Below are 57,671 nucleotides of genomic sequence, written 5' to 3' on the forward strand. Positions count from 1 at the left end.
TTTCAACGTACTTTAATTAAATCTTTAAAAATTTGGTACGACTGAGTGGATTCGAACCACCGACCCCTCCCATGTCAAGGTAGTGCTCTAACCAGCTGAGCTAAGGACGCACACTTTGGTTGCTAGCCTATCTGGTGAGATGGCTGACAACGGCGGCTATGTTATTGTGCCGCAGTGGCAATGGCAAGTGTTTTTGTTGTTTCAATTGACGTTTGGCTGAATTTTAGCCGGCCTGGGCGAAGTTAACCGCAACTGGGCCGGTTTTGGTCGTTTCTTTGGCGGTGCAGCTGCCCGCTTTTATGCCAGCTTGTGATAAGTTTGCCGCACTCGTAAAAAAAGCTGTCGTATTTACCTGATAAGGTTTCTGAGGGGTTTATGTTGAATACCATTCGCGGCGTCAGCCGCATCGCCGGTTGTTTATTGTTGGCGTTTGCCAGTGTGGCGTGCGTTAACCACGTTAGTAACACCTCAACCGCCACTGCACCCGCTTCTGCCGTTATTCAGCCAAGTACGGTAGCTACCTCAGGGTTAAAGCCGTTGGCGCTGACCGATATTATGAAGTTTCGGGAAATTAAAGCGCGCCAACTTAGCGAAAATCAGCAGTTTATGGTGTATACCGCTGCGCCTGATTTTGGCGACAGCAGCGGCTATGTGGTGAACCTGATTAATAATCAGCAAATTAGTGTGGAACGGGGCGACAATGGCGAGCTTAATGCCGATGGCAGTTTTGCGTTGTTCCGCCAGCGCGCCCCGTTGTTAGCGCGGGAGCAGGCAGCAGATAAAAAAGCGCGTGAGGCGCTGGCGCAAAATGCGGTGCTGGTAAACACTAGCACGGGTGAGCAGCAGGTTATGGCTAATGTTGAGCGCTTTGCTTTTACTGGCGATGGCCATTATGCGTTGTTACTGCAGCGTAAAAGTGACCCCAAAGCCACTAGCCAACAGTTACAGGCATTACACCTGACCAGCGGTAAGTTACACACTCTGGCCGAGGTTACTGATTTTAGCGTAGCGGACAAAGGCGGTTTGGTCGCATTTATCAGCCAGCAGCCACAGCAGCAAGACCCTAAGCCAGCTGAGCGCCAAACTGATAGCAAGCAAGCAGATAAAAAACAAGACACTCAGCCAGCGTTACAGCAACTGCAGGTATGGGATAGTGCTAAGGCAGCTACCTATACCGTGCTGGCTTATGCAGAGCACAAACTACAACACATTAAGTTTAACCCAGATGGCAACCAGTTAGTGGTCTTGGCGGGGCCTGATGACACGCAGTTAACAGCTACCAGGCAGGCTGAAGCCGCGCAGCAGCTATGGCTTTGGTCACAGGGAGATGACAGCGCGCAGCCGCTTAATACTCAGCGCACAGGTTGGCTGCTAAGCGAGCAGTATGTGCCGCGTTGGAGCGAAGATGGCAAGCGGCTATTTATCGGTCACCGGCCTGATATGGGTAATACGCCAGAGAACACTGAACCGCCGCAAAGCGAAGCTGAGCTGTATAACGTGGAGCGTTTACTGGCCGACCGGCGCTTACAGGTATGGCATGGCGATGATGCGCGGATTAACAGCCAGCAAAAAGCCGAATATAAACAGGCACTAAAACGTACTGCCCCTGCGGTAATATGGCTTGATACCCGGAAGATGGTGGCGTTAAGTGATGATATTGAAGATCAGCTACGCGTTACTGAACATACAGAAGCGCAACTGATAAGTAATGGCCGGCCATACTTACAACAACTTAGCTGGAATGGCCGTTTGCATGATATCTGGCATGTTAATTTGCGCAGCGGCAAGCGCCAGCAGGTGTTTACGGCGAATCGCAGCCACGAGTCGGCACATTTATCGCCCACAGGCCGTTATGTCGTGTATCTGCAAGATGAGCAGTATCAGTTATTTGACAGCGAAACCGGCACAACCGCAACCTTGGCTGCCGATGCGCCGGTGTCCTGGGTCGATGAGCAAAACGATCGGCCAGTAGCCGCCGAAAGTTATGGGGTTGTCGGCTGGTTGGCCGATGAGTCAGCAGTGCTGGTTTACGACCGGTTTGATATCTGGGCCCTGAGCCGTAGTGACGGCATGCACAAGTTGACGGACGGTCGCGCAGCATCAGAGCAATACCGCTTGCAGCAAAAAGATGATGCGCTGGCAATCGACCCGGCAGCCGCCCAATTACTGCGGATGTATAACGAAGATTCCAAGCAATATGGTTTTGCCCGGCTTACCATATCCGCTGATGCCACCAGCGGCGCGCTTACCGTATTACTGCAAGGCAAAAAACGCTATGACGTTGTTGAAACACTGGATGATTTCAGTGACGCTAAGCCATATTACTTGTTTACCGAACAGAGCTTTCGCCAGTTTCCTGATTTATGGCTGGCCACTGCAGATTTCAGCGAGCGGCGCCAGCTGACCCATGTTAATCCGCAACAGGCTGAGTTTATCTGGGGTGATAGTCATTTAATTGAATGGACCAGCACCAGCGGCGAGCCGTTGCAGGGGGTACTGCTAACCCCGGATGGCTATGATCCGGCCAGAAAGTACCCGGTAGTGGTGTACTACTATGAAAAATTCTCGCAGCGCTTGCATCATTATAACCAAATGAAGGTTAATCACCGGCCTAACTTCCCGTATTACCTGGGGCAGGATTATCTGGTGTTTCTGCCCGACATTCACTTTCGCCCCGCAGCGCCCGGCCCCAGTGCCACTGAATCCCTGGTGCCCGGCCTGCAGAAATTAATTGATATGGGGGTTGCCGATCCCCAGGCTATTGGCTTACATGGCCATAGCTGGTCCGGTTATCAGACCGCGTTTGTGGTGACTGAAACCGATATGTTTGCCGCGGCAGTATCAGGTGCGCCGGTGGCAAACATGACCAGTGCCTATAGCGGAATTCGCTGGCAGAGTGGCTTGGCCCGCCAGTTTCAGTATGAAACCGGCCAAAGCCGGCTGGGCATGTCAATGTATGATGATTTAAAGCCATATATTGATAATTCACCGGTGTTCTTTGCCGATAAAATTAACACCCCGATGTTGATCCAGTTTGGTGACGATGATGGCGCGGTACCCTGGGAGCAGGGTATTGAATACTATCTGGCGCTGCGCCGCCTCGGTAAAGACGTGGTGATGCTGCAGTATGAAGATGAGCCACATCATCTGCAGCGCTATGCCAATAAGCTGGATTACAGCATTAAAATGCGCGAGTTTTTTGATCACTATTTAAAAGGCGCACCGCCACCACAGTGGTGGGTTGACGGCATGCCGTATCAGCAATATAAAAAATAACGGACACTCTCCCGCACTGTGGGTGAATGCTTGCTAAGGGCACGCTAATAGCGTGCTAAGCACCTGGGGTAAGATTAACCGGGCACTGCTTGTTTAACTGCTGCCACCAGTTCACGTGCAGTATTAACTGTTGCTGCAGTTGTGCTGCAGGTTGCTGGTAACGTTGTTTCAGCGCCGGGAAAAGCGGAGTATCGCGATATAACTGGGCAATCAGTGGCCAGCTTTCATCATTAAAACGGCGCAGCTCTGCCAGGTGAGCCTGCACGTTTGCAATAAAGAACTTACTGAATACGGTGCTTAAAATCGTCAATTGCTGGGTGTTACGTCCGTTCTGACATAAGCTTGCGGGGGCAATGGCAAGCAATTGCGGATTAACCTGCTCGAACCAGGCGGCACTGAAACGCAGGCTGTTTTGTAAGCGGGCTAAAAAGTCATGCTGATGCAATATCGCCAGGCTTTGTTCGATATCAACCTCTGCAGCGTGTTGCCAGGCCTTAGCGTGGATATGTTGCTGGAGATTAAGCAGATTTTTCAGTGCGCCAGTGCTTTCAATAAAGCCGTTGGTCTGAGCAGGTATTAAGCGTTTACTGCTGCTATGCCATTGCTGGCGCAGCGTATCATCGGTGAGCAGCATATTATGATAAGCCAGCACAGCGCTCTGCTCTTTTTGAGCACGCCAGTCGCTGATTTGTTGCTGTAAGGTCTCGCTTAGTTGCTGCTCTTGGCAGTGTTGCAGCCGGGCGAGTAACCGCAACTCATAATTAAGCTGTTTACTGGGTTGAAATACCCGGCCTAAACCGCTGTTGCGCTCACCGACTAGCTGATCCAGGCCACATTCCCGGCTGGCCCAGGCATCCGTTAAGTCCATTCGGATGTCAGGCAGCGGCTGTTTCAGTTCACTGGGGCGCGGTAAGGTGTCAGGTGATACAGCCTGAACGCTGATATTTTCAAGCTGCAGCACCCGGTTTAAGCGCTGCTGATAGTCGGTTAGTGTTGCTTTACTATCGGGCTCAGCACAGCCGCTAAGGGCTAGCAGTACCCCCATCAGTATCGATACCGGCATGCCGTATTTCATGATCGATCCTTTTAATATGTTTGCGTAATATCACGGCCAGCATAATGGCTGCGGTACTCAGGCCAATAATAATACCTATCCAGAAACCATGGGCACCCATAGGCGCAACCAGCCAGTCAGTTAAGCCTAATACGGCGCCCAGGCCAAATCCGATTGGCCAGTAAGCAAACAGGGTAATGTAAAACACCGGCTTGGTAATTTTCATGCCGCGCAGCGCACAGGCTGATACCACCTGAATGGCGTCGGACAGTTGATAAAAGCAGGCCAGAATTAACAGCGAGCTAGCCATTGCTATTACCTCTGGGTTAGTGGAGTACAAGGACGCCACATATGTGCGCATAAAGTAGGTAAAACTGGCGATAAAAAATGACATAAATACGGCCATACATAACGCGGTCATAATGGCTTTTTTCAACTCTTTATTATTTTGCTGGCCGACTAAATGCCCCACCCGGATGGTGGTAGCCAAACCAAAACTAAGCGGTAGCATAAACACCAATGCGCTGTAGTTATTGGCTACCTGATGGCCGGCAACAACTATTGGCCCTAAATGCACAATGGCCAGTGGAATACAGGCGAACAGCGTTACTTCGAAAAAGATAGAAAAGGCGATAGGGGTGCCCAGGCAGACGATGGTCCAGATGTCCTTCAGGTTAGCACTTAACTGTTTTGGCCAGTTACGATATGGCCGGGTGGTGCGGCTGTACCAGCCGTAAATCAGCATAGCGCCAAACATTGCCAGAAACACCAGGCTGGTGGCGATACCGCAACCTGCACCGCCTAGCGCCGGCATACCTAATTTGCCGTAAATAAAAATATAATTGGCCGGAATATTGACCAGAATACCGACAAAACTGATCCACATACTGGCTTTGGTATTACCTATGCCTTCAAATAAGTTTCGAATAACAATATAACCAGCGGCAGGAAATAACCCCCAACTGACGTAGTACAGGTATTGCAGGGTTTTATCGCGAAGAACAGGCTCCATATTCAGCATGTTGATGGGAATATCGGCAAATAACATCAGGATGAACAATAAGCCAGCGAGCAGCATTCCCAGGTACAGGCTTTGCAAGGTAAAATGACTAACCGGTTCGGTTTGCTTGCTGCCATAATACTGGGCAACAATAGGGGTTAGCGCCAACAGTAAGCCCTGCAGGGTTAGTACCACAGGCAGCCATAAACCAGAAGCCACTGCCAGCGCCGCCATGTCGGTGGCACTGAAGCGCCCGGCCATCACGGTGTCGACAAAATACATCATGGTCTGGGTTAACTGGGCCAGCATAATGGGACCGGTCAGTTTTAACAGCGTTTTGGCTTCAAAGCGGGAAAAAGGTACCATGCGCCATCTTTCAGGTTGGTAGGCAATGGCGCGCAATTTAACACAACTGAGGTTTTATGTTTACCGGAATAGTTCAAACAACCGCGCAAGTGCGCGAAATTCGCGACGAAGGGCTGTTACGCCGCCTGACATTAACCGTACCGCCCGCTAATTTGCAAGCATTAGAGCGTGGCGCCAGTATTGCCATTAACGGTGTGTGTTTAACGGCTACCGAGTTTGACAGCAATGCCGGCTGGGTATGTTTTGATGTGATTGCCGAAACGCTGGACAAAACCAATCTGGGTAAGCTTGTCGTGGGTAGCAGGGTAAACCTGGAGCGGTCTTTAAGCTTTGGCAGTGAACTGGGTGGACATATTGTGTCTGGCCATATTCAAACTACGGCAACCTTAACCGAAGTAAAACGGGAGCAACATAAAGTCAGTATGCAGTTACAACTGGATCCGGGTTTTTTGCCTTATATACTGGCGAAAGGTTTTATTGCGGTAGAAGGCTGCAGTTTAACGGTAGGTGAGGTTACTGACCGTGGTTTTAGTTTGTATTTGATTCCGGAAACCCTGGCTGTGACCACTTTAGGTGACAAGCAAGAGGGCGATGTGGTTAATATTGAGCTGGATCAGCAAACCCTGACCATTATTAAAACGGTTGAACGGGTCATGGCGCAGCGCTTTAATAGCGACGTCACTAAAACGGGCAATGCTCAGTAATACTGCTCGTCATCGGCATCGACAAATACCTGGACCCGGTGGTGCTGAATGTCTTTATGAACCTTTAAATGGATAGGATTGCAGCAATTGCTGCAATCCTCGATGTAATCCTGATCCTCATCGGTAACCTCTATATCAACATGCACCGGATGGCCACAAAACGGGCAACTGATGGTTCTGGTTAAAATACTCATACTGCCTCCATACTTTCAGGCTTTCTGCGCTGTGCCAAGGCTGCGGCCGCCGTCAACCGCGATAATCTGGCCACTGATATAAGGTGACTGCACTAAAAACAGTACCGTGCTGGCAATATCATCCGGGCTGCCGATGCGTTGTAGCGGTATCTGTTGCAAAATAGCCGCTTTGTCTGCCTCATCTAACGCCTGACTTGGCCACAAAATGGCGCCCGGTGCGATACCATTGACTCTTATTGTAGGCGCTAATTCCCGTGCCAGCGATTTTGTCATCATTAATAATGCCGCTTTAGCCATGCAGTAAATACTGTGGTCCTGCAATGGTTGACTGGCATGAATATCAACCATATTGATAATACAGCCTTTATTTGCTGACAGGCTAGGTGCCAATGCCTGAGCTAAAAAGTAGGGCGCTTTAACATTACTGCCAAATAAATCATCCCAATGATCCAGGGTGGCACCCGACAGCGGCGTGGGATAAAAGCTCGAGGCATTATTGACCAGAACATCCAGCCGGTTAAAGCAGTGCAGCGCATCGCTGGCCAATTGGGTTAATTGGTCATTGTCTAACAGATCGGCGTGCAATGTGCTGGCGCTGTTTGGCCGTTGCCGGTTAAGGCTGGCGGCCAGGTTACTGGCGTCAGATGCTGATTGGTTATAATGAATAATGACCCGGTAGCCTGCCTGATGCAGCTGACAGACAATGTGTTTGCCTAAACGTTTGGCACTGCCGGTAACCAGGGCTACCGGGGAGTCTGAGTGGGGCATAAAGCTGTCCTAGTAAAATTGCTGTTTAATCATCTCCTGTGCTTGTACCAGAAAAGTACCGCGAAACAAATATGCATGATTCAGTATATGGTACAAATTATACAGTTCTTTGCGTTGTTCAAAGCCGTCCGGCAGTTTATTAAACTGCTGGTAACTCTGATAAAAAGCTTCAGGAAAGCGGCCAAACAGCCCTGTGAACGCGACATCGGTTTCCTGATCGCCGTAATAACAGGCCGGGTCGTAAATGACTGGCGAGCCAGAGAGAAAACCAACATTGCCGCGCCATAAGTCACCGTGCAGCAAACTTGGCGCCGGTTGATGATGGGTTAAACGCTGACGGCACTGTTCGACCAGATAGTCGATGTTACCAAAACCAAAGCCCTGCTCCAGCAGTAATTGCAATTGCCAGCCCAGGCGCTGCTCTGAAAAAAAGCTGCTCCAGTTGCTTTGCCACTTGTTAGGCTGAGGGGTACGGCCAATAACATTGTCCCAGTCAAAACCAAACATGGCTTGCTCATGTTGTTGGTGCAGTAAGGCTAATTGCTTACCTAATTGCTGCCAGCCGCTGCCGCTTTCTTTTACCAGAGGCAGATATTCCAGCACTAAAAAGGCTTTATCAAGGGTCTGGCCGTAGCAGATTACTTCGGGAACCCGGATACAATGATGCTGGCGCAAGGTCCGTAGGCCTAATGCTTCAGTTTCAAAATGCTCTAACTGCTCACGCTGATTAATTTTCACGAAAAAGTGGCGCTCGTTACCGCTGATTTTAAACGCCAGATTAATATCTCCACCGGTAAGCTGGGTTTTATCTTCAACCTTAAAGTCAGTATCCAGCTCAGTATTTATGCTATCTGCAATCGCCTGCCACATCGTTTTCTCCCTGTTCCGTGCTAAATTAATTATGGCTGATAAACTGGAAAGATCACTGATCTTTAATTACCTTTGATGACGTAAATCAACTAATGTTATATCGAACCTGCTAAAGTGAATATTATCCCTTCCGCCTGGAGTAGTGATGGCTATGGTAACCCCCCGTTTTCGAGTGCAAGCTTATGCGATTATCAGCGTGGTCAATGTCGCGCTTTTTGTCTTGGCTTTACTGTTGGCCAATTGGCATAACAGCTGGCTACCGGCGCTGTTAATTGGTTTACCCAGTGCCGTGTTACCCATCTTTTTTTATCGGCTGCTGGGCGACCATCCGCTGGCCAGACTGAGTTTCGGTATCAGTTTTATGTTTTTTGCAGCGCTGCATATTCATCAGGCAGCAGGCATGCTAGAGGTCCATTTCGGTATTTTTGTGCTACTGGCGGTGTTAATCGCTTTTCGGGATTATTGGGTCATTTTAGCGGCCGCAGCCACAATTGCCGTTCATCACTTGTTGTTTATGTGGTTACAAATGCAAGGCGCCAGTGTGTTTCTGGTGCCAGAGCAAAGCTTATCGTTTGGCATCATTATGGTGCATGCCGCTTATGTGGTAGTTGAGGCTGCCGTGCTAATGGTTATTGCCAGACAAAGTTATCGTGAGGCCACCGTAGGCCAGAGCTTATTTAATGCAACAGAGCTGCTAACCAGTGATGGCAAGGTTGAGTTAATTCATCGTTGTGCAGATTTAAATTCGAGGGTGATAAATAATTTTAATGCGGTATTTGATACGCTGCAAAAAACGCTGTCGGCTATTGAGCACCAGTCAGCAACATTAAAACAAGAATCAGGTATTTTACGTGCTGAGGGCGATGCCCTGGCAATAAGCATGCGCAACGAAATGAATGAAGTAGAGCGCATAGCCGCTGCCACTGAACAAATGTCGCACAGCATCCAGGATGTGTTTAATTTATCGCAGCAGGTACTGCAATATGCAAAATCGGCAGAGCAGGCGGCCGATCAGGGCAAAGCTTCTGTAGGCAATACCATCAGCTCTGTGCAGCAATTAGCAAGGCAGCTTAGCGATACCGGACGTAAAGTAAATGATGTGGCTGATGCCACTATCGATATTCGCAAGGTGTTGGACGTCATTCAGTCGATTGCCGAGCAAACCAATTTGCTGGCGCTTAATGCGGCGATAGAAGCTGCCCGAGCGGGAGAACAAGGCCGCGGCTTTGCGGTGGTTGCGGATGAAGTCCGCACACTGGCATCCCGGACCCGGGGCGCTACCGATGAAATTAAACTCATGATTGAACGTCTGGTAGGTAATAGTGCTGAATCCGTTAGCGTGGTGAAGCGCAGCGTTGAACAACTGGAAGACACCCGTCAGCACGCTGAGCAAAGTGGCCAATTGTTACAGACTATCCTGGAGCAGGCCAGACAAGTGGCCGACTCTTCCAATACCATGGCTAACGCATTGCAACAGCAAAGTGCTTCCAGTAACGAGGTGGCACAAAGTATCCAGCAGCTGAATGAAATGACGTCAGAGCAAAATGAACTTGGCATCAAAGTGTTACAAAGTGCCGACAGTCTGGAGCGAATTACCGTTGCCCTTAGCAAAGAGTCGGCAAAATTTATCGTTTAATTAAAGCGCTGACTAACACTCAGCGCGTCGTGCTTATTTTACCGGTATTTGTTGCGTGGGTTTTGCTGGCAAGTGCCGGATTGTTCTACTTTGGCAACCAGAATTACGGGCCGTTCGCTGCTGATGCCCGCTGGCCACAACAGACCCCTGCTGAGTTTAACCTTATCGCGTTAAATATTACCGGCAACACGGGTATTCAGGTCGTCCATGTGCAGCAGCCACAATGCAGCTGCAATAGTAAAGCAAAACAGCACATCGCATTATTTGATAGTGATTATCAGGTACCCCTTAGCGCACAGCATCAGCGAAGTCTTACTGAGGTTGCCGCAGCCGGCTTCAACCTGCCAGCCAGCCCGGCGGTATTAATCTTTGACAATGGTACGCTAATTTATGCTGGTCCTTATGCCACCGGTCCGCTTTGCTCGGTGGCTGATAGCCTGATTGCCCCCATTTTACTCAAGCAAGTCACTTTACCGGGGCTATGGCTCAATGGCGAAGCCAAAGCCTGCCGTTGCTTATTTAACCCTGCCTCCTGAAGCCCGGCACTATAAATAAACATCGTTTCCATGTATCATGCCACTCGCTTCAGCTGTGTGTACCACAAACCTAAAGCAAAAACGTGTACCACGTTGTGTACCAAACAACCCTTGGTAAGGGGTGTCAACTGTCACGCAAGGCGCACGAAATAAGAGTTTATGTGTTTAATCAAGTGACCCTTGGTGTGGGCCACCACTGTAAAAGGAAATATCATGCCAGTTATTACTCTGCCTGATGGCAGCCAGCGCGCGTTTGATTCTGCTGTATCTGTTATGGATGTCGCCAAAGACATTGGTCCCGGTTTAGCCAAAGCCACCATTGCCGGTAAGGTAAATGGTAAGTTGGTGGATGCCTGTGACCCGATAACGACCGATGCCAGCCTGAGTATTATTACCAGCAAAGATCAGGATGGCCTGGAGATTATCCGCCACTCCTGCGCGCATTTATTAGGCCACGCCATTAAGCAAATGTGGCCCAATGTGAAAATGGCCATTGGCCCGGTCATTGAAAACGGCTTTTATTATGACGTTGATATCGATCAGCCGATCAGCAGCGACGATTTGGCCGAGTTAGAAGCACTAATGCTGAAACTGGCGAAAACCGAGTACGACGTTATTAAGCATAAGGTCAGCTGGCAGGAAGCGTTTGATACCTTTAAAGCCCGTGGTGAAAGCTACAAGCTGGAAATTCTGGAGCAGAACGTCAGTAAAGACGACCAGCCAGGCTTGTATCATCACGAAGAATACATTGATATGTGCCGTGGCCCGCATGTGCCGAATATGCGGTTTTGCCAGCACTTTAAAATAATGAAAGTGGCCGGCGCCTACTGGCGTGGCGACTCGAAAAATAAAATGTTGCAACGGGTGTATGGCACGGCCTGGGCTGATAAAAAGCAGCTGGCGTCCTACTTGTTGCAACTGGAAGAGGCAGAAAAACGCGACCACCGCAAAATCGGTAAAGCGCTGGGCTTATTTCACTGGCAGGAAGAAGCACCGGGTATGGTGTTCTGGCATAACGACGGCTGGACCATTTTCCGTGAGCTGGAAAGCTATGTCCGTGAAAAGTTGGGTGAGTATGACTACGATGAAGTAAAAGGTCCGTTAATGATGGACCGGGTACTGTGGGAGAAATCGGGTCATTGGGATAAATATGCTGAAAACATGTTTACCACCCAGTCTGAGCATCGTGAGTACGCTATTAAACCAATGAACTGTCCGGGCCATGTGCAGATTTTTAACCAGGGTTTAAAGTCGTACCGTGATTTACCGCTAAGAATGGCTGAGTTTGGTTGCTGTCACCGTAACGAGCCATCAGGTGGTTTGCACGGGTTAATGCGGGTACGCGGTTTTACCCAGGATGACGCTCATATTTTCTGTACCGAAGATCAGGTGCAGGCGGAAGTGACCAAATGTATCCAGATGGTGTTCGATGTCTACAGCACGTTTGGCTTTAAAGACGTAAAAGTAAAACTGTCGACCCGCCCGGCACAGCGTATTGGTTCTGATGAAAGTTGGGATAAAGCCGAGCAGGGCCTGATTGAAGCGCTGAAAAGCAATAATATCGACTACGACCTGCAGCCAGGCGAAGGCGCCTTTTATGGTCCTAAAATTGAATTTACTCTGCACGATTGTCTGAACAGAGCCTGGCAGTGCGGTACCATTCAGTTAGATTTCGCCTTACCTGGCCGTTTAGGGGCCACCTTTATTTCTGAAGGCGGCGAAAAACAAGTTCCGGTAATGATCCACCGGGCCATTCTGGGATCGCTGGAACGTTTTATTGGTATTTTGATTGAAGAATATGCGGGTCTTTTTCCAGCCTGGTTAGCCCCAATTCAGGTGGTGGTAATGAATATTACCGATAATCAGGCCGAATATGTGCAAAATTTAGTAAAAACTTTCAAATCTCACGGTATTAGAGCGATTAGTGACTTGAGAAATGAGAAGATAGGCTTTAAAATCCGCGAGCACACGCTTAAGCGTATTCCTTATCTTGTTGTCGTAGGCGATAAAGAAATGGAAGCGGGCGATATCGCCTTAAGAACGCGTAAAGGCGAAGACCTTGGAAAAATGTCAGTGGCGGCTTTTGTAGAGAAGCTGACCACAGAAATTAAAACCCGGGTATAAGCGATTAAGCGTATAAGAATAATTTTTCGGAGGAACATACTATTAAAGTAGGAAAGAAAACATTACCTGCAAACCGTCCTAACAGGATCAACGAAGAGATTAACCTGCCAGAAGTAAGGTTAATTGGTGTCGAAGGTGAGCAACTGGGTGTAGTAAGTATTGCTGAAGCCATAAAACTGGCCGAAGACAGTGGCAACGATTTAGTAGAGATCAGCCCGACAGCCGAACCACCAGTTTGTAAGTTGATGGACTACGGTAAGTTCCTGTTCGAAAAGAGTAAAGCTCTGAAAGAGCAGAAGAAGAAGCAAAAACAGATCCAGATTAAGGAAATAAAATTCCGGCCTGGAACTGACGAAGGCGATTACCAGGTAAAACTACGCAACCTGCGTCGCTTCATTGAAGAGGGTGACAAAGCTAAAGTAACGCTGCGCTATCGTGGTCGTGAAATGGCGCATCAGGAAATCGGTATTGAGATGCTTTCTCGAATTAAAGAGGACTTATCTGATATCGCTATCTGCGAATCTTTCCCTTCACGGGTGGAAGGTAGACAGATGATCATGATGCTGGCCCCAAATAAGAAGTAATAAGTGCCTTCAAGTTTATTAAGCTGCGGCTTGCCGCAGTTTTTTAACGCCTTATTATTCGTTGTAACTTAACAATGCGAGTTTAAATACTATGCCAAAGATGAAAACCAATAAAGGTGCCGCGAAGCGTTTCAAAAAAACGGCTTCTGGTAGCTTTAAACGTAAGCAATCACACCTTCGCCACATCCTGACGAAGAAGACTTCTAAGCGTAAGCGTCAGTTAGGTCCAAAAACCTTAGTCGCTAAAGTAGACATTGCCGGCTTAGTCCGCTGCATGCCGTACGCATAATTAACAGGAGTCAGAAATGCCAAGAGTAAAACGTGGTGTGACGGCGCGCGCGCGTCATAAGAAGGTGTTAAACCAGGCTAAAGGTTACTACGGTGCCCGCAGTCGTGTTTATCGTGTTGCTTTCCAGGCCGTTATTAAAGCCGGTCAATATGCTTATCGTGACCGTCGTCAGCGTAAGCGTCAGTTCCGTCAACTGTGGATCGCGCGTATTAACGCAGCGTCACGGATGAATGGTTTATCTTACAGCCGTTTCATTGCTGGCCTGAAAAAAGCCTCTGTGGAAATCGACCGTAAGATCCTGGCCGACATCGCTGTATATGACAAAGCCGCTTTCACTGCTTTAGTATCTAAAGCAAAAGAAGCGTTAGTCTGATATAAGCTGATAGCATCGGGAGCCACTTAGCGGTGGCTTAAATACCCTCACTGCCTTTGGTTTGAGGGTATTTTTTTGCCTGAAATTCGTAAAAAAAGACCTTTAATTAAAGGCCGTTTTAAAAAGGAAAGGGTAGCAGGTGTTAATTAAGCGCCGGTTTCAGTTCAATTAACAGGTTATTGTCTTTAAATAGCTGCAGTTTATCACCATTTACTTCAGCCCGATCTGCGGCTTGCAATGAGGTGGTGAATTGCTGTTCAAGCTGGCTGCTATCGCTACAGTACTTTTGCGTGCTGGCAAGGCCGCCGACATTTAACCGGTTGGCTTGTTGTTTGTAGCTGCCGTTAAAACTGTTGCAACCGGCAAAACCGTACAAGCGATCTTGCAGGTCAAAAATCAATCTGACATTAAGTTGCTGAGGCAAATAGCTGCCAGCCAGTTTCTCTGCCCGCCAGACAATACCCTGTATTTTGCCCGGTGCATAAGGATCCGGACATACTGCGTTAGGCCAGAACTGTTCGAATTTCTCTATCAATAATTGGGTTTCACCCTGCGCATTGTCCTGTTTTCGGCCAACCAAAGTGGCAATAACCGGATTGTTTCGCAACCGTTCGTCCCGTTGATAATGGCGCATCATTGGTAAATGGTGTTGGGTATTGGCGACAGGCAAACTTTCACCGCTCTGACAGAGGGTAAAAGTAGCGTTATTATCATTCAGAAAATATAAGCCCAGCATCGGTTGACGGCTGTCTAGTTTACTAAATTCCGGTTTACGTTTCAGTTGATAATTGAGGGCCGAGCTTATTGGTTTACCGGCTAAATCCAGCATGGCTAACTGGTTATTGTTAGAGAAGTAAAATGCTGGCAGGGTATGTTGTTGATTAACCAGATGCAGGTTACGTTTCTCCAGTAACCATATTCCTTTAATAATGTTAATTTCACCACGATCCAGATATTCCTGGCGAACTTCAAAGCGGCCATCACGATACAGATTCAGATGATACTGGATACCCGGACAGTCAGCGCAGGGCAGGGTACCGGCAAAACTGACGTCACTGTCGATAAAAATTTGTTCAAAGTTGGTAGCAACCGACTTGGTCGTGTCACTGTCGGGCACCTCGTCATCCTGCTGTTGCTGTTGCACTTGCGGTGTTACAGTCGCAGGGCCAGGGCTGACTTGCTCAGGTGACACCTGTTCAGGCGCGGGTAATTGGCTGCACCCGGCCAACATCAGGGCCAGTAATAGTAAGGACTTTTTCATCTGTATAGCCTGATAAGAATTTGTCGCATTATAGCGTAAAGCCTGTCAGTTTATAACGCCAATTTTAGGCTGGCTGGTCGTTTAAATACTGCAACATCAGTCTGGCTGTCGCCGCCGGGTGTTCTTGCATAAAGCAATGACCGCCGTCTGTCATAATACTTTGCACCGCTGAATTCTGACGTTGCCATTTTTTAACTGCTTTAGTGATAAAGGGATAGCTGTTATTGCCATGGATCACCATAATTGACGGGCAAGGTTGACGTAATTGCTGCCAGAGCTTATCGGGATATGAGCTGAAAATTTCAGCTTCGCGATCGGGCGAACATTTAAGCCTGAGGCCTTGCTCTGTTGAATGTAATGCATGCTCTATATAGGCGGCCAGCGCTTCAGGATGCCAGTTTTTAAACAAACCGCGGTTATTGAAATAAGCAAAAGCCGTACTTTTGTCCGGCCAATGCTGACGCCGTCGAAGCGCCGCTTTGGCCATGGGATTTTTCCGATATAACCCCACCCCGTCAAGTGAGCGCATCACGGTAAGCATAGAAGGAGTAAATAATACGGGGTCAAGCAGAATGACCTGACTAAACGGGCTGTCGGCGCTACTGTTAATTAATGCAGTGAGGATACCACCAAAACTATGTCCGACACCAATTACTGGTTGGCCAGTAAAGAGATGGCGATGCGCCTGTAATGCCTCACAGGCAAGTTCAGCGCTGACATTCCAGCCTAAAAAAGGTCCACCGTGATCGCTGTCACCATGACCCTGCGCATCAGATAGAAAAAAATCAAAATGCTCTGTTAAATACTGCAGTAGCGGCAGGTAAGTTCGACTGCAAAAACCATTGCCATGTAACATATGCAGCAGAGGCTTACCGCTGGGTTTACTGTGATAACCGCGTAAAGTAAAACCATAACGGGTCGGGTAGTGCCAGGGGATTAAATCCACACGTAATACTCTGTAACGAAAAATGGCACCAAAGTGCCATGTTTTTTGCCGTCAGGCAACGGTGCTTAGCGTGTACCAAACAATTTATCACCAGCATCGCCCAGGCCGGGTAAAATATAACCTTGTTCGTTTAAACATTTATCGATGGCTGCGGTGTAAAGCTCGATGTCAGGATGCGCTTCGCCAAGGGCTTTAATCCCTTCAGGGGCTGCAACCAAAACCAACGCTTTAATCCGTTGGCATCCTTGCTTTTTCAATAAGTCGATAGTGGCAATCATTGAACCGCCCGTCGCCAGCATCGGATCGACCACCAACGCCAGACGTTGATCCAGCTCTGCGGCGAGCTTTTGAAAATAGGGCACAGGCTGTAAGGTGCTTTCGTCCCGATAAATACCAACAACGCTGATTCTGGCACTGGGCAGTAAATCCAGCACGCCGTCCAGCATCCCCAGACCCGCACGGAGAATAGGCACAATGGTGACTTTCTTGCCCTGAATTTGTTCAATCTGACATTCACCACTCCAGGTATCAATACTGGTGGTTTCGGTGGCTAAATCTTTAGTTGCCTCATAGGTCAGCAAACTGCCAAGTTCGCCGGCCAACTGACGAAACTGCATGGTACAGATATTGGCGGCTCTGAGTAAGCCAATTTTATGCTGAACCAGTGGATGTTTGACTTCAGTAACGTGCATCTTATTTTCCCTGTGCTGGTGTCGTAGTCGCTTAACCGGGTTTTCCCTGAACATAGTAGCTTACTTGTGCTCTGGGATTCAGATATTCTCGCACCCGCTCTGGCAAGTTTGCTATTGCCAGCACTTTACTGATCGCCAGGTCATCACTGTCCAGACTTATTACCGGTGCTTCAAGCCGGGGCACTTCGGGGTCAAATATCATCACATTAGGTTGTAACAGGTTGTCGCTGTTCACAGACATAACCATGGCGATACGTTGATCGCTGAGCATCACCACCGTTCCTGGCGGATATACACCCATCATCTTAATCATGACCCGCATGGTTTTATCATCCAGTTTCCCTTTCATACTGCGGTACAGGTAGGCCAGGGCATGATGTGGTGAGCGAGCTTTGGTGGCATCAGCCGGATGACACAGATTATCGAATTCATTTACGACAGCAACAATATGCGCCAGTTTATTAATGTGCTCTTTTACGAGGGCTTTGGGATAACCCGTACCGTCCAGATATTCGTGGTGCTGTTCAATGATTGGCCAGGCTTCTAAGGGAAAGGTCTCGGCTAAACCGACTAAATCGGTGCCATATTTCGTATGCATTTTCAGCAGGTTTTGTTCCGGCGTAGTTAATGGGGTGGTTTTGCGTAATATCTGGCTGGGAATTTTAAGTTTGCCAATGTCATGAAACAAGGCGCCAATACCAATTATTCTGACGTCTTCAGCTGACAAGCCCAGATTTCGGGCCAGCATCATACTAACAATAGAGACATTCAACACATGATAATACAGGGTTTCCTGCTCTTTGTTACCCGATGAAATTAAATGCAGGACCAGGCTTTCAGCATTAACAATAGTGTCAACCAACTGGCTAATGAGTTGTGAAGCCTCTGTAATGGCATTCAATGGCCTGCCACTGACTTGCTTCATCAGTTCACGCACCTGGTTTAACGAATGGGTAAAGGCTTTTTCTGTTTTTTGAATATCCCGTCTGTGAGCTTTAGCCTGCTCAATGCGGCGCATTTTTTCATGTAACATTTTAGCCTGGGCTTCAGACATTTGACTGTTAAATTCAATTTCTTCTGATTCAGATAATGCAGCGGTATCTTCCGCTATTTGTTTACTCTTATCAGGGTAAAAGTACACATACTCCAGTCCCAGATTCTTAACGATATGCAATTGTTGCTGGGTTTCTACTAACATACTACTGGATAAGAACGGGTGCTTCATCCAGCCGCTGGGCAACTTAATGGCGTAACCTAATTTAACTTGTTCAGGTTTAATTTTAAGGGTGGGCAAAAGCTACTCCGTTTCAGAGAACGACCAGACGAACCCTAGTTTAAGTAAGGAAAAGCCACTGCGCCAGCTTTATAGCAATCAAAAGGGGCTTTTCAGCCCCTTTATTGTGTTATATCAGTGTTTAACCGTATCAGAATGCTTCGGGTCAAACTCAGAAGTTAACGGTATAACGCACTGTCCACAACGTTCCTATCCAGTCATGAACTGAGCTGGCGTAGCCGTTAGTGGGTGATGAGGCATAAGGTGGTTTTTCGTCAGTCAGGTTACGCACCGTCAACAGCAGGCGCTGGCTATCGGTAAATTCGTAACCAACGCTGCCGCTGAATACCAGCCATGCGTCTACGGTTTCGTTGCCACCAAATTTAAAATCACCATCGCCCAGCTCGCTGATATAGTGCGCAGATAAGCTGGCGGTCCAGTTATTTAAGCTCCAGTCAGTACCAAAGTCAGCAACAAAGTCAGGCCGGGCAATCTCATTGGCACCGCTTAATTTACCCAGTAAATCTTCGTTGGCGCTATCAGGTGTGATCTGACGTTCATAACTGAATGTTTTCGTGCCGGCAGCAAACAGCTTAAAACTACCGAAACTATCTGTATCGATGCGATAGTCCAGTTTAACGTCTATACCGTCGGTTTGCTGGCTACCTACGTTGAAGAAGCCGGTACGTAAAAACACTAAATCGTCGCCGGCATCCAATACGCAACCAAACTCACCATTAAGCGCCCCGATGCTGCTGGTTACCGGGGCGATACCGGCAATACAGGCTTTGAGCGTGGTGTTGGCATCAACATCGACGATATCGGTATGTTCATAGCGCCAGTAATCAGCAGTAATTTGCAATTTGTCTGTCAGGTTCCAGGAGAAACCAACGTTTACCGCTTCAGAGTTTTCTGCGTTTAAATCACGGTTACCCAGGGTTTCCTGATCCAGCTCTAACTCGCCCGCTGTCGCACCAAAGTCACCGCATAGCGCATCGAATGGCTGGTTGGCGCCACAGTTTATGTAGGCCGAGCTTAATGACTCGCCGGCACCAAGTTGAGACAACGACGGGGCCCGAAAGCCGGTGCTCCACGAGGCCCTGACAATTAAATCATCCGTTGCCCGGTAGCGCAGGGACAGTTTAGGGTTAACATCACCGCCAAAATCGCTGTAGTGGTCATAGCGCAGTGCAGCAATCATATCCAGTTCGTCTGTCAGCGGCAGGTTGAATTCGCCATAGGCTGCATATTGGGTGCGATCGGCTGCGGCGTCGCTGGCACCGAGCGCAAATACGCCACCACTTTGGGCAATATCAGCTGGGCGGTCAAAAATGTCTTCACTTCTGAATTCGCCACCGAAAACGGCGCTGATATTTCCCGCAGGTAATTCAATGGCTAAATCGCCAGCGATATTAAAATCGACTGAGTAAACCTCTGATTCACCGACCCTTGGTGCCAGTTCACGCACCGCGGCGATAGCACTTTCACTATTGTCGCGGCCTAAATTGAACGGGTTAAAAGAACCGCTGGCAATAGCGGCGTTAACCTTATCAATGCCCATGTAGCCTTGAACATGAGTAATTTCGTTATCGGTTTTGCCATAAGTCGCAGCGGTTTCCCATGACCACATGCCCAGTTCACCACGCAAGCCTGCTAATAGGCGGTAGCTGGTGGTGTCATAATCCTGAATCCGGGTTTCAGGGAAGCGGGACCGTACCCGAATTTGATTTACCGTGCCATCTTCTGCGTCAATGTCCTGTGCCCACTGTGGAACCAAGGATGAATCGCCGGCCAGCCGAACATCGAATGCGGCAGCGGAGTCGTATGCCGAGCCGGTATTATTCTGAAACATGGCTTCAGCAAAAAATTCGTAGCCGTTAGCCAGCTGATAGTTATGGTGCAACGTTGCGCCAAGGGTGGTGGTATCAGGCTGAATAGCCCGCTCAATAACATAGTCATAGCGACAGCGGGTTCCACCGTTACTAACATCATCACCACACCAGGGCTCAGCGTAATCGCTGCCATCAATGCTGACCCGGGTGCTGGATTTCAAGGTAACTTCAATTGGCCGGTCGCTGTTAAACAGGGCATTGCGATCAAAGTAGTCGACTACTAATGTGGTGTTACTGTTTTCAGTGTTAAAGCCACCAACATAGGTCAGGTTGGTACGGCCAAAGTTGCTGCTTTTAGTATCATCGCCATAAGATACCGAGACTTCATGACCTTCGACATCTTTACGCAAGATAAAGTTGATTACCCCGGCAATGGCATCGGAGCCATATACAGATGATGCGCCATCGGTCAGTACTTCAACCCGCTCTAATGCGGACATGGGAATAGCGTTAACGTTAACGAAGGAGTCGAAGCCGTTGGTGAACGAGTCAACGGCAACCCGGCGACCATTAACCAGTACCAGAGTCGAGCTGCTGCCCAGGCCGCGTAAGCTGACCCCTGACGAGCCGGCTGGTGAGCCATCTGCACCACCTACGCCACCATTTTCAGTAAAGGTACCGGCACTGGAAGCCTGGGGTAAGTCACGCAAAAAAGAGCCGACACTGTCGTAACCCCTTCTTGCCATGTCTTCCCGGCTGAACACCTGAACCGGATTAGCGCCTTCCATGTCCACGCCTTTTAAACGTGAACCGGTAATTTGAATTTTTTCTATTTCTTGCTCTTCAGCAGTGCTTTCTTCTGCTGCCAGTGCATTTTGGCCGGTGGCAGCCAGGATAACCGCAACACTTAAGGTGGATAGCTTCATTTTTGCTTTAAAGTACATACACATTCCTCTGGATTACACATGTTGCCTCAAATTGGCAATCTGATTAAAAAAGGGAAAAGTGCGTCAAAGCAAAGACGAGTAGATATACCCCGGGCAGGATTTAAAACAGCAAAACGCTGGAAGTTATTTTTTAATGCTGCACGGGGAAGCCTCTGCCTGACGCAGAGGGAGAACTAATTATTGAACCATTCAGACAGGTAAAATACAGAGCAGTAGTAGCAGTGATTGCGGGCGCATTTTTGCATCTTGCTACTCTCTGATTGATGAATATGTCAGCAAAGTTCACTCAGTGGCAGAATAATGTCAAGTTATTTTTTTAGACAGACGCAGTGTAAATAAAATACCCTGAAAAACCGGAGACTTGCTATTGATTGGCCATCAAGTCAGACCAGTAGTGAAGTTGTTGCTTGACAAGGTTTAGATTCAAACGTACATTTCAAACACCTGTTTAAATTTGTGCGTTGGCCATGGTTGCAAAACAAAATACTCAACAAAAAATCCTGGATGCAGCACAAAACCTGTTTGCTGAAACCGGTTTTAATGATACCTCGTTGCGCCAGATCACCAGTTTAGCTGAGGTGAATCTGGCAGCGGTAAATTACCACTTCGGGTCTAAAAAAGAACTTATTCAGGCGGTACTGCAACGTTACTTACGGGTGTTGATGGCGCGGCTGGACCAGGAATTTACCCGGTTACTGGCGTTGCAGCAGCCTAATAACCTGACGCAGGTACTGGCGGTATTTGTGAAACCGCTGCTTGAACTTAATTCGGTCCATCATAATGGTACCCGGATTTTTTTGCAGTTATTGGGCCGGGGTTATACTGATGTGCAGGGCCATTTACGTTGGTTTATAAACCATAATTATGGCCGGGTACTGGATAAATTTGTATTGCTGGTGCAGCAATCCTGTCCACAGTTGCCTGCCAGCGAACTGTTCTGGCGACTTCATTTTTCGCTGGGCACGGTGGTATTTACTATGGCCTCGAATGAGGCGCTGGCTGAAATAGCCGAAGCAGATTTTAGCGAAGAAGTTGATATAGAAGGCGTGATTCAGCGCTTGTTGCCTTATCTGGCAGCAGGCATTGCCGCGCCAGTGTTTACTCGTTCATACCCTCAGCAGCTATCGCGCTCAGGTACTTAAAGGAAAGCGTTATGGAGATATTGATAATTTTGGTGTTGGCTGTGGTCGTGATACTTGGTGTTACCGACATCCGCCGTAGTCTGATCAGTAAACCTGTATTTGCGGTGTTTAAAAAAATCTTACCGCCTTTGTCTGATACTGAACGGGAGGCGATGGAAGCCGGTGATGTCTGGTGGGATGGTGAGCTGTTTAAAGGCAAGCCAGACTGGCAAAAACTGCACAGTATTCCCAAAGCGGAACTGTCAGAAGATGAACAGGCATTTATGGATAATCAGGTAGAAACCCTGTTAACCATGCTGGACGATTATAAAATTGTGCAGGAAGACCGGGACCTACCCAAAGACGTGTGGGATTACATAAAAAGCGAAGGCTTTTTTGCGATGATTATTCCGAAAGCTTACGGTGGCCGTGAATTTTCCGCTATTGCCAACTCTACCATCGTATCGCGCATTGCCACCCGCAGTTTAACGGCGGCGGTAACGGTTATGGTGCCTAATTCGTTAGGGCCTGGCGAGTTATTAATGCATTACGGTACTCAGGCGCAAAAAGACTTCTGGCTACCAAGCCTGGCCAATGGTACCGATGTACCTTGTTTTGCGCTTACCGGTCCGGAGGCAGGCTCTGACGCTGGCGGCATTCCTGATACCGGTGTTATCTGCAAAGGCGAGTTTGAAGGCAAAGAAGTTTTGGGTATCAAGCTTAACTGGGACAAGCGTTACATTACGCTGGCGCCGGTAGCAACGGTATTAGGTCTGGCCTTTAAATTATACGATCCGGAACATTTACTGGGTGACAAAGAAGAGCTTGGCATTACCTGTGCGCTTATTCCAACCAGTCACAAAGGCGTTGAAATTGGTGATCGTCATTTCCCGATGAACATGGCGTTTATGAACGGCACAACTTATGGTAAAGACGTCTTTATTCCCATCGACTGGATAATTGGTGGGCCTGATTATGCAGGTCGCGGCTGGCGCATGCTGGTAGAATGCTTATCGGCTGGCCGTGGTATCTCGCTGCCCGCACTGGCAACCGCGACGGGCCACCTTGCAACCCGTATGACCAGTGCTTATGGTTATGTCCGGCAACAATTTGGTATGTCGATTGGAAAATTCGAAGGGGTGCAGGAAGGCATGGCAAGAATTGGTGCCTTTACCTATACGCTCGAAGCCATGCGGGTGATGACTGCCGGTGCAATAGATTTAAAATTGAGCCCGTCAGTGGTTACGGCAATTGCAAAATACCATATGACGGAAATGTCGCGTACCTTACTAAATGATGCATTTGATATTCATGCCGGCAAAGCTATCCAATGCGGCCCAATGAACTATCTGGCGCATGGCTATATGGGAATACCAATTTCTATTACGGTTGAAGGGGCCAATATCCTGACACGCAACCTGATGATTTTTGGTCAGGGCGCCACCCGGTGCCACCCTTATGTACTGGCAGAATTAGAAGCGGCGGCCAACCCCGATGCAGAAGAGGGCCTGAAGCAGTTTGATAAATTATTACTTAACCATGTTGGTTTTGCTATCGGCAATACGTTCTCTGCATTATGGCAGGGCCTGACAGCGGGCGCATTTAACGGTGCGCCGGTATCGGGTGAAACCGCACGCTATTACAAACAGTTAAGCAGAATGAGCCGCGCGCTGGCACTAAGCGCCGATGTGTCAATGCTGATGCTTGGCGGCGATTTAAAACGTAAAGAAATGCTATCTGCCAGATTAGGTGATGTGTTAAGCCAGCTTTATATTGCCTCAGCTGTACTGAAATTTTATGAAGATAATGGCCGTCAGCAAGCTGACTTACCTTTTGTTCATTACAGTGTGCAGCGCGCATTGGCTGAAATTGGCAAAGCGTTCGACGGTTTTCTGGTTAACTTTCCAAATCGGGTTGTGTCACGGGTTATTCGTACCCTGGTGTTCCCGTTCGGTATTGGTTATAAAATGCCGGACGATGAGATTGCCATCGGTATTTGTACTGCGCTGGCAAAGCCTGGCGTGATCCGCGATCGGTTAACGCACTTGTGCTTTATTGGCAAGAGTGAAGACGATGCAACCGGTTTGATGGAGTCTGCCTTTATCGCTATGCATAACGCACAACCGGTAATGAAGAAAATCTATCTGGCACAGCGCGAGGGTAAACTGGCGCGTAAACTGCCATTAGCCGACAGTATTAAGCAGGCCCTGGAGCAGCAGGTTATCAGCGAGACGGAGGCGAGCCAGTTAACTGAAATGAACCGGTTACGCTTTAAATCGATTTCGGTTGATAGCTTTAAACCAGGTGTGTTGTCAGCCCTGGCAGTAAAAAATCAAAATGCCGCTTAATCGTTAAGCCATGGTGTTAAAAAAACCGGAGTTATTACTCCGGTTTTTTATCGAATCAGCGCCGACAACGTGTTTTGTTAGCGATTAGTCAGCACTCTGCTGGCCACGACTGATAATCTCCTGGGCCATGACATCGGCGATATCGCTGGTAGGTTTACCTTCTTCATCCGCGCGCTGAAAGATATTCAGCAGGGTATGGTAAATCTGATTCACCTTGGCTGTAGACTCATCAGCATTATAGCCTTGCGGTCGCATTTCACAGGCCACGTTAATAATACCGCCGGCATTAATTACGTAATCCGGGGCATATAAAATACCGCGCTGGCGCAGCATTTCGCCGTGGCGCGCTTGCTTTAGCTGGTTATTGGCGCACCCTGCAACTATTTTTGCTTTAAGTAATCCAATCGTATCGTCGTTCAGCGTTGCACCTAATGCACAAGGGGCATAAATATCAGCCTCAACTTCGTAGACACCATGTAAACCGACAGCCGTTGCCCCAAACTGCGTTACGGCACGGTCAACCGAGCTTGGGTTGATATCGCAAACAATAAGTTTCGCGCCCTCATTATGTAAATATTCACATAAGGCGAAGCCTACGCTACCAAGACCCTGCACGGCTATCGTTTTACCGCTAAGTTCGGCTGAACCAAATTTATGCATGGCGGCAGCTTTTAAGCCCTGATACGTCCCCAGCGCCGTAAACGGGCCCGGGTTTCCGCTCTTACCCTCTAAACCAGCAACATAAGGGGTTTCTTTATTGACCTGCATAATGTCGCCGGTGGTGATATTCACGTCTTCAGCACTGTAATAACTGCCACCAAGACGGTGCAGCATTCGGCCAAATGCTCGGAATAACGCTTCGGTTTTAATGGTTTTAGCATCGCCAATAATGACCGATTTGCCACCGCCCAGTGGCAGGCCGGCCATGGCATTTTTATAGGTCATGCCGCGGGAGAGCCGAAGCACATCAACAATGGCTTCTTCGTCAGTGGCATAGTTCCACAGGCGACAGCCGCCCACGGCAGGCCCTAATCGGGTGCTGTGCACAGCAATAATGGCCCGTAACCCCGTTTCCTGGTCACTACAAAATACCACTTGCTCATGGTTGTCGAATTCAGGATGATTAAATACTGCCACGTCTGATTCTCCCTCGGGTTTAATCTGGCTGATAATGAGTGACCCTACGCCACTTTTTTGCGCCGCGGAATGTAACATTTCAACCTGAGTTACGCTATATATCACCGAAAATAATGGCTGGTCTGACGTGTGGCTTGTCGACAATTAATGTCGACGCTTGATTGTCCCCGCTGAGTAACTTAAAGTAAGGCAAATTTTAATTGGAAGCGAAAAAATGAGTGAGCAGTTAACTCAGGCACAGCAACAACAACCACAAGCGATGTCAGATCAACAACGGACAGAGTGGGTCAAAAGCCAATATCAAAAGGCGAATCAGTATCTGGCTGGGAAAGGTATTCTTCCGGACAATGTCGCGGTAACCGAGAGTCGCTACCTGCCTCCGTTGGTGGCACTGTGGAAGCTTAACACTAAAGATAAAAAGTCGTACTGGGTGATAAGCGGTGACTTGCCAACCGATCACATGCCATTTTCTGCGGCGCCAACAGCACGGGACGCCATGCGTTCCTTTTCACTTAACTGGCAATTGAAAGCTGAGCACATTGTTACCAGTGATTCAGTAGATAAAACTCAACAAGAATTCGCGGATCTGCTGGTAAGCCGGGCGCAAGGGCTTTATCAGTTATTTGAAGATGAAGCGTTGTGGCGCAGTTGAATTAACGTCACCTCTGTAACGAAGAGCATACAGTTAATAAAAAAACCGCAGAGCCTGCGGTTTTTTTTATGGGTTCCGTAATGCATTAACCGTGCAGGTCAGGCCAATAGCGCCTTACGGCTAACTTACTCTGTAAAATGCCAGTAACCCAGATTAATTAAGTGCACCATTAGACCAAGTCGCTCTGGCAGCTCAAGAAAGTGGCGACACTGTTGTTCATCCAGCTGGCGCTGCCCGGTAAGTAACTTAGCCGTGGTCAATTCGTCGCCCGGCAGCAGGTATTGCTCACCATTAATAAATAACGCAATGTCAGCCGGTTCACTGCCCTCTGAGCTTGCCTGATGGTAACAGCAGCGTAAACCGCCGGTCAGGGTTAATTCTGAGCCTTCTTCCAGATACTCCGCTATTTCCTCTGCCTGATAATGCGGATCGGGTTCCTGCAGATCCAGCTCATGTTTGGCCCGGCTGATATACTGGCCAAACCACAATGGTAAGCTTGCATCATCACTGACCAGTTGCTGCAACAACTGTTTAACCTGAGCCAAATCGGCACTGCCCAGCTCGCCAATATTGTTTGACACCGGCCGCGCTGGATCAGTAAAACGTCTGCCGCTGATATCATTGTCGATCAGGTAGTCAGCCAGACCTGTAAGCAGATCTTTTTGTGCCGGCGCTCTGAAACCGATTGAGTAATTTAAGCTATTTTCAAGCGAAATACCTTCGTGCGGACAACCTGGTGGAATATACAGAATATCGCCTGGCTCCATCACCACATCAATACAGGCGTTAAAGGGACTAACTTGCAACAGCCTGGGGTGATGGCAGAATTGCTTCAGACTGTTATCCGGCATGCCAACCCGCCAGTGCCGTTTGCCTTCACCCTGAACAATAAAAACATCATATTGATCTAAATGCGGGCCAACACCACCGCCTGGCGTGGAAAAGCTGACCATTAAATCGTCTATCCGCCAGTTTGGAATAAACCGGAACGGATCCAATAAGGTTGCCGCCTCACTATGCCAGTGATCCACCGCCTGCACTAAGATAGTCCAGTCTCGCTCACCAAAGCGGGCAAAATCGCTGATCGGCCCGGTTTCCATTTGCCAGTCACCGTTACCACATTGTACTACCCGGGATTCGACTTCTTCTTCCAATGCCAGTCCGGCTAACTCATCCGCCGACAACGGGTCGGTAAAGTGCTTAAACCCTTGTTTTAACAATAACGGTTTTTTCTGCCAGAACTCGGCTAAAAAAAGCTCTGGGGTCAGGTCGGCAAAATCAAGTGCGTACATAGGTATTCCAATTAAAAAGACACTGCGCCATGCAATGCCCGTTATGTTGGGCTGGCGTGGCAATGCCGCCGCGCCAGCAGTTGCTGCGGCCGTTATGGCAGTTTATTTACCAGAGCAATGGCATCGCCGATATAATTGGCGGGGGTTAGCTGTTTCAGTTCTGCTTTTACCGCTTCAGGCAGTTCCAGGGTATCGATAAAACGGGCTAAGTCTGCCTGATTAATCCGCTTACCGCGTGTCAGTTCTTTTAGTTTTTCATAGGGCTTTTCAATGCCGTATTTTCGCATAACGGTCTGCACCGGCTCTGCCAGCAATTCCCAGTTACTGTCTAATTCAGCCAGCAAGGCAGGGGCATTCACTTCCAGCTTACTGATGCCTTTTAACGTTGCCTGATACGCAATTAAGGTATAGCCAAAGCCCATGCCCAGGTTACGTAACACGGTAGAATCTGTCAGATCGCGCTGCCAGCGTGATACCGGTAATTTGGCCGAAAGATGGTTAAATAAGGCATTCGCAATACCCAGGTTGCCTTCTGAGTTTTCAAAATCAATCGGGTTTACTTTATGTGGCATGGTAGAAGAGCCGATTTCACCGGCTACGGTTTTCTGCTTAAAGTGGCCCAAAGCGATATAACCCCAAACGTCGCGGTCAAAATCAAGCAATATGGTGTTAAAGCGGGCTATCGCATCAAATAGTTCGGCAATATAGTCATGCGGCTCTATCTGGGTGGTGTATGGGTTAAAGCTTAAGCCGAGGCTGGTGACAAATTGCTCGGCAAACTGATGCCAGTCAAGGTTAGGGTAGGCCGATAAATGGGCATTGTAGTTTCCTACTGCACCATTAATTTTGCCCATAATATCTACCGCAGCAATCTGATCACGCTGACGTTGTAACCGGGCGTAAACGTTGGCCATTTCTTTACCCATAGTCGTGGGCGAAGCGGGCTGGCCGTGGGTGCGTGCCATCATGGCAACGGTTTTATGTTGCTGTGCCAGGTTTTTGATAGCAGCAAGCAGGGCATCACATTGTGGTAACAATACATCGTTGCGGGCCTGGCTTAACATTAAACCGTGCGACAGGTTGTTAATATCTTCTGAGGTACAGGCAAAGTGAATAAATTCGCTGATGGCGTTAAGCTCGCTATTGGCCGCCACTTTTTCTTTTAACAGGTACTCGACTGCTTTTACATCGTGATTGGTGGTGCGTTCAATGTCTTTAACCCGCTGAGCATCTGCCAGGCTGAAATTGTCGACAATATCATCAAGTAATTGATTTGCTTCAGCAGATAGCGCCGGCACTTCAGCAATTGCAGGGGTGGCGGCGAGTTGCTGCAACCAGCGTACTTCAACAGTAACCCGGTATTTTATCAGACCAAATTCACTAAAATACGGGCGTAGCTCAACCGTCTTGCTACCATAACGGCCGTCAACCGGGGATATGGTGGTAAGGGCATTAAGTTCCATGAAAACTCCTGAAGTTTAAAGTGTGGTTTGTGCCAGCATCTGCTTAGCGGCTGCCACCAGTTTGCGACGTTTAAAAATAAAATTCAGCCGGCTACCGCCAGCCTGACGCCATAACACCGCAGCGCGAACTGCCGCTAACAGCAGCGCCCGGACTTTTTGCTGAACGGCAGCTTGTTTTAGTAAATCGGGTTGGCCATAGACCTGAATGCGGCTGCCCAGGCTGCTGATGCATTCACTGTAAATATCGGCAAGACGACCGACGATGGTCTCGTCGGTGACCGAAAAGTGTTGTAGCTGACGCTCCAGCTGGCCAAGTTGTTTACCAAGCTCAGCCAGGTTCCTCTGGTTTTTATTGAGTTTGCGCTCAAGCGCCAGCACCCCAACCAGGTATCGGGTCAGTTCGACATCTTTTTTGGTATTGTCGCCCAGCTGGCTGATAATCAATTCTAAGCCGGCGGCAAGATTTGCCGGATCATCGCCATATACAGCTAAGGGGGACTCCGGATTCAGGTTGGCGACACTGGCCAGTGCGGTGTGATAAAGCTCAGGCTGCAATTTGTTATGTCTGGCCAGGTTTTGTAGCAAGCTGAGCGCCTGACACAGGCCAGCCAGACCAATAATTTGGTTTGATAAAGAAGGTTGCATAGTTAGGTAATGGCCTCGTCGATAATGCCGCCGCCTAAACAGACGTCATCAAGATAAAATACCGCGGACTGGCCCGGAGTAACGGCTTTTTGCGGCTGATCGAATACCACCTTAATCTGGCCGTCAGCCAGGGGGGTAAGGGTGCAGCTGATATCTGTTTGGCGATAACGGGTTTTAACGGTGCAGCGTAACGGCTGCTCAGGGCCTTTACGGTCGACCCAGTCTAACTGGCTGGCAAACAGACCATTGGCAAGTAATGCCGGATGGTCATGACCCTGAGCGACCAACAGCCGGTTTTGTGCTAAGTCTTTGCCTACCACATACCAGGGCTCGTCACTGCCATCGCGCAGGCCACCAATTTTCAAGCCTTTGCGCTGGCCCAGCGTATGGTACATCAGGCCATCATGCCGGCCGAGCAGCTGATCATCGTCAATGCTGACAATATCCCCAGGCTGGGCGGGCAGATATTGTTGTAAAAAGTCTTTAAACTTTCGCTCGCCAATAAAGCAGATACCTGTGGAGTCTTTTTTATCGTGGGTAATTAAGCCTTGCTGTTCGGCAATCGCCCGCACCGCTGGTTTTTCCAGCTCACCTATTGGAAACAAGGTCTGGCTAACGTGGTGTTCACTTAGCGTGTATAAAAAATAGCTTTGGTCTTTATTGTTATCCAGGCCGCGCAGCAGCTGCCAATGGCCATCATGCTGGCGGCGGCGCACGTAATGGCCGGTAGCGATGTAATCGGCTGCCAGTGCTTCGGCGGCAAATTCGAGAAAAGCTTTAAACTTTATCTCTTTGTTGCACATAATATCCGGGTTCGGAGTGCGTCCCGCCCGGTATTCCGCCAGGAAATATTCAAATACATTATCCCAGTATTCTGCAGCAAAATTTATTTTATGTAGCGGAATACCCAGCTTGTCACAAACCTGCTGCGCGTCGTGCATATCCTCTGCTGCGGCACAGTATTCGTCATTGTCATCTTCTTCCCAGTTTTTCATAAACAGGCCTTCAACCTGGTAACCCTGCTGAATTAACAAATAGGCCGATACTGAAGAATCCACGCCGCCGGACATGCCGACGATGACTTTTTTACTGCTGTTAGCTGACATTGCACCACACTGGCTGTGACCAAAATAAGGCGCGGAGTATAGCACTAAATTACGCGGTAAAAAAATCGTTATCACCAGCGTGGCTGCAGCTTATGTGTCTGCTGGCTGTTTTTGGCCAGCGCCAATATCAGACTATGGTAAATTTATTACCCGGTATTCTCCGGGCGCTAACTCAGCTAACTGCCATTGCCCAATCTGCTGGCGCACCAGGCGCAATGTGGCAAAGCCAACGGCGGCGGTCATGCGCCGAACCTGACGGTTGCGGCCCTCGATGATAGTCAGGCTGAGCCAGCTGGTGGGGATGCTGGCACGATAGCGCACTGGTGGGTTGCGTGGCCATAGTGGTGGCGGGGCCATGCGCTCAGCCACAGCGGGTAAGGTCGGGCCGTCATTTAGCAGCACGCCCTGACGTAAGCTGGCCAGGGCAGCATCACTGATCTCACCTTCAACCTGCACCCAATATGTTTTAGGCGCTTTATGTTTCGGATCGCTTAACTGATGCTGGGTCTGGCCGCAATTGGTTAGCAGCAACAGACCTTCGCTGTCACGGTCAAGTCTGCCTGCCGGGTAGACGTTTTTTAGGGTGATAAAGTCTGCCAGTGTAGTACGGGCCGGTGTACTGTTATCGGTAAACTGACTTAGCACATCGTAAGGTTTATTGAACAATACCAATAGTGGATTGTCGACTTTGGTCCTATTGTTTTTTTTGTTAATTGGCTTATGTTGCCTGTGGCGAAATGGCGCGGGTTGTTTCAAAGCTATTTCCTATAAGTCACTTAGCGTCATGCGGCCGTGTCGATATTGCTGGCGCTGGCGCGCCTGTTTAAATCGACTTTATGCTGATATACTAACGGCCGTTGTTTTTGCTGCGTTTTAAACAATCATCACAGTGCTACAGTGTTAGCGCGGCACTTCCCACCGGGGGGCCACCGGGAGGGCCACCGGGCCACCGGCTTCCGTGCACATTGTGCGATTACAATACAGGAACTAACATGTCGAAAGAAAGTGCAACAATCATTTATACCATCACCGATGAAGCGCCAGCACTGGCAACTCATTCTTTGCTGCCTGTTATCCAGGCGTTTTCTTCAGCTGCAGGAATTGCGGTTGAAACCCGGGATATTTCACTGTCAGGGCGCATTATTGCCAGTTTTTCGGATTTTTTAAAGCCAGAGCAACAGATTAACGATGCGCTGGCAGAATTGGGCGAGATGGCAAAACAGCCAGAAGCCAATATTATTAAATTGCCTAATATCAGCGCGTCAGTTCCTCAATTAAAAGCCGCGATTAAAGAATTACAGAGCCAGGGCTATGCGTTACCCGAGTATCCGGCAGAGCCAAAAACGGATCAGGAACGTGATGTTAAAGGTCGCTATGATAAAATTAAGGGCAGTGCGGTAAATCCGGTACTGCGCGAAGGCAACTCTGATCGGCGTGCTCCGGCTTCTGTTAAGCAATACGCAAAGAAGAACCCTCATAGCATGGGCGCCTGGCAGTCAAGCTCAGCCTCACATGTTGCTCATATGCAACGGGGCGATTTCTATGGCTCAGAACAATCCACTACCGTCACAAAGGCTGATACCTTGCGTATTGAGCTGCATCAGGCCGATGGAAAAGTGGCAATATTAAAAGATAAAGTGGCAGTGCTGGCCAATGAGGTAATTGACGCGGCAACCATGAGCGCCAGGGAGTTACGAGACTTTTACGCTGCTGAAATTGCCGATGCGAAAGAGAAGGACATTCTGTTTTCGTTGCATTTAAAAGCCACTATGATGAAAGTGTCTGATCCCATTATGTTTGGCCATGCGGTAAAAGTGTTTTATCAGGAAATCTTTAGTAAATATGCAGACGACTTTGCTACGGCCGGTGTTGATGTCAGTAATGGTTTAGGTGATGTATATGCAAAAATCACCAGTCTGCCAGAAGCTAAACAGCAGGAAATTAAAGATGCGATTACGGCGTTGTATGCAGACAAGCCCGCGATGGCGATGGTGAATTCGGACAAAGGTATTACCAACTTGCATGTGCCAAGTGACGTGATTATCGATGCATCTATGCCAGCGATGATTCGTAGCTCCGGCCAGATGTGGGGCCCGGATGGTCAGTTAAAAGATACCAAAGCCGTGATCCCGGATCGCTGCTACGCTGGTGTTTATCAGGAAACCATTAGCTTTTGTAAAGAAAACGGCGCATTTGACCCCCGTACCATGGGTTCGGTGCCGAACGTAGGTTTAATGGCGCAAAAAGCTGAAGAGTACGGCTCACATGATAAAACCTTTGAAATTGCGACAAAGGGCACGGTTAAAGTATTAAACAGCAAGGGTGAAGAGTTGTTCAGCCATGCGGTTGAACAAGGCGACATCTGGCGGATGTGTCAGGTAAAAGACGCGCCAATTCGTGACTGGGTAAAACTGGCCGTAAACCGCTCGCGTTTAAGTGGCACTCCGGCGATATTCTGGCTGGACAGTGAGCGGGCCCATGACGCACAGCTGATTAAAAAAGTTAAGCATTACTTAAAAGATCATGACACCAACGGTCTTGATTTGCAGATTATGGCGCCGGTAGAGGCGACCCGTCATACCCTGGCCCGGATTAAACAGGGCCTAGATACGATTTCCGTAACTGGTAACGTGCTGCGTGATTATCTGACAGATTTGTTCCCGATTTTAGAGCTGGGCACCAGTGCTAAAATGCTTTCGGTAGTACCACTAATGAATGGCGGTGGTTTATTTGAAACCGGTGCCGGTGGTTCAGCACCTAAGCACGTCGAGCAATTTGTGGAAGAAAACCATTTGCGTTGGGACTCGTTGGGTGAGTTTCTGGCACTAGCGGCATCGTTAGAGCATTTGTCTCAGGTGACTGGCAACAGTGCAGCTAAAGTACTGGCTGATAGCCTGGATAAAGCGACAGCGACATTCCTGGACAACGATAAATCACCACGGCGTAAAGCAGGTGAGCTGGACAACCGCGGCAGCCATTTCTATTTGGCGCTGTACTGGGCGCAGGAGCTGGCAAGTCAAACAACTGATACCGCACTGGCGGCCCGCTTTAAAACACTGGCTAACGCGATGCAGGCTAATGAACAGGACATTTTAACTGAACTGAATGGTGTGCAGGGTAAGTCGGTTGAGATTGGCGGCTATTACCGGCCGAATGACAAGCTGGTAAGCGATGCAATGCGGCCAAGCCCGACATTAAACAGGACCTTACAGTCACTGTAAGCTACGCCAGGTGAACCTTCATAAAAAAAGCAGGCATTAGCCTGCTTTTTTATTAGTAACTGCCGATGCCAGGTCGGTACAACTTGGAAACGATGAAAACGTTATTCTTCGCCGGGGAGCTTAATATTTACAGCATGCAGCCCTTTAGGGCCTTCTGATAGATCGAACACTACATCCTGGCCTGCTTTTAGCGTGCGGTAGCCATCCATGCTAATGGTAGAATAATGCGCGAAGATATCTTCATCACGACCATCTTCACGAATAAACCCAAATCCCTTGGCATTATTGAACCATTTTACTTTACCGGTAGCCATACTACTTACTTCCTTCTCTAAGTTAGCTATATTCTGTATTCTAGAGTGAACTTGAAGGGGACTTGTTCAGCCCCAATATCTACTGTAGATAATTTAAGCAAAGAGTCAAGCTGTTTGCAAAAATAGCGCGATTTTTTTACTAATTTTTAATATAAGCGCCTTTGCTGGTTGGCGCAGGCATGGCTATAGTTTATGAGCGGTAAGCAAAATTTAGATACAAAACATGATGACCTGGCAGAGTTGACCCGACAAAAGGTAACTCCGCCACCGATGTATAAGGTAATTTTGCACAACGACGACTACACTCCTATGGATTTTGTCATCGATGTGCTGACCCATTTGTTTAATATGCAGTATGAAAAAGCCAGTGAAATAATGCTGAAAGTACATTACGAGGGTAAGGCGGTGTGTGGCGTTTTCACAGCTGAAATTGCAGAAACAAAAGTACAGCAGGTGCAACAATATGCGAAAGAGCATCAGCATCCGCTGTTGTGCACAATGGAACGCGCTTAGAAATGTCTTGGCATGGTCTGAAAGTGGTTCTCAGGGGTATTGGGAGTGAGCTATGTTAAATAAAGATCTGGAACTGACGCTGAATTTAGCGTTCCGGTTCGCGCGCGAACGCCGGCATGAATACATGACGGTTGAACATTTATTGCTGGCGCTGCTGGATAATCCGGCGGCCGGAGATGCGCTGAAATCCTGTGGTGCAAATATAGATAAGCTCAGGCTGGAACTGGCGAGCTTTATTGACTCTACTACACCCGTGTTGCCTGACAGTGACGCAGAGCGTGACACCCAGCCTACATTAGGTTTCCAGCGGGTGTTACAGCGGGCGGTGTTTCATGTGCAGTCGTCAGGTAAATCCGAAGTCACCGGTGCGAATGTGCTGGTGGCAATATTTAGTGAACAAGAGTCTCAGGCCGTCTATTTGCTGAAAAAAATTGATATAACAAGGTTAGATATCGTCAATTTTATTTCGCATGGTGTGACTAAAACGGAAAAGCTTGAACAGCATGATGACAGTGGGCAGGAAGAGCTGACTGATTCGGTGCCGGAAGAGAGTAAATATCTGGAGAATTTTACCAGCAATCTGAATATTCAAGCGAAAAATGGCCACATTGACCCGTTAATTGGCCGTGATCGCGAAGTAGAGCGCGCGGTACAGGTATTGTGTCGGCGTAAGAAAAATAACCCGTTGCTGGTTGGTGAAGCCGGTGTTGGTAAAACCGCCATTGCCGAGGGGCTGGCGTATCGGATTGTGCAGCAGCAGGTGCCTGAAGTTATTGCCAATGCCACCATATATGCGCTTGATATGGGCGCATTGCTGGCCGGTACCAAATACCGCGGTGATTTTGAAAAGCGCTTAAAATCGCTACTCAAAGAGCTGGAAAAAGAGAAAGACTCCATCTTATTTATTGACGAAATTCATACTGTCATTGGTGCCGGTGCTGCCTCAGGTGGCGTGATGGACGCATCTAATTTAATTAAGCCGTTGTTGTCCAGTGGCCGGCTGCGGTGTATGGGATCGACCACCTATCAGGAATTTAAAAGCATTTTTGAAAAAGACACCGCTCTGGTGCGGCGTTTTCAGAAAATTGATGTTACTGAACCCAGTGTGGAAGATACCACCCGGATATTGATGGGTTTAAAAGAACGATACGAGCAGCACCATAATGTGCGTTATACCCAAAAGGCCATTCGTGCCGCGGCAGAACTGTCGGCAAAATACATTAACGAGCGACATTTACCGGATAAAGCGATAGATGTTATCGATGAGGCGGGAGCCAGCCAGCGGTTGCTACCGGCTTCAAAACGTAAAAAAGTCATTAATGTTCCTGAAATCGAGCATATTATTGCCAAAATGGCGCGGATCCCGGAAAAATCAGTGTCAGCGTCCGATAAAGATGTGCTGGCGAATCTGGATCGCAACCTTAAGCTGGTGGTATTTGGTCAGGACGAGCCAATAGAAGTGCTGACTGCCGCTATCCGCTTATCGCGATCAGGTCTTGGCAATGAAGAGAAACCCATCGGTAGCTTTTTGTTTGCCGGCCCAACGGGCGTCGGTAAAACTGAAGTGACCAAGCAGTTAGCGAAAGTTATGGGGGTAGAGTTACTGCGCTTTGATATGTCCGAGTATATGGAACGTCATGCCGTCAGCCGGTTAATTGGCGCACCGCCAGGCTACGTTGGTTTTGAGCAGGGTGGCTTGCTGACAGATGCGGTGTCTAAACATCCGTATTCGGTGGTGCTGCTGGATGAAATTGAGAAAGCCCACAGTGATGTTTACAATATTCTGCTGCAGGTGATGGACCACGGTACCCTGACCGATAATAACGGTCGTAAAGTAGATTTCAGAAATGTGGTGCTGGTAATGACCACTAATGCCGGTGTCCAGGAAACCGTGCGTAAATCTATTGGCTTTAAGCAGCAAGATCACAGTCACGATGCGCTAAGTGAGATAAACCGTACGTTTAGTCCTGAATTCCGCAACCGACTAGATGGTATTATCTGGTTTAAACATCTGGCAGCCGATATTATTCTGCAAATTGTGGATAAATTTGTTTGCGATTTACAGGTGCAGCTGGATAAAAAGCAGGTGTCAATGGAGTTAACCACGGATGCCAGACAATGGCTGGCAGACAAAGGCTATGATCAGGCGATGGGAGCGAGACCTATGGCCCGGGTTATCCAGGAGCAGCTGAAAAAACCATTGGCCAATGAGATATTGTTTGGCCGACTGTTACACGGTGGCGATGTTAAAGTGAGTCTGAAAAACGATGCGTTATGCTTTGATTATCAGACCGAGCAGGATTTGGCCCTGATGGATTAGGCTTTTGCTGGCTACCATGCAAAAACCCGGTATTAACCGGGTTTTTTTGGTACTAAAGCTGATTTAACGCTGACGGAATACGATACGGCCTTTGCTTAAATCATAAGGCGTTAATTCAACGGTAACTTTATCGCCTGTCAAAATGCGGATATAGTTTTTGCGCATCTTACCGGAAATGTGAGCGATAACCACATGACCATTTTCCAGTTCAACTTTGAACATGGTATTTGGCAATGTATCCAGGATGGTACCTTGCATTTCAATTACGTCTTCTTTCGCCATTCAGCGTACTCGCCTCTATAAATTGGGTTTGAACCTTCAAAAAACTGCGCAGATTGTGCCGAAATCACAGCAATAAGTAAAGCAACAAGCGCTTTTTTAGGCAAAAGAGTGCCAATGTCCCCGAATAAAGCGTTGTTGTGGTCTGAATTCTGCCTTGTATGCCATCTTTTGACACGCTTCTACCAGATAACCTAAATAGACAAACGCTTTGTTATCCTGGCGGGCACGTTCCAGTAAATACATAATGGCCAATTTTCCCGGAGAATACTGTTGATACTGCCGGGCAAAAAAGGTGTACACCGCCGAATAACTATCGGCAAGCTCATCAATAATGCTAACACTGACCAGTTGTTGATCGTCATAAATCTCTAAAAAACGGATACTAAGCCAGCTGCATTTCAGCATACCGCTAAGTTGCTCCTCAGTAGCCGGGTACATAATACCATCGTCATGTTTAAACGCGATATAAGCTGCAAACAGCGGATAATAGTCGGCAATATCAGCAGTGGTGACCAACCTGTACGCCAGATTGGCCCGTGTTGCTTTATTTTGTAACCGGCGCTGGCTACGCGATGGCTGCCATAGCGTAGGGTTTATCCGCACCGACTGACAGGCCTGGCAGGCGGGGCAGTGCGGTGTGTAGCTCTGCTCGCCACTGCGGCGGAAATTAAGGTTAAGCAGTTGTTGGTACAATTCGGGGCTAATTGGCTGCTCTGGCATCAGCACCACTAATTGTTCTTGTTGGCCAGGCAGGTAACTGCACGGGCCAGGCTGCGTTAAACCAAAGCGTAACGGTTGTGTTCCTGCCTTAACATCGTCATTCATTCCGCAAGCTCAGGGTAGTGGGTTGCCAGTGACCGGCAGGACTGCTTATTTTCACCTGCTGTTGCAGCAAGTTTAAGTAATGCGATCTGCTCATCGTTTCTGCTCCTAGCTGTTGTAAAAACGGGTTAGGGAGTTGACAGTCAATCCAGCCAGGGGCGAAATGACGAATATGTTGCTGCAATGCCAGTAGTGCGAATTTTGCTGCGTCAGGCACCCGGTTAAACATCGATTCACCACAAAATAATCCACCGACTGCAATACCGTACAAGCCACCGACCAGTTCTGAGTGCTGCCACACTTCGATACTGTGAGCATGGCCTTGCTGATGCAGGCGCTGATACGCGTGTTGCATCGGTGGCAGTATCCAGGTGTGGGGCTGATTTTTGCGCGGGGCAGCGCAACCTTGTATAACTTCGCTAAACGCCTGATTCAGGGTAAGCGACAGTTCACCGCGCTGCCATTTTTTGCGCAAAGTACGGTTAAATTTAATGCTATCGGGACTAAATACAGCCCGGGCAGCGGGGCTCCACCACAATAAAGGGTCGCCCTCGCTGAACCAGGGAAAAATACTACTTTGATATGCCAGCAGCAGTCGGTCTGCAGACAAGTCGCCACCCATTGCCAGCAAACCATCAGGTTGCGACAACGCCTGTTCAACGGGCGGAAACGTCAATTGAACAGGGTCAAGTTCCGGCAAATAGATGGCCATAGCAGGGTTATTTCTGCTCGGTCAGGCCATCCAGGTAACGTTCGGCATCCAGCGCTGCCATACAGCCAGTGCCGGCAGAGGTAATCGCCTGACGATAGATATGATCAGACACGTCACCGGCTGCAAACACGCCGGGAATACTGGTTTGGGTGGCATTGCCTTCCGTTCCGCTGACTACTTTTAAGTAACCGCCGTTCATTTCCAGCTGACCTTTAAAAATATCGGTGTTAGGTGAGTGACCAATGGCGATAAAGACGCCCTGCAGCGCGAGTTCTTTGGCTGCTTCACCTTTGGTAGAGCCTAAGCGGACGCCATTAACACCCATGTCGTCGCCTAACACCTCTTCTAATACGCAATGGGTATGCAACACAATTTTACCCGCTGCCACTTTTTCCATTAACCGGTCAACCAGAATTTTTTCAGCTTTAAAGCTGTCACGGCGGTGGATCAGGTTTACTTCGCTGGCAATGTTTGACAGGTAAAGTGCTTCTTCAACAGCAGTATTACCACCGCCGACTACCGCGACCTTCTGATTCCGGTAAAAGAAACCATCACAGGTGGCGCATGCAGATACGCCTCTGCCGCTGTAAGCTTCTTCAGAGGGTAACCCCAGATATTTTGCTGAAGCACCGGTACAGATGATTAATGAATCACAGGTATAGCTGCCATTATCGCCGGTTAAGGTAAAGGGCTGCTGCTTTAGATCGACAGTATGAATGTGATCGAAAACAATTTCGGTATTAAAGGCTTCAGCATGCGCCTGCATCCGCTCCATTAATACAGGGCCAGTCAGGCCATGGGCATCGCCCGGCCAGTTTTCAACTTCAGTAGTGGTAGTCAGCTGGCCACCTTGTTGCATGCCTGTTAGCAGCACCGGATTTAAATTAGCTCGGGCAGCATAAACTGCGGCGGTATATCCGGCAGGGCCTGAACCCAGAATTAGTAACCGACAATGCTTGCTGTTTGACATGTATTACTCCAAAAAACGACTTAGTGAAAACGCAATGGGGGTGATTCTAAAAGAATGCAATCACCATAGAAAGATCTGAGCCGCAATTAGTTTGCAGCTATCTGTAAACCTTACAGGATTAATTCAATATTCCATAAAAAACTATCTAATAACTTAGGGTTATATGCAACCCAAAAAAATTCCCTGAAATAGTTTATTTGTTTCTAATCCCCACTTTTATTTCCTGAAACAGGGTTGACGATTTTTTTTATAATCATTTTGTAAGAGTTTTGTAATTGTTGTTTTTTTGAGCAACTGGTTAGTTAGGTGTCGCAGGACGCAGACAATAAAAAGGAAGTCACCTAATCATTATTCTGAAAACAAGGTACCACAATGAAAACAACTAAAAACCTCTTAGTACTTGGTGTCAGCAGTTGCTTTGCCCTCACTTTAACTGCTCAGGCCGTCGCAAACAGCCTGATTGACGAAAATAACGACACTGACCGCTATATTATTAAATTTAAGCCGACTGCAGCGGTAATGAGCAGCAACAATGGCCAGAATACGTTTTCAACGCAGCAGGCAGAAACGGTTTTACGCGGCCATCGGGTCGACGCTGTTATGCACTTAAAATCAGCCAACGCCAGTGTGGCGAAGTTATCAGCCAAACAGTTAAAGGCGCTGCAAGCCAACCCTAATGTCGAATATATTGAACAAGACGCTAAGCGTTACCTGATGGATGTCATCAGTCCCATGGCGCAATCGACGCCTTACGGTATTAATATGGTACAAGCAAATCAGGTAAGCGATAGCAGTGCGGGCAACATTAAAGTCTGTGTTATTGATACCGGCTATACCTCAGGCCATGAAGATTTACAAAGCTCTGGTGTTACCGGCTTTGCTTTTTCAGGCCATGGTAACTGGTTTTCAGATGGTAATGGTCACGGAACTCACGTTGCTGGCACCATGGTAGCGCTGGATAATAATTCTGGTGTAGTAGGGACCATAGGTTCTGGCCAGGCAGGGGTGCATATCGTTAAGATTTTCAACGATTCAGGAAACTGGACCTTTGCTTCTAATCTGGTTCAGGCTATTCAGTCGTGTAAAGACGCCGGTGCCAAAGTGGTGAACATGAGTCTGGGAGGTGGTTCTTCAAACCAGACTGAAAATAACGCTATGACCAATTTTTATAACGGCGGTATGTTGCTGGTTGCCGCGGCAGGTAACTCGGGTAATACCAGCTTGTCGTACCCGGCATCATATAATGGCGTAGTGTCGGTTGCGGCGGTAGATTCAAACCGTAATCTGGCCAGCTTCTCGCAGCGTAACTCGCAGGTAGAGATAGCTGGTCCTGGGGTGAATGTCAGTTCAACCTGGCGCAATGGCGGTTACAACAGCATTAGCGGCACGTCTATGGCCTCACCACACGTAGCAGGGGTGGCTGCATTAGTCTGGAGTAACCATCCATCATGTAGCGCGGCACAAATTCGCAATGTGTTAAATGTAACGGCGCAGGACCGCGGCGCGGCCGGTCGTGACAACTCGTATGGCTTTGGCATAGTACAGGCAAAAGCTGCCGACGACTTCATTACCAACAATGGCTGTGACGGTAGCGGTGGTGGTGGCGGTACGCCTCCTGGTGGTGGTGCAACCTTCCCGAACCTGTCGGCTTCTACCGGTCAGTGGTTGCGGGGCAGTTACGATATCCCGTCCGGCGTGTCACAGCTTACCTTCCAAATCTCTGGCGGCAGCGGTGATGCAGACCTGTATGTACGCTATGGCAGCCAGCCAAGCACCAGTGCCTACACTTGTCGGCCATATTTAAATGGCAATAATGAAGTGTGTACTATTAACAACCCGCAAGCTGGTACCTGGCATGTGGGCATCCGTGCCTACACGGCCTTCAGTGGTGTTACCTATAGCTATCAGTACTAAGCTATAACGTACTATTAAAACTGTTGTTAAAGGGCTGCGCCAGCAGCCCTTTTTATTTGTAAACCAAAATGTTTCTAATTTATTTACCAGCCATTCACTGCTAGTATCGCCACAATTTTTGCACTGTAAAAAGGAACTTAGTTTGTTGAGTGGCAAATATTATCATGATGCAAGCAGGCTGAAATTAAACTGGAAAGCTTTGAATTTACCAAGTACGGGGTAATAGACGGCGAAATTACTGATATCTCTACCGATGCCGTAGAGCTGGAAGGAGTGGGCCTGGTATTTCCTATTGAAAGTGAAATTTAAACAGCACAGCATTAAAGCCGGTAATAAAACTGTGCCATTAGGCTCGGGTATGGCAGTCACGATAGAAGTAAAAACCGGCCAGCGCAGGATTATAGAATTTTATTATCACCAGTGATTAAAGCGGTGGATGAAGGGGTAAGGGAGCAATGATGCGCAACAGAATAAGAAAATACTTATTAGACCTTAAAGGGCAACAGTTTCTTGGAAACCAAGGTGGGCTTTGGCCAAATAAGTTGGTTTTTTGGCTGCTTTGCACGTCTCTGCTTGTGACTATTATTTTAATTTATATTCTTATCAATTTCAGAGAATACCCATTGCATGCGAAATTTGATGATATTCAATGCCATGATGCCATTCATGTAAAGTCTGGCAGAGGAAGGGCTGCGCATGTTCAGATATTTGATGTTAGTGGTGAAGAGGTAATCATTAGAGGGAATTTTGCAGGCTCAAGTGGGATTTTATACATAGATAGAATGGATGAGCGTGACCGCCTTTATCATATTTGTTTTGTGCGTCTGCAGGATGTTTTTCTGGATGATAACAGTCGTTTGGTCGGATTGTGGCGGCAGGATAGTAATTCAAAAGGCGTCTTGAATAGGGGGTTGATTGAGTCAAGAATTAGTAATTTCAATAATTTTTTCAAGCGTGTAATAGAAGTAATATTTTATCCAATCTTGTTTATTGTATGCTTCGTGATTGCTGTTGATATTTTTTTTAAAATTATTTTTTCCGTAAGTTTTTTTCAATAAGGAGGTTAGTGATGAAAGCAACAAATAGGACAGGAACCAACAAATAGTAACAAATAGGACAGGCACAACAACAACAAAAAGGACAGGCACAACTAAAAGGATTGAAGTAATCAACTAATCCAGCAGTGTGTTTGCAAGGTTAATGCGCTAGTAGTGGCACTGTGTGGCGTTACTGTGATAAATGACCGCCGTTGAAGTCTGTTTTACAATATTTTCAGACAAGGCAGTTCCCGAATTTTGGGTTAGTGGCTGGTATGTCTGTCTTGCTAAGTTAAGTGGCGGTTGCTCAGGCAGTGTCGCGATGGGCGCGTCGGCCGAAAAGTGTGGTGTAGTGCTTCTCGAATTGGGTTGCGCGGGTCAGCCAGTCTTGCTGGCTGAGATTAAGCCGTTGCAGAATGGGTGGTAGCTGTCCTGCAATGGCACCCCGTTTTTTGGGGCGGATAGCGCGACCGGTATAGTCCAACAGCTGCAGATAGTCAGACAGGTTAAACAGAATACCGCGTTGCAGCTGGTCAACCTGCGCTCCCTCAAAGGGTAGCAATGGCTTGAGTGTGTGGCAGAAGTGTTGCATGTTGCCTTGCAGGGTTTGTTCAGCAATGGCTTTTTTCAAATCGAATGTTGGTGTTAACCGTTCTTTGATGCTGGTGTAGTCTGAGCTTTCCGGAGTCTCGGCAGTGTCAGCGCGAACCGGGTTCAGGTCGACATAGGCCATGCAGGACAATAGCGCTTCTTCGGTCAGCAGTGCCTGGGATTTGAATCTGGCTTCCCAGAAGTGCCCGGTGCAGCCGTCTTCCTGATTGGCCCGGCGGGCAATAGGTTCGTTTAGGCATTTCATAAACCAACTCAGGCAGGTCAGGCGCTGGCGGTAGACCTCGACACAGCTGTGTACTGTGTCCAGTTCAGCAGCGTTAACAGGACTGCCGGCTAAATATCGTTGTACCAACAATGTGCCTTTATGCAGGCTGGTCCAACGCAATAGCACGTCTTCGGTACTCCAGTCCGAGGCTTGCTTTGGTTCGAGTTTAACGACAATGTGTAAGTGGTTTGACATCACTGCGTAAGCGCAGATGTCGATAGCAAACAACGAGGCCAGCAGGCGGATACGTTGCTCAATCCAGGCTCGCCGGTGTTCAAAGTTTTTACCGGTATTTTGGTCGATGCCGCATAAAAAGGACCTGCGCACGCAGCGGGATACTACATGGTAGTAGGGTGTGTCCTCGACGGCGATAAGAGATTTGCGGGGTCTAGGCATGTCGCGCCTGCGATACTGTTTAAATGTACAGCTTTTAGACTAGTTGTCGACCATCTTGCTGTCAAGGTTTCAGATTGTGGTTAATGATGCTAACAGCTGGTATGTGTTACTCAAGGTTTTATAGTGCCTGTCCATCGTCTCATCCGGTAACTCAAGGTTTTATAGTGCCTGTCCATCGTCTCACATCGTCTCATCCATCGTCTCATCGTCTCACATTGACAACCCGCAAGCCGGTACCTGGCATGTGGGTATCCGTGCTTATAGTGCCTTTAGTGGTGTGACGTACAGCTATCAGTGCTAGGGTAAAAGTAATATTCACAATGCTGAACCGGGCTGAGTAAGCAGCCCGGTTAGTTAGAACACATCGCATGGCTCAGGTTGTTATTCAGAAATTGTCTGGTCGACAACCTTCAGTTGATCCTGCAGCATTTTTAGTTGGTTTTGAATTTGCCCTTTGTGCTCATTATCGACAGTTTTAAGCGTTTCTTCGCAGGCCGCGATTTTAACTAAAAGCTGATCTTTACTATCTTCCCGCTGCGCGGCTTCCTCTGCTTTGTCAAATACCACATCTTCCGCGACGGTTTCCGGAGTGCTGCCACGCGTTGCGCGTTGTGCCGGTACCACTTTGCCGTCATCTGCAATTTTTCGCTGATTCATAAAACTGGGTGACATAATTTCGACCCCGGCATCGTGCAGGGCATCGACTACCTGACGCCGTAAACTGGAGCGGGCGGTGAGTAAGCTTTTCACATCAGTCAGCATACCACTGACTTTATAAGTAATGGCATAATTGCCAAGTTCAAGGATTTGCACAAAGGGATCCGATAGCTCGCTATTGGTTGCTGCCTGCAGCAGCAGAGTCTCAACGTCGGCATTATGCACATCGTAGCCAAGAGACAGAGTGGTAGAGACGATGCAACCAGAACTGCGCGTTACGCAGATGGGGTGATTAACTAAAAAGGTATTGGGCAACGACACCAGTTCCCGGTTTTCAGTTTGAATTTCAGTATCCAGTAAGCCGCGTTCAACGACCCGGCCAAAAAAATCACTCACCTGAATAAAGTCACCGGTCCGAAAGGGCATGGTTACCCGCAGCATGGTGCCAGCCATAATATTAGAGAAGATAGTGCTGGATGAAAAAGCAAACACGCCTGAAATAACCAGACCAATTAAGCCAATCACCTGATTGCGGGTACTGTCACTGACCGGCAGCGATAACGCTATGGCAATAATGCCCACTACAGTGAGGATAAGCATTGTAAGTTGTTTGGGAAACAGCTTTTCGTTACCCTCAGTCTTGTGGCGCTTAATTAATAACAAATGGGCTAACCACAGCAATGCTGCAACCACGACACTGGTTAACAATAACGGTAAAAATAAGCTTAAAGTTTCAGTCACTGACTGGATAACGGACATAGAGGCCTCACAAGGTTACCTGCAGACCCAGCAACACACGCATTAGCTGGGCAATTAATGTTACTCTGACACCGCGGGTCGCAATCAGCCTCAGGCGGGTTGGGGCATCAGATACCAATATACTGCTAAAAAGTGCAATATGCTGCCCGCGAGCACGAATAAGTGCCAAAGCATATGATGCAGATACAGGCTGCGCCAGATGTAAAACAGCACGCCACCGGAATAAGCCAGACCGCCCGCCAGTAAAAGCCACATCGCTTCGGTTGGCACATTAGCCAGCATCGGTTTAATCGCAACTACCACGATCCAGCCAAGCCCCAGATAGAGCGCTAAAGATAACTTTTTATATTTAAGACCTGTGGCAAGCTCTAAAACCACGCCAACAAGGGCAATAGTCCAGATTATGGCGCATAAAATAAGGCCCCAGTCATGGCGCAGGCTGATCAGCGTAAAGGGAGTATAAGTACCAGCGATTAAAATAAAAATAGCGGCATGGTCGAGCTGACGCAGTCGGTATTTTATCTGTGGGCTATGGATACTGTGATAAAGCGCCGAGCTGCTATAGAGTAAAATAATACTGCTGCCATAGACAATCGCACTGGCCAGTTGCCAGTTGTCGCCATCGCTCAGGCTTAATCGTAGCATTAACACCAGGCCAATCAGCCCCAGCACGGCACCCACAGCGTGGCTTAGTGCATGCAGGTATTCTTCCAACGGGGTATAACGGCTTACGCTGGTCATTCAGAATTGCTCATTATGTATTGCTCACAAAGGTATCGTCACAAAATTGCACTGGCAAATTCAGGTGGTTAAAAACAGCCCTATCTTAACAGCACGCCATCACAGGTAAACACTAAAGCGTTGGTATTTAGTCAGAGCAGCGGTAAACTGCGCTTTTACGTCAAGATAGACTTATGCCACTGCTTATAATTCTGGGTTACGTTTGGCCTGAACCGAATTCCTCTGCCGCCGGCAGCCGCATGCTCAGCCTGATAAAATTGTATTTAGCTAAGGGCTGGCAGGTGCAGTTTGCCAGCCCGGCCGAATTAAGCCCGCACCGCTACCTATTGGCTGAACTGGGTGTCATAGAGCAGCGAATTGCCTTAAATTGTGACAGTTTCGATAGTTGGCTGGCTGAACACAACCCGCAGGCAGTAATGTTTGACCGTTTTATGCTAGAAGAGCAATTTGGCTGGCGGGTAGAGCAGGCATGCCCGCTGGCTATGCGCATATTAGATATGGAAGACTGTCATGCACTGCGTGATGCGAGGCAACGTTGCCACAGTCAGCAACAGCCTGTAGATGCTGTCGCCCTTAATTCTGAGTTGGCGCTTAGAGAAATAGCAGCCATTTACCGCTGTGATTTAACCCTGGTGATATCTGAAGCTGAAATGCAGCTGTTACAACAGCACTATGGTGTACCTGCTGCATTGCTCTGTTATTGCCCGTTTTGGTTGGAAGGGTTGCCGGCTATGCCGACCCCGGCGTTTGACGAGCGGCAGCATTTTATTGCCATTGGCAATTTTCGGCATGCGCCTAACTGGCAGGCGGTATTGTGGTTAAAACAACACATCTGGCCGCAAATACGTCAGCAGTTACCCGCAGCAGAGCTGCATATCTATGGCGCTTATCCGCCAGCAAAAGCGACCGCTTTGCATAATGCCAGGCAGGGGTTTCTGGTTAAAGGCTGGGTAGCTGATAGCCAGCAAGTGATGCGCCAGGCCAGGGTATGTCTGGCGCCATTGGCCTTTGGTGCGGGCTTAAAAGGTAAATTGCTGGAAGCAATGTGCCAGGGAACTCCCAGCGTAACAACGGATATCGGAGCGGAGGGCATGAGTATCGATAGTACCTGGAGCGGTATGGTGGCAAATAACAGTAATGATATTGCCGCTGCGGCGGTCGTGCTGCATGAAGATGAGCAGCGGTGGCAACAGGCACAAGACCTGGGATATCAGATTGTCAGCACACGTTTTGGCCCGGACCAGGCACAGTTGGTATGGCGAAGAATAGAGCAGGCAATGGCAATGCTTGAACCAAGTCGCCAGCTGAACTTTACCGGCCAAATGTTACGGCATCATGCCTACCGTAGTACCAAATTTATGGGACAATGGATAGCGCTGAAAAACAAACTGGCGCATTAAGCGCCAGTTTGTAATAACGAAAAACCCGCTGTCGGTATTAACGGGTAAGCGTATTACCTTGCACCACGAGGTGGCCGCTGCTTACTATCGTTTATTTTATCTGCCCAGAACGCGGCTGCTGCGCCCGGCGTAGTGTTAGCCGGTTTTGCTGCTTTAGCTTTGCCTTTCGCTGCGGGTTTGGCTGCTGCTTTTGCGGCCGGCTTAGCCGGTTTTTTGTCTGCCTTTGCCGGCTTGTCTGCTTTGGTAGCCGCCGCTTTAGTTTTGCCGCCTTTACCATAACTATCTGCTAATTCTGCCAGTTCAGCCAGACGGATATTTTTACCACCATCAACGCTAAACCAGCCTGGTTTTTGCTCCAGCTCTGGTGCTTTACCAAACTCAGCTTTATAAGCTGCAGTAAAATCAGCGATTACCTGATCTTTATCCAATTTTGTCATGCTTATGATACCTGTGCGTAAAATTAATCGTTGCCCGCTATTTATACATCAAAATGCAGGTAATAGACAAATCTGCCTGCTTTTTAACAGCTTTTAAGTACAATAGCCCTAATAGCTAACCAGATTAACCGGAGATTTTATGTTGCAACGGCAACAATTGACCAGCGTGCTGGCAGAACTACTGCAAAGCGAACGGATCCGTGATTACTGTCCAAATGGCTTGCAGGTTGAGGGAAAGCAGCAAATTAAACGTATCGTTACCGGGGTAACCGCCAGCCAGGCACTGATAGACGCTGCCATTCACTGGCAGGCAGATGCGGTGATCGTGCATCATGGCTATTTCTGGAAAAACGAAGCGATGGTGGTGACCGGCATGAAGAAAAAACGCTTACAGGCGTTGCTGGCGCATGACATTAATTTGTTTGCGTATCATTTGCCGTTAGATATTCATCCCGGGCTTGGTAACAACGTGCAATTAGGCAAACTGCTGCAGGCAATAGCGGTTACGCCACTGCCCACAGCAGAGCCGCTTGGCGTGGTGATGCAGGGTGAGCTGCCAACGCCTCAGAGCCTTAGCCAGGTAGCCGATACGCTTGAGCAAGTGCTGGGCCGCCCGGTGTTAGCGCACGATGCCGGCAGTAACAGGCCTGTGCATAAACTGGCCTGGTGTACCGGCGGTGGTCAGGGTTACATTGAGCAAGCGGCTGCAGCCGGTGCTGATGTGTTTATCAGCGGTGAAGTGTCTGAGCAAACTATACATGTATCGCGAGAGCTCGATATTCACTTTATTGCCGCGGGTCATCATGCAACAGAACGCTATGGCATTAAAGCGCTGGGGGAGTATCTTAGCGCTAACTATCCGCTGCAGGTGCAGTTTATAGATATCGACAACCCGGCATGAACAAAAGCACCGATCGTAGTTTCGATGGTATTGCCGCCAAGTTTCAGCGCAATATCTATCAGAGTAGTAAAGGCGAGATCCGCCAGCAGGTACTGCTGCGGGATTTAAGCACGCTGGCGATATTGCAAAAGCCGTGTCAGGTATTGGACGTTGGCGCAGGTCAGGGCCAGCTTGGTCTGGCGCTGGCGGTGCGGGGACATCAGGTAACATTAACGGATATTTCGGCCGATATGCTGGCAATAGCAGCTGCAGCGGCGACAGCTCAGGGCATTGCCGTTACCGGGGATGATGCAAAGCTGCGTTTCACCCAGCAAAGCCTGGCTGCGTTAAGCCAGCAGGCCGGGCAGCAATACCCTCTGGTAATGTGTCACGCCATGCTAGAGTGGCTGGCTGAGCCACAGTTAGCATTAAAGCAATTGTGGCAGCTGGTTGAGCCTGAGGGCATGTTGTCACTGATGTACTACAACAAAGATGCCAAACGCTTTAGTAATATTTTATATGGCAACTTCGATTATGTGGCTGCCGATTTCAAAGTTAAGAAAAAAGTACAATTAAGCCCGCAAAACCCGCTGGAGCCGCTGCAGGTGGAGCAATGGTATCAGCAGGCTGGTTTTTCCCTGGTCAGTAAAACCGGGGTCCGGTGCTTTCATGACTATTTACGGGATCGAACCCAGCAGCAAAGCCATTTTCAGCAACTGCTGGCGCTGGAGCTGTTATATAATCAGCAAGAGCCCTATGCATCATTGGGGCGTTATACCCACCTGCTGTTACACAAACCGCGTTAAACCGCTTAGGTTGTCAGTAATGTAAGCAGGGTTAATCAAACTCAAAGCGGTATAATAAATCTACGGCGTTATCCAGACCAGATACCGCTTCCAGATATAAACTTTGCATTAAGCGATAGCGCAAAGTGAATTCACCAATAGGCTCAAAAATACCAATGCCGTATTTCACCTGCAGATCCCGGGTTAAATAACCGCTCACGGTTACCTGAGAGTTATCACCTGACCCGGCTGTATCAAGGGTTAAATCACTTACCCCAAATGCTTCACCTATTTCTCCAACCAGGCTACCGCTGGAGGCAATACTCATGCCGATAAGACTGGTGGTTACCGCATTAGCGGCACTGCCTGACTCGCTATCCAGGTCTCGTCCAACCAGCAAATAGGACAGCGCATTCGCCTGCGGCATGGCAGGCTCTGAGAAAATAGTAATTTGTGGTTTGTCTGCCGGACCAGTCACACGGATCCCGGCAACCACGCTATCTTCCATATTGGCTGGGTTACGAATGGCTTCTACATTCAGATAAGGTTGATCCGGCGGGCCACTAAAGGTCATTTTACCGCTGCGGATTAATAAATCCTGACCATATGAGCGGAACGTGCCATCAACCAGCCTGACTTCACCATTGATGGTTTGTTTGCCCTGTTGCTGCCTTACCTGCAAATTGCCGCGTAGCAGGGTTTCCAGACCAAAAGCGTCCAGCTGAACCTTGTCGCCAAGCTGCAACCTGATATCCGCGGTAATGGGCGTTGCCATGGCTTGTTGTTCCTTAACAGGCTTGCCTTCAGCATTGAGGATAACGGTATCGCCGGACAAGCCAACGGCATTTTGTGGTAATTCATCGATACTTAACTGCGCACTTGGGATGGCGATGCTACCGGTAAGTTTAATCTGTTGCGGGTTCGCACTAATATCAAGGTCCGGCTTAACCTGCAGCTTACCTTGCTCAATCTGAATACTTAGCGGGTCTCCTTTGACCCCCAGGCGGGCTTGCCAGTTGTCAATTTGCTGCCAGTCAGCCTTACCTGCCAGCGTCAGAGCACCCTGAGGCGTGACAATATCACCCTGTAAATCTGCCTGAGCGCCCTTAAACGCAACCCGCAGGCTACCATTGTTAATATCGGTGGGGGCCAGCTTGCCTTTTACCCGCAGTTTATTAAGGGCGAGCTGTCCAGAGAGTAATGGGTTTTGCACAGTGCCTTCTGCAGCAATATCAGCGCTAATCACGCCGGCTAATTCACTGTATTCATCCAGTAAAGGTTGCAGAAATTCCAGGGTAAAGTCGGTCAATTGCAAGCTGCCGCTCAGCGGCCGGTTATTGCTGCTGATATCAGCAATATTAAGCCTGGCAGTTAACCCGGCTTGCTCATTTAGTGTGGCTTGCACCGACGTCGTTAGCTGGTCATTGGCTAACTGGCTGCTCAGGGTTAACTGTTGCCAGCTTAGCGAAATGGGAGGAGAGGATCGCTCAGTTAAAGCACCGTGGTTGCTTTGTACTGATAAATCAAGGCGGGGGCGCTGGCCGGGTTGCCAATTTGCACTGACGCTGGCATTTAATTCACCTGATAAATTTACTGCCAGTGGCATAAGGGCATTCAGGCTGGCCAGGTTTAATTGTTGCAACTCCACTGTTGCGGCCAGATTTTCGGCACTAAGACTGGCATTGTCGGTTAAACACAGTGAACCAGGGTCGTTTCGCCAGCAGTGCTGACTGATATTCAGTTGCTGAGGTTGATGAGCATAACCTAAATCGATCACATCTTGCAGTTGCCAGGGACCAATCGGACTGCCTACTGTGGCATCGCTTAACTGACCTTGCCAGCGTTTGCGGTCGGTTAGCTGACCATTAACAGCAAATGAAATATCAGAACGGGTCGATTGCAACGCGAGCTCAAGCTGGTGCTGTGCTTCGTTACCTGAGAGCGTCAGACTAAATTTATCAATCTGAAATCCCTGCAGCGAACCGTCGCTGGCGGTAAGGTCAAGGGTGGCCTGTAATTGCTGGTTTTGTTGCACCTGCAATTGCAGATCAAGGGCCAATTGCTGCAGCGAATTACCGGCATAACGTAAGTCACTGGCGGCAATTGTTGCCGTCAGCTGTGGCTGTCGCTGTGCGCCGCGAAGGGTAATGTCGGCGTTAATAACGCCTTGTGTCGAAGGCAGGCTGCTGCTTAAATCAGGTACGGAAACTTGTGCATCCAGCTGCCACTGCTCTGCCAGCGACCCCGACAGGGAAATGCGATTATCGCCATGCTGCAGGATCAACTGTTCGCTGTCGAGTTTATAACGGTTAACTGGCTGGCGGAAACTGGCGGCCAGCTTACCCTGAATGTTAATTATTTCATCTTTTAAGCGGCCGTCGATGGCCAGTTGGCTCAATTCAGTTTGCCAGCTGCCATCCTGACTGAAGGTTCCGGTATTGGCTAATTTGCCATTTATTTCGCCGTTAAATTCTGGCCAGAATGACCCTGGCTTAATGCGGCTAAGCTTAAGTGCTGCCTGCCAGCGCAGTGTATCGGCTAATTCAATCCGGGCGTTGCCGGCAATGGTGCCATCCAGTGTGCTTACCTGAGCAGAATCAACCGATAACACCGAATCTGTCAGCAGATACTGCCCGGCAGCATTAAGTACTATGGCGGGCACGGTGCGATGCGATACTCCGGCCTTTACGGTAAATTTTAGTTGCTGCAAATCGCCAGTAGCGCTCAGGTTACCGCGGCTAAGTTGCCAGCTGTCGTCTCCCTCAAGTGGCCAGGAAAAGGCTTCGTACTGTAAATCGACACTTAGCGGTAGCCCGGCGCTAAGTACGGCGAGTTGCGCCTCACCACTTGCCTCGATTTTGCCGCTAGCGCGTATTGTCGCCGCTAAATCAGCCAGACTGCCACTGAGACTGACATTCAATTGCTGTTCAGCCAGCGGTTCCTCTTTAAGCACGGCGCTTAGCCGGGCGTTCAGCGGGTAATTGCCTTTAAGGGTTATATCGGCGGTGGCACTGAGCCTTGCCTGTGGGTGGCTGGCTTGTAAATCGAGCAAGCGGATACTCTGCTCACGCGCTTGCACACTGAAACTCACATCAGGCAGTGGCGTTTTCTGCTGCTCCTGAATGATGCTGGCATCGGTCAGGCTAAAGCCATTGACGTAAATGGCAAGCGGCAGCGAGATGTCGCTCAGTGCTGGCGGCTTATAGCTAAATGGCTCTGGTGATGGTTCAGTTGTCGCGGCCAGCTCAATTTGCAACTGTTGCAGCTGGCTGTTATTCACTTGCAGCTCGCGGCCCCAGGCTTCTACTGACGTATTGAACCGGTCAAACCGAAAGGTATTTTCGCCAAGCGTTACCGTGCCATTGCTCAGTGCTAGCTTGGATACACACAGTTTAAACTGAAAAAAACAGCCATTATCAATGTCCAGCTGTAACTGATCGAGCTGAAAAGCGCTGCTGTCGTTTTGCCAGCGGACATTATTAAGTTGCATACCGCCAAGCAAGCTACCGTTATGCCCGGCAACCGATAACTGGGGTACATATTTGTGACTGAGCCACAGCCCAAGCTTCAGACCAGCAGGGGTGTAAAGCAGAATGGCCAGCAGCAATACCACCACCAGCAATGGCAGGATCAGCGTCCAGTTAAGCCATTTCAGGGTTTTATGGACCGCCGGCTTCATAAATCAGGCCTCAACATGTGAAATTTATAGCTCATAATTCAGGCCCAAGCGCGAAATGAATTTTAAAGGCTTTACGTTCACCACTATCCAGCCCATAACCGAAATCAAGTCGCACCGGGCCTACCGGTGAGGCCCAGCGGACCCCCAAACCCACACCGCGTTTAAACTCCGGCTTATCATTCCAGGCACTGCCATAGTCAAAAAAGCTGGCAAGCCACCAATTGCCTTTTACCCGGTACTGGTATTCAACAGAAGCGGTTGCCATATAGCGGCCACCGATAACATCGGTCGTTTCATCTTGTAGCGGCAGTGATTCATAACCATAGCCACGCAGGTTATTATCGCCACCGGCAAAAAAGCGCAGCGAAGGCGGTAAGTCTTCAAGTGCCGCGCCGACCACCGCTCCTGCATCGGCCCGGGTGACAAACCGATGGTCGCTGCCGATACTGCCTATCCAACCGGCCCGGGTGCGCACTCTGACGAAGTTTGTATCAGAACCCCAATGCTTATCAGATACTTCAACAGTAAACAGTAATCTATCGGCGGACCGAGGCATCTGGCCACCCGACTGGCGCAAGCGGTTAAAACTAAGGCCTGGCATCAGAATATTACTGGTATTAGTTTGGTCAAACTCAGTTGCCTCTTCATACAACCAACGCACTGACGCAATCCGATACCAGTCACTCTCTAATAACCAGTGGCGCTCGGCTGCCAGATTTGAGACCTTGGTGCGGACATTGTCCTGCCGGGGATATTCTTTAACGCCAACGCCATATTGGAACTGATAAAAGTCACTAGGTGAATCCGCTAAAGGCATTTTATAGCGCGCTTCAATATTTTGCTCTTCACCGGATAAAATCAGGTCGGCATTTACACTATGACCACGATCATTAAGCCAGGGTTTAAACCAACTTAGTTTAAGGCGAGGCCCGACCTCTTGCGAATAGCCAATACCGGTTTCGACGCTGTTACGCAGCCTAGGTTCCAGTTTTACTACTATCGGTAAGGTGTAATCGTCAATTTGTTCGGTAGCACCTTCGATGGCGATAGATGAAAACCAGTTGGTATTGGCAAGTATCTGATTAAAATCCCCCAGCTCAGTGGCGAGATAGGGCTCACCGGGTTCAAACGGGATTAACGCTTGCATCCATTCGTCCCGGATTTGCTGACCACTGAAGGTAACTTCGCCAAATTTATAACGTTTACCACTGGCAAAATGCAGGTGGATATTGGCCTGATTCAGTTCAGGAATTACTTCCAGCCGGCGTTGGCTGAATTCTGCATCGAAGTAACCTTTACGTAGTGCCAGACTGCTTAACTCGCTTTTCAGGCTTTCGTATTTTCCGTGGTGCAGAATATCACCGGCTTTGGGGGCCTGGTTTTTCAGTATGGTGTTAAACTGTTGATCGTCGGTTGCATCACCGCTCAGGATAATGTCAGCCGTATTAATCCTGACTGGTTTTCCCGGGGTAATGGTAGCGGTTAATGTCGCTTTACCAGAGCCTTCTGACAGTTTAAATGCCACTTCGCTCTGGTAATAGCCGAGCGCCTGCAATGCGGTTTCAATATCTTGCTGTAAACTCATCTGAAAGCGCAACGACCCTGAGATGTCATTGGCATCATATTTTGCAATAAAAACATCCACGTTTTGCGCTAATTCGCCCTTAAGCCCTTCAATTTGCAGTTTAGTTTGTGCAAAACAGCTGCCATGGGTCAACAGTAGAATATAAATCAGGCTTCGAAATAGCGTCATGCGGATAATCTTGTTCCCCGGTAAAATGAAGAAACACCTCTGATAGATGTGGTCTGCCTTTAATCATTACCTGCTATTATGCCGCAGACCGTGACACAGTGTACACTGCCGATACTGGATCTTAGCTTAACAAGCTGACATAAAAGCAAGGTCCGGTAGAGTTTAGCGTGATGGCCGGTAACTTGCTTACTTACTGTGTGAGTCACACAGTGGTGTTGCCACTAAACGCCAGCCCTATTTTTCGTTATACTACGCGACATGCCAGGCATAGTATAATGAACCTGTTGGCAAATCAGGCCCGGCCTTGCTTTAAACAGATAATAAGATCGCCGCAACCAGACAAGGTGTATTAAAATGCAAAATATTGTAATCAGTGGTTCAGGGCTATTTACGCCTACCGAGACCATCAGCAATGAAGAGCTGGTTGCCAGCTATAACCAATATGTTGATTTACACAATCGGCAGCATGCGATTGAAATCAGTGCAGGTCTACATCAGGCACTGGAATATTCCAGTACTGAGTTTATTGAAAAAGCCTCAGGCATAAAGTCGCGACATGTGTTATACAAAGAAGGCATTCTTGATCCCACCATCATGCACCCATTATTTGAAAAGCGAGATGAGAATACGCCACCCGAAATGGTCGAGATGGCGGTAGCTGCCGCCCGTGAAGCGATGGCCCAGGCCAATAAAACCGCAGAAGACATTGATCTTATTATTTGTGCAGCCTCCAATATGCAGCGGCCTTATCCGGCACTTTCAATCGAACTGCAGCAAATTCTTGGGGTAAAAGGTTACGCTTTTGATATGAATGTCGCCTGCTCCTCTGCCACTTTTGCCATTAGCAACGCTGCCAATGCAATACGCGGTGGCACAGCAAAAGTGGTGTTAGTGGTTAATCCTGAATTTGCGTCACCTCAGGTAGATTATAAAAATCGTGACAGTCATTTTATTTTTGGTGATGTTTGTACCGCCACCATTATTGAAGCACAAAGCAGCTGCACGTCAGAACAGGCGTTTTCCATTCTGGGTATGCGGTTACAAACCAGCTTTTCGAATAATATCCGCTGTGATATTGGCTACACTGAGCATTGCTTTAGCGACACTGATCCTAAGGTCCCATTTTTTAAGCAGCAAGGCCGCAAAGTGTTTAAAGAATTACTGCCGATTGTCGCCGATGTCATCCAAAGTGAAATGGCGAGCCTGGATATCAGCCCGGATCAGCTAAAACGGCTGTGGCTGCATCAGGCCAATATTAATATGAATATTTTTGCGGCGAAGAAAATTCTGGGACGGGATCCCTTGCCAGAAGACGCACCGTTGGTCCTCGACAGTTATGCCAACACCGCTTCGGCCGGTTCAATTATTGCGTTTCACAAGTATAAAACGGGCTTACGCAAGGGCGACAAAGCCGTGTTATGTTCATTTGGTGCGGGCTACTCGGTTGGTTGTCTTATCCTGGAGCAGTGTTAACGCCACACGTTGGCGTAAGGGTGCGTACCAAACCACATCGGCCGCACCCTGTTAATCCGGGTATTACAACCGAATTACCGAATTGTGGTCGTAAGACAACGGTGACGGTAAGTACGCATCTGCTGCGTCATCGTTTAACCAGGTGCCGCCATTAACCAGATAGCGGAACTGGTATTCCTGGTTGTTTTCCAGGGTTATGCTGGCGCTGAAATCACCTTTTTTGCTTTTTTTCATCGGTAATGCGGTAGGATCCCAATTATTAAACTCGCCAAGCAAGGCAACAGACTCTGCGTCTGCTAATTGTGCTGCGCTGAGTTTGAATGTCACTTTACATACGGGTTTCGTTTTTAAATACTGTTTGGTGATACTCATGTTGCTTCCCTCAATCTGACTGCATTAACAGCCTGCTTTAGCATAGTGCTGGTGCGATAGTAAATACTGGCAAAAATACTACCTGCGATATATGACTTAAAAATGACCAGTCTGATCACCGTCTCTACCATAAATCAGGGTTGACAGCTGGGCAAATAACTTTAAGTTGTAGGGTTATAACTGCCATTTAAACGCTTGTTTTAATTTTGTGGTTTGTAACAAAATATTACGAAGCGCCAAGGTCCCCGGGGCAGGTTCAGGCCTGCGTTAAGCGCATCTGGAATGCGTTATGTTTTACTACCCCTTGCTATTGCAGGCCTTTGGCAACGCGTCACGGCTTTACCGAAGTCTGGTTTTGGCCATCGTTCAGCAAATTACCGCACTGGCAGGATACAATCATTAACAGTCGCTGGCATACAATTGCTGGCATTGCGCTTATGATGTAGTCAGTTAATTTGACAGGTAGGTAAGTCATGTCGTCTTTTTTTGTAAAAGTAATTCTTCCGGTTGTTGTTGTCGTCGTCGCTGTTGTAGCGGCAGTGGGTTTGGGCAAGCTTAGGCAACCCCCTCAGAAAAGTGAAGAAAGCCGACCGGCTATTCTGGTTAACACTGCGGCCATTAGTGCTGATAACATTGTTTATCAAATCAGCTCGCAAGGTATGGTAACGCCCAAGCTTGAAACCAGCCTGATTTCAGAAGTGAATGGTCGGGTGGTGGCAGTAGCGGATGAATTTGTCGCTGGTGGTTTTTTTAACAAAGGAGACCTGCTGGTAAAAGTAGAACAAAGTGACTATCTCACCAATGTTAAGGCGGCTCAGGCGGCGCTGGCTAATGCCCAGGCGATGCTGGCTGAAGAAAAAGCCCGGGT

Annotated in this window: 49 protein-coding genes (1 of these 49 running past the window's edge); 21 read left to right on the forward strand and 28 right to left on the reverse strand. The window is 48.5% G+C overall.

Going from position 1 to position 57,671, the window contains the following annotated elements; genetic code table 11:
* Positions 1-375: 375 nt before the first annotated feature.
* Positions 376-3,276, forward strand: coding sequence for a S9 family peptidase (locus B2X65_RS01565; RefSeq protein WP_290610118.1), 2,901 nt, complete (start codon positions 376-378; stop codon positions 3,274-3,276).
* 55 nt (positions 3,277-3,331) lie between these two features.
* Here the strand turns inward: B2X65_RS01565 and B2X65_RS01570 are convergent, their stop codons facing one another.
* The gene (locus B2X65_RS01570; protein ID WP_290610120.1) at positions 3,332-4,351 is read right to left on the reverse strand and encodes a DUF3080 family protein; all 1,020 of its coding nucleotides are present in this window, start codon (positions 4,349-4,351) and stop codon (positions 3,332-3,334) included.
* Positions 4,299-5,696, reverse strand: coding sequence for an MATE family efflux transporter (locus B2X65_RS01575; protein ID WP_290610122.1), 1,398 nt, complete (start codon positions 5,694-5,696; stop codon positions 4,299-4,301). The genes B2X65_RS01570 and B2X65_RS01575 overlap by 53 nt, the downstream gene beginning before the upstream one ends.
* A gap of 56 nt (positions 5,697-5,752) precedes the next feature.
* On the opposite strand from B2X65_RS01575, the gene B2X65_RS01580 reads away from it, so the two are divergent.
* Complete coding sequence (locus B2X65_RS01580; RefSeq protein WP_290610124.1) at positions 5,753-6,400, forward strand: riboflavin synthase subunit alpha; 648 nt, start codon at positions 5,753-5,755, stop codon at positions 6,398-6,400.
* Here the strand turns inward: B2X65_RS01580 and B2X65_RS01585 are convergent.
* Genes B2X65_RS01585 through B2X65_RS01595 form a run of 3 tightly spaced genes read right to left on the reverse strand, consistent with a single transcriptional unit; the run spans position 6,394 to position 8,232 of the window.
* Positions 6,394-6,594: a CPXCG motif-containing cysteine-rich protein gene (locus B2X65_RS01585; protein ID WP_290610126.1), complete on the reverse strand. Its 201-nt coding sequence runs from the start codon at positions 6,592-6,594 to the stop codon at positions 6,394-6,396. The genes B2X65_RS01580 and B2X65_RS01585 overlap by 7 nt on opposite strands.
* A gap of 15 nt (positions 6,595-6,609) precedes the next feature.
* Positions 6,610-7,362: a pteridine reductase gene (locus tag B2X65_RS01590; RefSeq protein ID WP_290610127.1), complete on the reverse strand. Its 753-nt coding sequence runs from the start codon at positions 7,360-7,362 to the stop codon at positions 6,610-6,612.
* Between the two features lie 9 nt (positions 7,363-7,371).
* A complete protein-coding gene (locus B2X65_RS01595; RefSeq protein ID WP_290610128.1) occupies positions 7,372-8,232 on the reverse strand; it encodes a fructosamine kinase family protein in 861 nt (286 codons plus the stop codon).
* A gap of 145 nt (positions 8,233-8,377) precedes the next feature.
* On the opposite strand from B2X65_RS01595, the gene B2X65_RS01600 reads away from it, so the two are divergent.
* The 6 genes from B2X65_RS01600 (at position 8,378) to rplT (ending at position 13,774) form a co-directional block, all read left to right on the forward strand.
* Positions 8,378-9,868 (forward strand): methyl-accepting chemotaxis protein, encoded by a 1,491-nt coding sequence (locus B2X65_RS01600; RefSeq protein ID WP_290610130.1) that lies wholly within the window; start codon positions 8,378-8,380, stop codon positions 9,866-9,868.
* Between the two features lie 29 nt (positions 9,869-9,897).
* Entirely contained in the window at positions 9,898-10,404 is a 507-nt protein-coding gene (locus tag B2X65_RS01605; RefSeq protein ID WP_290610132.1) for a DUF6436 domain-containing protein, read from the forward strand.
* A gap of 213 nt (positions 10,405-10,617) precedes the next feature.
* Positions 10,618-12,528: a threonine--tRNA ligase gene (gene thrS / locus B2X65_RS01610; protein WP_290610134.1), complete on the forward strand. Its 1,911-nt coding sequence runs from the start codon at positions 10,618-10,620 to the stop codon at positions 12,526-12,528.
* Positions 12,529-12,569: 41 nt separating this feature from the next.
* Entirely contained in the window at positions 12,570-13,112 is a 543-nt protein-coding gene (gene infC, locus B2X65_RS01615) for a translation initiation factor IF-3 (protein ID WP_026349420.1), read from the forward strand.
* 91 nt (positions 13,113-13,203) lie between these two features.
* On the forward strand, positions 13,204-13,401 hold the full coding sequence (gene rpmI, locus B2X65_RS01620; RefSeq protein ID WP_027672243.1) for a 50S ribosomal protein L35: 198 nt from the start codon (positions 13,204-13,206) through the stop codon (positions 13,399-13,401).
* Positions 13,402-13,417: 16 nt separating this feature from the next.
* Positions 13,418-13,774, forward strand: coding sequence for a 50S ribosomal protein L20 (gene rplT / locus B2X65_RS01625; RefSeq protein WP_019676566.1), 357 nt, complete (start codon positions 13,418-13,420; stop codon positions 13,772-13,774).
* A 142-nt stretch (positions 13,775-13,916) separates the two neighbouring features.
* Here rplT and B2X65_RS01630 read toward each other — a convergent pair whose 3' ends face one another.
* The 5 genes from B2X65_RS01630 to B2X65_RS01650 form a co-directional block, all read right to left on the reverse strand.
* A complete protein-coding gene (locus B2X65_RS01630; RefSeq protein WP_290610138.1) occupies positions 13,917-15,035 on the reverse strand; it encodes an META domain-containing protein in 1,119 nt (372 codons plus the stop codon).
* A 64-nt stretch (positions 15,036-15,099) separates the two neighbouring features.
* Entirely contained in the window at positions 15,100-15,981 is an 882-nt protein-coding gene (locus tag B2X65_RS01635) for an alpha/beta fold hydrolase (RefSeq protein ID WP_290610140.1), read from the reverse strand.
* 65 nt (positions 15,982-16,046) lie between these two features.
* A complete protein-coding gene (upp, locus tag B2X65_RS01640) occupies positions 16,047-16,673 on the reverse strand; it encodes a uracil phosphoribosyltransferase (protein WP_290610141.1) in 627 nt (208 codons plus the stop codon).
* A 31-nt stretch (positions 16,674-16,704) separates the two neighbouring features.
* A complete protein-coding gene (locus B2X65_RS01645) occupies positions 16,705-17,967 on the reverse strand; it encodes an HD-GYP domain-containing protein (RefSeq protein ID WP_290610142.1) in 1,263 nt (420 codons plus the stop codon).
* Positions 17,968-18,118: 151 nt separating this feature from the next.
* A complete protein-coding gene (locus tag B2X65_RS01650) occupies positions 18,119-20,722 on the reverse strand; it encodes a TonB-dependent receptor plug domain-containing protein (protein ID WP_290610144.1) in 2,604 nt (867 codons plus the stop codon).
* Between the two features lie 470 nt (positions 20,723-21,192).
* On the opposite strand from B2X65_RS01650, the gene B2X65_RS01655 reads away from it, so the two are divergent.
* Together B2X65_RS01655 and B2X65_RS01660 are read left to right on the forward strand one after the other, a co-directional pair.
* Positions 21,193-21,867, forward strand: a complete 675-nt coding sequence (locus B2X65_RS01655; protein ID WP_290610146.1) for a TetR/AcrR family transcriptional regulator — start codon at positions 21,193-21,195, stop codon at positions 21,865-21,867.
* 11 nt (positions 21,868-21,878) lie between these two features.
* A complete protein-coding gene (locus B2X65_RS01660; protein ID WP_290610148.1) occupies positions 21,879-24,194 on the forward strand; it encodes an acyl-CoA dehydrogenase in 2,316 nt (771 codons plus the stop codon).
* An 84-nt stretch (positions 24,195-24,278) separates the two neighbouring features.
* On the opposite strand, the gene B2X65_RS01665 is transcribed toward B2X65_RS01660, so the two are convergent.
* Positions 24,279-25,409, reverse strand: a complete 1,131-nt coding sequence (locus B2X65_RS01665; protein WP_290610149.1) for a Leu/Phe/Val dehydrogenase — start codon at positions 25,407-25,409, stop codon at positions 24,279-24,281.
* A 136-nt stretch (positions 25,410-25,545) separates the two neighbouring features.
* Here B2X65_RS01665 and B2X65_RS01670 point away from each other — a divergent pair, with 136 nt between their 5' ends.
* Entirely contained in the window at positions 25,546-25,983 is a 438-nt protein-coding gene (locus B2X65_RS01670; protein WP_290610150.1) for a DUF4826 family protein, read from the forward strand.
* 125 nt (positions 25,984-26,108) lie between these two features.
* Here B2X65_RS01670 and B2X65_RS01675 read toward each other — a convergent pair whose 3' ends face one another.
* From B2X65_RS01675 to B2X65_RS01695, 5 genes are all read right to left on the reverse strand, one after another.
* Positions 26,109-27,275 (reverse strand): cupin domain-containing protein, encoded by a 1,167-nt coding sequence (locus B2X65_RS01675; protein WP_290610151.1) that lies wholly within the window; start codon positions 27,273-27,275, stop codon positions 26,109-26,111.
* A 92-nt stretch (positions 27,276-27,367) separates the two neighbouring features.
* Positions 27,368-28,738: an adenylosuccinate lyase gene (purB, locus tag B2X65_RS01680; protein ID WP_290610152.1), complete on the reverse strand. Its 1,371-nt coding sequence runs from the start codon at positions 28,736-28,738 to the stop codon at positions 27,368-27,370.
* A 15-nt stretch (positions 28,739-28,753) separates the two neighbouring features.
* Complete coding sequence (gene hflD / locus B2X65_RS01685) at positions 28,754-29,383, reverse strand: high frequency lysogenization protein HflD (RefSeq protein WP_290610153.1); 630 nt, start codon at positions 29,381-29,383, stop codon at positions 28,754-28,756.
* Positions 29,384-29,385: 2 nt separating this feature from the next.
* A complete protein-coding gene (gene mnmA / locus B2X65_RS01690; RefSeq protein ID WP_290610154.1) occupies positions 29,386-30,489 on the reverse strand; it encodes a tRNA 2-thiouridine(34) synthase MnmA in 1,104 nt (367 codons plus the stop codon).
* 132 nt (positions 30,490-30,621) lie between these two features.
* The gene (locus B2X65_RS01695) at positions 30,622-31,161 is read right to left on the reverse strand and encodes a pseudouridine synthase (protein ID WP_290610209.1); all 540 of its coding nucleotides are present in this window, start codon (positions 31,159-31,161) and stop codon (positions 30,622-30,624) included.
* Between the two features lie 320 nt (positions 31,162-31,481).
* Here B2X65_RS01695 and B2X65_RS01700 point away from each other — a divergent pair, with 320 nt between their 5' ends.
* Positions 31,482-33,710, forward strand: a complete 2,229-nt coding sequence (locus tag B2X65_RS01700; protein ID WP_290610156.1) for an NADP-dependent isocitrate dehydrogenase — start codon at positions 31,482-31,484, stop codon at positions 33,708-33,710.
* A 101-nt stretch (positions 33,711-33,811) separates the two neighbouring features.
* On the opposite strand, the gene cspD is transcribed toward B2X65_RS01700, so the two are convergent.
* A complete protein-coding gene (gene cspD, locus B2X65_RS01705; protein WP_019676583.1) occupies positions 33,812-34,024 on the reverse strand; it encodes a cold shock domain-containing protein CspD in 213 nt (70 codons plus the stop codon).
* Positions 34,025-34,216: 192 nt separating this feature from the next.
* Here cspD and clpS point away from each other — a divergent pair, with 192 nt between their 5' ends.
* On the forward strand, positions 34,217-34,537 hold the full coding sequence (gene clpS / locus B2X65_RS01710; protein WP_290610160.1) for an ATP-dependent Clp protease adapter ClpS: 321 nt from the start codon (positions 34,217-34,219) through the stop codon (positions 34,535-34,537).
* Positions 34,538-34,589: 52 nt separating this feature from the next.
* On the forward strand, positions 34,590-36,857 hold the full coding sequence (gene clpA / locus B2X65_RS01715; protein ID WP_290610161.1) for an ATP-dependent Clp protease ATP-binding subunit ClpA: 2,268 nt from the start codon (positions 34,590-34,592) through the stop codon (positions 36,855-36,857).
* A 63-nt stretch (positions 36,858-36,920) separates the two neighbouring features.
* On the opposite strand, the gene infA is transcribed toward clpA, so the two are convergent.
* The 4 genes from infA to trxB form a co-directional block, all read right to left on the reverse strand.
* The gene (infA, locus tag B2X65_RS01720; RefSeq protein WP_019676586.1) at positions 36,921-37,139 is read right to left on the reverse strand and encodes a translation initiation factor IF-1; all 219 of its coding nucleotides are present in this window, start codon (positions 37,137-37,139) and stop codon (positions 36,921-36,923) included.
* Positions 37,140-37,235: 96 nt separating this feature from the next.
* A complete protein-coding gene (locus tag B2X65_RS01725; protein WP_290610162.1) occupies positions 37,236-37,964 on the reverse strand; it encodes an arginyltransferase in 729 nt (242 codons plus the stop codon).
* Positions 37,957-38,673: a leucyl/phenylalanyl-tRNA--protein transferase gene (gene aat, locus B2X65_RS01730; RefSeq protein ID WP_290610163.1), complete on the reverse strand. Its 717-nt coding sequence runs from the start codon at positions 38,671-38,673 to the stop codon at positions 37,957-37,959. The genes B2X65_RS01725 and aat overlap by 8 nt, the downstream gene beginning before the upstream one ends.
* 7 nt (positions 38,674-38,680) lie before the next feature.
* Positions 38,681-39,643: a thioredoxin-disulfide reductase gene (trxB, locus tag B2X65_RS01735; RefSeq protein WP_290610164.1), complete on the reverse strand. Its 963-nt coding sequence runs from the start codon at positions 39,641-39,643 to the stop codon at positions 38,681-38,683.
* A gap of 372 nt (positions 39,644-40,015) precedes the next feature.
* Between trxB and B2X65_RS01740 the strand changes: the two genes are divergently transcribed.
* On the forward strand, positions 40,016-41,557 hold the full coding sequence (locus tag B2X65_RS01740) for a S8 family serine peptidase (protein ID WP_290610166.1): 1,542 nt from the start codon (positions 40,016-40,018) through the stop codon (positions 41,555-41,557).
* A 455-nt stretch (positions 41,558-42,012) separates the two neighbouring features.
* Complete coding sequence (locus B2X65_RS01745; protein ID WP_290610167.1) at positions 42,013-42,615, forward strand: hypothetical protein; 603 nt, start codon at positions 42,013-42,015, stop codon at positions 42,613-42,615.
* Between the two features lie 286 nt (positions 42,616-42,901).
* Here the strand turns inward: B2X65_RS01745 and B2X65_RS01750 are convergent, their stop codons facing one another.
* The 3 genes from B2X65_RS01750 to trhA all read right to left on the reverse strand — a co-directional run bounded on the left by B2X65_RS01750 (position 42,902) and on the right by trhA (position 46,024).
* Positions 42,902-43,867, reverse strand: coding sequence for a transposase (locus B2X65_RS01750; protein WP_290610168.1), 966 nt, complete (start codon positions 43,865-43,867; stop codon positions 42,902-42,904).
* Positions 43,868-44,248: 381 nt separating this feature from the next.
* Positions 44,249-45,283: a mechanosensitive ion channel family protein gene (locus B2X65_RS01755; RefSeq protein ID WP_290610169.1), complete on the reverse strand. Its 1,035-nt coding sequence runs from the start codon at positions 45,281-45,283 to the stop codon at positions 44,249-44,251.
* A gap of 90 nt (positions 45,284-45,373) precedes the next feature.
* On the reverse strand, positions 45,374-46,024 hold the full coding sequence (trhA, locus tag B2X65_RS01760) for a PAQR family membrane homeostasis protein TrhA (protein ID WP_290610171.1): 651 nt from the start codon (positions 46,022-46,024) through the stop codon (positions 45,374-45,376).
* A gap of 173 nt (positions 46,025-46,197) precedes the next feature.
* On the opposite strand from trhA, the gene B2X65_RS01765 reads away from it, so the two are divergent.
* The gene (locus B2X65_RS01765; protein WP_290610173.1) at positions 46,198-47,424 is read left to right on the forward strand and encodes a glycosyltransferase; all 1,227 of its coding nucleotides are present in this window, start codon (positions 46,198-46,200) and stop codon (positions 47,422-47,424) included.
* A gap of 53 nt (positions 47,425-47,477) precedes the next feature.
* Here B2X65_RS01765 and B2X65_RS01770 read toward each other — a convergent pair whose 3' ends face one another.
* Complete coding sequence (locus B2X65_RS01770) at positions 47,478-47,861, reverse strand: hypothetical protein (RefSeq protein ID WP_290610174.1); 384 nt, start codon at positions 47,859-47,861, stop codon at positions 47,478-47,480.
* A gap of 139 nt (positions 47,862-48,000) precedes the next feature.
* Between B2X65_RS01770 and B2X65_RS01775 the strand changes: the two genes are divergently transcribed.
* Positions 48,001-48,762: a Nif3-like dinuclear metal center hexameric protein gene (locus tag B2X65_RS01775; protein WP_349678697.1), complete on the forward strand. Its 762-nt coding sequence runs from the start codon at positions 48,001-48,003 to the stop codon at positions 48,760-48,762.
* The gene (locus B2X65_RS01780; protein WP_290610175.1) at positions 48,759-49,547 is read left to right on the forward strand and encodes a methyltransferase domain-containing protein; all 789 of its coding nucleotides are present in this window, start codon (positions 48,759-48,761) and stop codon (positions 49,545-49,547) included. Before B2X65_RS01775 ends, B2X65_RS01780 begins: the two co-directional genes overlap by 4 nt.
* A gap of 31 nt (positions 49,548-49,578) precedes the next feature.
* Here B2X65_RS01780 and B2X65_RS01785 read toward each other — a convergent pair whose 3' ends face one another.
* Both B2X65_RS01785 and B2X65_RS01790 read right to left on the reverse strand, forming a co-directional pair.
* Entirely contained in the window at positions 49,579-53,205 is a 3,627-nt protein-coding gene (locus B2X65_RS01785; RefSeq protein WP_290610176.1) for a translocation/assembly module TamB domain-containing protein, read from the reverse strand.
* 31 nt (positions 53,206-53,236) lie between these two features.
* The gene (locus B2X65_RS01790) at positions 53,237-54,958 is read right to left on the reverse strand and encodes an autotransporter assembly complex protein TamA (RefSeq protein ID WP_290610178.1); all 1,722 of its coding nucleotides are present in this window, start codon (positions 54,956-54,958) and stop codon (positions 53,237-53,239) included.
* A gap of 354 nt (positions 54,959-55,312) precedes the next feature.
* Between B2X65_RS01790 and B2X65_RS01795 the strand changes: the two genes are divergently transcribed.
* Positions 55,313-56,431, forward strand: a complete 1,119-nt coding sequence (locus tag B2X65_RS01795; protein WP_290610179.1) for a beta-ketoacyl-ACP synthase III — start codon at positions 55,313-55,315, stop codon at positions 56,429-56,431.
* 63 nt (positions 56,432-56,494) lie between these two features.
* Here the strand turns inward: B2X65_RS01795 and B2X65_RS01800 are convergent, their stop codons facing one another.
* Positions 56,495-56,803, reverse strand: a complete 309-nt coding sequence (locus B2X65_RS01800) for an isoamylase early set domain-containing protein (RefSeq protein ID WP_290610181.1) — start codon at positions 56,801-56,803, stop codon at positions 56,495-56,497.
* A 473-nt stretch (positions 56,804-57,276) separates the two neighbouring features.
* Between B2X65_RS01800 and B2X65_RS01805 the strand changes: the two genes are divergently transcribed.
* Positions 57,277-57,671 carry the beginning of an efflux RND transporter periplasmic adaptor subunit gene (locus B2X65_RS01805; protein WP_290610183.1) on the forward strand. Its footprint extends 886 nt past the window's final position, so 395 of the gene's 1,281 nt are visible here — the first part of the coding sequence; its start codon is at positions 57,277-57,279; its stop codon lies off the right edge, out of view.

This window comes from Arsukibacterium sp. UBA3155, assembly GCA_002364615.1.
Taxonomy (GTDB): Bacteria; Pseudomonadota; Gammaproteobacteria; order Enterobacterales; family Alteromonadaceae; genus Alishewanella.

Bases quoted from the DNA above. Each gene is read 5' to 3' on its own strand.
- B2X65_RS01565 (WP_290610118.1), top strand. From the start codon at position 376: ATGTTGAATACCATTCGCGGCGTCAGCCGCATCGCCGGTTGTTTATTG.
- B2X65_RS01570 (WP_290610120.1), bottom strand. From the start codon at position 4,351: ATGAAATACGGCATGCCGGTATCGATACTGATGGGGGTACTGCTAGCC.
- B2X65_RS01575 (WP_290610122.1), bottom strand. From the start codon at position 5,696: ATGGTACCTTTTTCCCGCTTTGAAGCCAAAACGCTGTTAAAACTGACC.
- B2X65_RS01580 (WP_290610124.1), top strand. From the start codon at position 5,753: ATGTTTACCGGAATAGTTCAAACAACCGCGCAAGTGCGCGAAATTCGC.
- B2X65_RS01585 (WP_290610126.1), bottom strand. From the start codon at position 6,594: ATGAGTATTTTAACCAGAACCATCAGTTGCCCGTTTTGTGGCCATCCG.
- B2X65_RS01590 (WP_290610127.1), bottom strand. From the start codon at position 7,362: ATGCCCCACTCAGACTCCCCGGTAGCCCTGGTTACCGGCAGTGCCAAA.
- B2X65_RS01595 (WP_290610128.1), bottom strand. From the start codon at position 8,232: ATGTGGCAGGCGATTGCAGATAGCATAAATACTGAGCTGGATACTGAC.
- B2X65_RS01600 (WP_290610130.1), top strand. From the start codon at position 8,378: ATGGCTATGGTAACCCCCCGTTTTCGAGTGCAAGCTTATGCGATTATC.
- thrS (WP_290610134.1), top strand. From the start codon at position 10,618: ATGCCAGTTATTACTCTGCCTGATGGCAGCCAGCGCGCGTTTGATTCT.
- rpmI (WP_027672243.1), top strand. From the start codon at position 13,204: ATGCCAAAGATGAAAACCAATAAAGGTGCCGCGAAGCGTTTCAAAAAA.
- rplT (WP_019676566.1), top strand. From the start codon at position 13,418: ATGCCAAGAGTAAAACGTGGTGTGACGGCGCGCGCGCGTCATAAGAAG.
- B2X65_RS01630 (WP_290610138.1), bottom strand. From the start codon at position 15,035: ATGAAAAAGTCCTTACTATTACTGGCCCTGATGTTGGCCGGGTGCAGC.
- upp (WP_290610141.1), bottom strand. From the start codon at position 16,673: ATGCACGTTACTGAAGTCAAACATCCACTGGTTCAGCATAAAATTGGC.
- B2X65_RS01650 (WP_290610144.1), bottom strand. From the start codon at position 20,722: ATGTACTTTAAAGCAAAAATGAAGCTATCCACCTTAAGTGTTGCGGTT.
- B2X65_RS01655 (WP_290610146.1), top strand. From the start codon at position 21,193: ATGGTTGCAAAACAAAATACTCAACAAAAAATCCTGGATGCAGCACAA.
- B2X65_RS01660 (WP_290610148.1), top strand. From the start codon at position 21,879: ATGGAGATATTGATAATTTTGGTGTTGGCTGTGGTCGTGATACTTGGT.
- B2X65_RS01665 (WP_290610149.1), bottom strand. From the start codon at position 25,409: ATGTTACATTCCGCGGCGCAAAAAAGTGGCGTAGGGTCACTCATTATC.
- B2X65_RS01670 (WP_290610150.1), top strand. From the start codon at position 25,546: ATGAGTGAGCAGTTAACTCAGGCACAGCAACAACAACCACAAGCGATG.
- B2X65_RS01675 (WP_290610151.1), bottom strand. From the start codon at position 27,275: ATGTACGCACTTGATTTTGCCGACCTGACCCCAGAGCTTTTTTTAGCC.
- purB (WP_290610152.1), bottom strand. From the start codon at position 28,738: ATGGAACTTAATGCCCTTACCACCATATCCCCGGTTGACGGCCGTTAT.
- hflD (WP_290610153.1), bottom strand. From the start codon at position 29,383: ATGCAACCTTCTTTATCAAACCAAATTATTGGTCTGGCTGGCCTGTGT.
- mnmA (WP_290610154.1), bottom strand. From the start codon at position 30,489: ATGTCAGCTAACAGCAGTAAAAAAGTCATCGTCGGCATGTCCGGCGGC.
- B2X65_RS01700 (WP_290610156.1), top strand. From the start codon at position 31,482: ATGTCGAAAGAAAGTGCAACAATCATTTATACCATCACCGATGAAGCG.
- cspD (WP_019676583.1), bottom strand. From the start codon at position 34,024: ATGGCTACCGGTAAAGTAAAATGGTTCAATAATGCCAAGGGATTTGGG.
- clpS (WP_290610160.1), top strand. From the start codon at position 34,217: ATGAGCGGTAAGCAAAATTTAGATACAAAACATGATGACCTGGCAGAG.
- clpA (WP_290610161.1), top strand. From the start codon at position 34,590: ATGTTAAATAAAGATCTGGAACTGACGCTGAATTTAGCGTTCCGGTTC.
- infA (WP_019676586.1), bottom strand. From the start codon at position 37,139: ATGGCGAAAGAAGACGTAATTGAAATGCAAGGTACCATCCTGGATACA.
- B2X65_RS01725 (WP_290610162.1), bottom strand. From the start codon at position 37,964: ATGAATGACGATGTTAAGGCAGGAACACAACCGTTACGCTTTGGTTTA.
- aat (WP_290610163.1), bottom strand. From the start codon at position 38,673: ATGGCCATCTATTTGCCGGAACTTGACCCTGTTCAATTGACGTTTCCG.
- trxB (WP_290610164.1), bottom strand. From the start codon at position 39,643: ATGTCAAACAGCAAGCATTGTCGGTTACTAATTCTGGGTTCAGGCCCT.
- B2X65_RS01740 (WP_290610166.1), top strand. From the start codon at position 40,016: ATGAAAACAACTAAAAACCTCTTAGTACTTGGTGTCAGCAGTTGCTTT.
- B2X65_RS01745 (WP_290610167.1), top strand. From the start codon at position 42,013: ATGATGCGCAACAGAATAAGAAAATACTTATTAGACCTTAAAGGGCAA.
- B2X65_RS01750 (WP_290610168.1), bottom strand. From the start codon at position 43,867: ATGCCTAGACCCCGCAAATCTCTTATCGCCGTCGAGGACACACCCTAC.
- B2X65_RS01755 (WP_290610169.1), bottom strand. From the start codon at position 45,283: ATGTCCGTTATCCAGTCAGTGACTGAAACTTTAAGCTTATTTTTACCG.
- trhA (WP_290610171.1), bottom strand. From the start codon at position 46,024: ATGACCAGCGTAAGCCGTTATACCCCGTTGGAAGAATACCTGCATGCA.
- B2X65_RS01765 (WP_290610173.1), top strand. From the start codon at position 46,198: ATGCCACTGCTTATAATTCTGGGTTACGTTTGGCCTGAACCGAATTCC.
- B2X65_RS01770 (WP_290610174.1), bottom strand. From the start codon at position 47,861: ATGACAAAATTGGATAAAGATCAGGTAATCGCTGATTTTACTGCAGCT.
- B2X65_RS01775 (WP_349678697.1), top strand. From the start codon at position 48,001: ATGTTGCAACGGCAACAATTGACCAGCGTGCTGGCAGAACTACTGCAA.
- B2X65_RS01780 (WP_290610175.1), top strand. From the start codon at position 48,759: ATGAACAAAAGCACCGATCGTAGTTTCGATGGTATTGCCGCCAAGTTT.
- B2X65_RS01785 (WP_290610176.1), bottom strand. From the start codon at position 53,205: ATGAAGCCGGCGGTCCATAAAACCCTGAAATGGCTTAACTGGACGCTG.
- B2X65_RS01790 (WP_290610178.1), bottom strand. From the start codon at position 54,958: ATGACGCTATTTCGAAGCCTGATTTATATTCTACTGTTGACCCATGGC.
- B2X65_RS01795 (WP_290610179.1), top strand. From the start codon at position 55,313: ATGCAAAATATTGTAATCAGTGGTTCAGGGCTATTTACGCCTACCGAG.
- B2X65_RS01800 (WP_290610181.1), bottom strand. From the start codon at position 56,803: ATGAGTATCACCAAACAGTATTTAAAAACGAAACCCGTATGTAAAGTG.